Genomic DNA, 41,085 nt, shown 5'->3' with positions numbered 1-41,085 from the left:
TTATTCGCAGCCACGTGCTTTGTTCAATCTGTTTGATGATGGGCAGAAGCAACGCCTGTTCTCGAACATTGCAGCAGCCATGGGCGGTGTGCCGGGCTTTATCGTCGAACGCCAGTTGGCGCACTTCAAGCTTGTACATCCTGATTATGAAGCCGGTGTGCGTGCGGCGCTCAAGACGGCGCACGGGTATCAGGCAAATACAATTGCAGTTAATGAGGAAGTGGATGCCGCGGAATAACCTCCGTAAGCTTCTTCATTTCGTGAAAAGCCGGATGCCCCCGCTCCGGCTTTTTGCTTTCAAAGAGCCGATCTGATTGAAACAGATTGGCGTTTTACGTGGGTTGGCTTATGTTCTAAGCGCTTTCTAAAATCGGTTCGTTTTAATTGTTGATTGCCTTTTCCCCTCAATGAAGGCTATGCCCGACACAACAAATGTGAAGGAGCTGAAATGCGGCTTGGCGGACGCCTTCAGGCGGCAATCGAGGTTTTGAATGATATTGAAGCAAACAAGCGCCCGGCTTCCGATGCGCTGAAGGATTGGGGTGCGTCGCACCGCTTTGCCGGCGCGGGTGATCGTGCGGTCATTGGCAATATTGTTTATGACGCGTTGCGGCGCAAACTATCCATCGCGTGGCGCATGGATGCTGATGATGCGCGCGCGCTTGCTTATGGCGCGCTGGTTTCAGAAGGCGGCATGGATTTTGATGCAATTGACGCAACGCTCAATGGCGATAAATTTGCCCCAGAACCTCTGGAATCTGCTCCCCGCGAAGCATGGGCAACGCGAGCCGTCACTGACGCCCCTGCTTATATCCGGGCCGATGTACCTGAATGGTGCGTGCCTTCGCTGGAAGAGTTGTTTGGTGAGCGCTGGGTAGAAGAAGCGGCTGCGCTTTCCATGCGTCCGCCGGTTGATCTTCGGGTCAATCTGCTGAAAACAACGTCCGAAGCCGTTCTTGAAGCACTGGAAAAAGCGGGGGCTGCCAAAGCGCCATTGCTTCAGCAGGCTTTGCGCATTCCTCCGATTGAGGCTTTGGGCCGTCATCCCAATGTGCAGACGGATCAGACATTTCTGGATGGCTGGTTCGAGGTACAGGATCTGGGTTCGCAGCTTGCGGCGCTTTTTGCTGGTGCAAAGCCGGGCGAACAGGTGCTGGATTATTGCGCAGGTGCAGGTGGCAAGACGCTGGCGCTGGCTTCGGCCATGCGCAACAGTGGCCAGGTCCATGCCTATGATGCCGAACGCGCGCGTCTTTCGCCCATGCATGACCGTTTGCAGCGGGCAGGGGTTCGCAACACACAGGTGCATGGCAATCTCGATGCGCTCGCTCCGCTTATTGAGCGCATGGACCTTGTGCTGACAGATGCGCCATGCACAGGTTCGGGCACATGGCGGCGCAGGCCGGATGCAAAATGGCGTCTCAATGATCAGCAGCTGGAGCGGCGTGTGCAGGATCAGCGCGAGGTGCTTGAGGCGGCGAAACATTACGTGAAGCCCGGCGGCAGGCTGGTTTACGTGACCTGTTCGCTCTTTGCCGAAGAGAATACGCGTCAGGTCGAGCGCTTCCTTGCTGAAAACAGCAACTTTACGGAAAAATCTCCCAAGGCAGTCTGGAAAGCCGTTACAGGAGATGCAGCCGGGGTAGAGCCGGTTTTTCCTGCGCATGGCGCCGTATTTTCTCCGCTTTCCATTGACACGGACGGATTTTATGTAAGTGTCTTGGAAAAGCACAATTAAGCTTGGGGGAGCTTAATGCCAGCGCATCGAATTGCGGAACCGGATTTCAAACAGCGTGTTGAGGAGAGTTTTGACCGTCAGGCAGCGATGAAGCTCATCGGTGCACAGCTGACACGTTGTGAACCGGGCATTGTCGAGGTCGAAATGCCGTTTCGCGAAGAGCTGACGCAGCAACACGGCATTCTTCATGCCGGTATAATTTCTGCAGCACTCGACACTGCCTGCGGATATGCAGCGCTTAGCCTTATGCCAACGGATGCTGCGGTTCTGACCATCGAATTTAAGGTTAATCTGCTTGCCCCCGGCAGAGGGGATCGTTTCCTGTTTCGTGGCGAGGTGACCAAGCCTGGGCGCACGATTATGGTCAGCGATGGACAGGCTTTTGCAGTCACAGATACGGAAGTGCGGCTTATTGCAACCATGACGGGCACGATGATGGTTGTTCAGGACCGCGAGGGGCTAAAGGGATGATCAAAACCCTTGCAGGCAAACGGCTTCTGTATGTGATGGCGACCGAGGCGGAATATGGCCCGCATCTCAGTTCGCTTTTTTTGCCGCTGATGATCGGCGTGGGTCCGGTCGAGGCGTCCGTCAATCTGACACGTATTCTGACTGTGCTTGAACAGCAGGGTGAATTGCCTGATCTGGTCGTCTGTGTCGGCTCCGCCGGATCGGCGAGGCTTCCCCAAACAGAGGTGTTTCAGGTTTCATCGGTCGCTTATCGCGATATGGATGCTTCGCCTATCGGATTTGAAAAAGGCCGCACACCCTTTCTTGATTTACCTGCAATGATTGATCTGCCTTGCCTTGTTCCGGGGCTGCCAGATGCGTCGCTGTCAACGGGCGCAAACATTGTTTCGGGCAAAGCCTATGAGACAATCGCAACCGACATGGTCGATATGGAGACCTATGCCTGTTTGCGCGCCTGTCAGGCCTTTGGCGTTGCCCTGATAGGGTTGCGTGGCATTTCCGATGGTACCCGTGAATTGCAGCATGTCGGCGACTGGACAGAGTATCTGCATGTCATTGATCAGAAGCTTGCGGGCGCTGTGGAGGATCTGGAAAGCGCTATTCTGAATGGTGCCGTGACACTTCCTGACAAGGATATGTCAGGATAGGCAAGTTTTCTTGGTTTGATTGTTGAAACGCGGCACTTCGACCATTGCATTTTTGCGGCTTTTTATCTAGATGCTCGGCATGAGCACCACAGCACATCCTGACACTATCCTTATCATCGACTTTGGCAGCCAGGTCACGCAGCTGATTGCACGCCGCGTGCGCGAGGCCGGAGTTTATTCCGAAATCGTTCCGTTCCAGTCTGCGGAAGATGCCTATAAGCGCATCAACCCGAAGGCTGTGATCCTGTCGGGGAGTCCACACTCGACAACGGACATTGGCAGCCCGCGCGCGCCACAGGCAATTTTCGAGGCTGGAATTCCAGTTCTCGGTATCTGCTATGGCGAGCAGACCATGTGCGCGCAGCTGGGTGGTAAGGTCGAAAGCGGCCACGACCGTGAATTCGGTCGCGCGTTTCTTGAAGTTCAGGAAGACAGCGCATTGTTCGCTGGCATCTGGGCCAAGGGCACCCGTCACCAAGTCTGGATGAGCCATGGCGACCGTGTCACCGCACTGCCTGAAGGTTTCAGGGTTATCGGGACATCGCCCAATGCGCCTTTCGCGGCCATTTCGGACGAAAAACGCAAATATTTTGCTGTGCAGTTCCACCCGGAAGTTGTGCACACACCTGATGGCGCAAAGCTGATCCAGAATTTCGTTCACAACATTGTTGGTATCAAGCCAGACTGGACCATGTCTGCTTACCGTGAACAGGCTGTAGAGGCCATTCGCAAGCAGGTGGGCAAGGGTAAGGTTATCTGCGCGCTCTCCGGCGGCGTTGACTCGTCCGTTGCAGCCCTTCTGATTCATGAAGCCGTTGGCGACCAGCTGACCTGTATCCTCGTTGATCATGGTTTGATGCGTAAGAACGAGGCTGCCGATGTGGTTGCGATGTTCAGGGAGCATTATAATCTGCCGCTGATCTTGGTGGATGCGCAGGACCGATTCATTGACGCTCTTGAAGGTGAGAACGATCCGGAAAAGAAGCGGAAGACCATTGGTCGTCTGTTTATTGAAGTTTTTGAAGAGGAAGCGAAAAAGCTTGGCGGCGCAGATTTCCTCGCACAGGGCACGTTGTATCCTGACGTTATTGAAAGCGTTTCATTTACGGGCGGGCCTTCGGTCACAATCAAGTCGCACCACAATGTTGGCGGCTTGCCAGAACGCATGAACATGCAGCTTGTCGAGCCTCTGCGCGAACTTTTCAAAGATGAAGTGCGTGTGCTGGGCAAGGAACTCGGCCTTCCTGACAGCTTTATCGGGCGGCATCCATTCCCTGGTCCAGGTCTTGCGATCCGCTGCCCCGGTGGTATCACGCGCGAAAAGCTTGAAATTCTGCGCGAAGCCGATGCGATTTATCTTGATGAAATCCGCAAGGCTGGCCTTTATGATGTCATCTGGCAGGCATTTGCCGTTCTGCTTCCGGTTCAGACCGTTGGCGTTATGGGTGATGGCCGGACTTATGAATTCGTCTGCGCGCTGCGTGCTGTGACTTCGGTCGACGGTATGACGGCGGACTTCTACCACTACGACATGAACTTCCTTGGCAATGCGGCCACCCGTATCATCAATGAAGTCCGTGGCATCAACCGCGTGGTCTATGACGTGACCTCGAAGCCTCCGGGCACAATCGAGTGGGAATAATTCAGACCCCTCCGAACGCCGCCGAATTTACGCCGAAGTACGATCCAACCAACTGAAAACAAAAATAAATTCCCCCTATTCCTATCGATATCTATCGGTGGGCATAGATCGCATTCGGCGGCCTCGCTGACGGGCCTCGCCCCCATTGATCAACCGGAAAAACGAAAGTACCGTCAGGAGCAATGAGGCTCATGACGGTACTTCTTTCGATATAAAGCGCTGAAGTATAAGCGTTTTCTACGCCATCGGCCTCCAAAAACTGCGTGACGGTACTTTTCCGCAAGGAGGCCCTAAATGTTGACCGATGCAGCACTCAAGTGCTTGAAACCAAAAGCAAAAATGTACAAGGTGTCTGATCGTGACGGCATGTATGTGCGCGTTGCACCGTCGGGCGCCATCTCGTTCAGGCTCGACTATCGGCTGAACGGCAGGCGGGAGACCGTCTACCTCGGTAGGTATGCCCGTGACGGGATATCGCTTGCCAGGGCTCGCGAGTTATGCATCGACGCGCGGCGCGCGATCGCCGAAGGGCGGTCTCCCGCCATCGAGAAGCAGCGGGAGAAGCGCCGGATCAAGGAAGCAAAGAGCTTCGGCCAGTTCGGCGAGAAATGGCTGACCAATGCGACCATGGCCGACAGCACGCGTGCGATGCGTCGCTCTATCTTCGAGCGCGAGCTCATGCCCGTCTGGCGGAATCGTCTCCTGACAGAGATCACTCCCGATGATCTGCGCGCTCACTGTGGCAAGATCGTCGAACGGGGAGCGCCAGCGACCGCTATCCACGTGAGGGATATCCTGAAGCAAATCTACGGCTTCGCCATTCTCCACGGTGAGAAGGTCGCCAACCCGGCCGATGACGTCGGCCCGGCGTCGATCGCCACTTTTACGCCGAAGGACCGCGCACTCTCGCCCGCCGAGATCCGCATTTTGTTCAAACAGCTCGAGCATGTCGCGACGTTGCCAACGATCCGCCTCGGTATGAAGCTCTATCTCCTCACCATGGTCCGGAAGAGCGAGTTGCAGGATGCAGTGTGGGACGAGATCGATTTCGACAATGCTGTCTGGACAATCCCGAAGGAGCGCATGAAGCGATCAAAGCCGCACAACGTCTACCTGTGCCGGCAGACGTTGGACATCATGATTGCGCTCAAGACCTGCTCCGGCAACTCCCGATATCTGTTGCCATCCCGGTACGACGCGGACGCTCCGATGTCGCGCGCGACCTTCAATCGGGTCACCTATGCCGTCGTCGAACAGGCCAAGAAGGAGGGGCTGCCGCTGGAGCCTTTCACGGTCCACGATCTGCGGCGGACGGGCTCGACGCTGCTAAATGAGCTGGGCTTCAACAGCGACTGGATCGAAAAGTGCCTGGCGCACGAGGACGGGCGCTCATCGCGCGGCGTTTACAACAAGGCCGAGTATGAGGTGCAGCGCCGGCATATGATGCAGCAGTGGGCGGATACCGTGGATGCCTGGATCGACGGTCGGAAGCACGCCCCAACGCTTCTGCCGACAGCTATGCCTGTGATGGAGCTTGATCCCGCCCTTTGACCGGTCGGGTCTTGCGCTTGGTGACGTCAGGGTGCTGTGCTCGACGGATCGGGGCAGCCCGCCGTGCCATCAGCCAAGCCTCGACCTCGGCCAGATCCCAAACGATACAACGTGGCGAGAGCGCGAACCGACGGGGAAACTCGCCACGTTGTTCCATTTCATAAATAGTGCTGTCAGCCATCGGCACCATCTCCCGCAACTGCTGCCGCCGGATTGTTCTCCGAATTTGCGTAGTTTCGATCTTTGCCATGCTCAATCTCCTGCGTTGCTGAGGCGATTGAGACTGATAGATGCTGATACTGGAAGCCCCTTCGAAATTCCGTGCGGTATTTTCGGGCTATAGCGTACACATCGGCGGGTTCTCCTTGACTGCTAGGTGCAGCATAAGGGCAGATAGGCGCTGATGGACAAGCCCGAAACTTGCGGCACCCGCTACGAGGAGGCGCATTCAGTAAATGCGACTCCCGAGCAGCCCCGACTTGTTGTAGAATAGATCTTCAACCTCTGCCGGGCTCATGCGAAACTGGGACTGAAGATACAGTGCAACGCCGGGATCAATGCTGCCTCAGCGTGTGCCCATGCAGATAAAGCTTCGTTGGTTCGATAGAAGTTTGACGGTTGGCTTAGGATAACGCGGGGCGCGCTGTGATGAGCGCGGGCGTTGACGCGCCTCTCCATTTCGCATCAAGCGATAACGAGAGTTCTGGGTTGATTTGAGCCTTGGCGTTGGTGGGCGGCAAGATGCGGGTGCGCGGAGCTATCAGGCCTGCGCAGTGCGCCAGCCGGAAAAGGGCTCGTTGAGCAGTTCGTCACGCAGCCGGCCGTTGAAGCTCATTGATCGGCAGCTTGGTCGTGAGGTGACCGGGATCGTCAAGGAGGGATCGGTGTCGTAGCAATTGGGCCGGCAGAAGAAGCTTGGAATGTGCTGGGTTCAAATGTCGCCTTCACGGCGTTGGTTTTGACGGTTGCACCTCCTCGAGAACCCAATTTGCGAAAGCCTGTATTGGACCGTCGCTCAGCCGGATCGGCTCCGGCAGGACGAGGCAGAAGGTCTTGGAGATCGAATTCCCATCGGGCCAAGGCGCGGCCAAGCGACCTTCCGCCAACTCGGCTTCGATATAGAGGCGCGGCACCAGCGCAACGCCGAGGCCGGCGAGCGCGGCTTCGATTTGCATGGAATGAAGATCGTAACGGGCACCAACCGCAGGATTGGTCAGCACGATCCCGGTTTCCTGCGCATAGCGTTGCCAGGCGTCCGGGTTCTGGCGTCGATGAAGGCGAGGCAGTTCATCCAGGGATAGCGCTCCTTCACCTTTATCGAGAAACGTCGGATGGCACACCGGGACCAGCGTCTCGTGTAGCAGCCTGTGCGTTCTCATTCCCGTCCATGCGGGATGCTCGAAATGGATCGCGGCATCGAAACCGCTTCCGACAAGCACAAAAGGCTCCATACGTTCGGCAAGATGGACGATGATGTTCGGGTGCATTTCACGAAAGCGTCCCAGCCGCGGAATGAGCCAGCGTGTGGCAAAGGTCGGGATGGTGGCGATGTCGAGGCTCGCACCATCGCTGGGCTGCCCCATCAGATATTGGCTGTCACGCTCCAGCCGGTCGAGTGACTCGCGGACTTGCGCGGCATAACGCTCTCCATTCGGCAAAAGCCGGACGCGATTGCCGACTCTCTCGAACAGCGTGACGCCGAGGAAGGCTTCCAGCCGGCCGATCTGGCGGCTGATCGCTCCTTCGGTCAGGGCCAGTTCGTCGGCCGCGCGAGCGAAGCTCCCATGACGAGCCGATGCTTCGAACGCCATGAGTGCGGAATTGCTGGGAATCTTGCGGCGCATGACGGTTCCTGACGAGATGGTTCGGCCTTCAACCCGCCGCCACCTTGATATTAGGTCACTGAAGCATGATCCATTGTCGATATGTGGGCATGAATCGGCAGTCTATCATGAGAAAATATCAACGAAAGGCAAGACCGGAAGGACAACCTTCCGGTCGAAGGTGGAATAATGATCTATACGGTGGAATGCAGCTTTGCCGATCCGGGCAGCGAAGCGGAATGGAACGACTTTTACAGCCTGGACAAGCTGCCAGCCCTCATTTCGGTGAGCGGCTTCCACACTTCGCAACGTTTCAAGACGCTGAGCCGTGGCTGCCCCGTCTATCTCGCTCTACACTCGATCGACGGCCTCGACATCCTGACGGGTGAGGAATACCGCCAGAAGGGCGGCGGCAATTTCGCCCGCTGGCAACAGCACATCACCGACTGGCACCGGAACCTCTATGGCGGCATCAAGCGAGCGCCGGCCATTGGTGAGGGCGAATATCTGGCGTTGAGCGCCACAGGCCCCGAACCTCTGATCCGGCTTGGCCTCACCCCATATGCGATGCAGGCGGTCGCTATGGAGAAGTTCCCGGAACACCGCTGGCTCGCCAAGGTAGATCGCGGCAATGTGCCTGACATCGAGCATCTACCTGAAGGCGTCCATGTCTACGCGCCGATGACGGCGCAGTTGACGAATGACGTCGACGCCGCTTTCGGGAAGGCGCGGTAGGCCCCATGCCGAATGTCACGATCTACATTCCGGCAGACAAGATGCCGCCGGACGAAGCGCTCGCAGACCTCACGGAACAATGCACCGAACTCTGCACGGGCATTCTTCGGGCCGCATTGGCGAATGTGCATATTGTCTATGTCGCTGTTCGGCACGGCCGGGGGCACCCGGCCTTTGCGGAAATCCAATATCGCCTTGAACCATTTCGGACGCCGCCGGTCATGGAACGGTTCATGGAAGGACTGGACGACGCCATAAAGGGCAACATCGGCCTCACCGCGCGCATCCGTTGCTTTGGCTATGCGGCGTCGAGCATTCACGCGCGAAATTGAGCCGACGCTTGGAGAAGAACCATGTCTAGTCTTGCATTTCCCACACAACAGGTCGGTGATTTAACAATCACCGCCGTCAGCGATGGCTATCTTCACGCCGGTTTCGATTTCCTCGCGAATATCGACCCGGCCGATGCCTCCCGTATGCAGGAAAATGCGGGGATAAAGGATCACACCTCGATCCATATCAACTGCTACCTTGTGCGTGGAGGGGGTCGCACGGTCCTGATCGACGCAGGAGCAGGTGGTTTCAAGCAGTGGGGCGGTCGATTGAAAACCAATCTGCTGCTCGCGGGCATCCAGCCTTCGGAGATCGACGCGGTCCTGCTGACGCATGCTCATCCCGATCATGTCGGGGGGCTGATGGACGCTTCCGGAGAAGCCGTCTTCCCGAAAGCCGAACTTATTGCCCACCATCGGGAGGTCGCGTTCTGGCAGGATGATGGCAATCTAGGCCGCGCGCCCGAGCGTGCCCGTGGCAACTTCCTCGTGGCGCGTCAGGCGTTCGACAGCTACCGCGACAGGCTGCGCACTTTTGAGGGCGGCGAGCTGCTGCCCGGCATCACGGCGATGTCTCTGCCGGGACATACAGCCGGGCATACCGGCTATCGGCTCGATTCAGATGGCAAGGGCATGCTGGTCTGGGGCGACATCGTTCATTTCCCGCAAATCCAGATTCCCCGGCCCGATGTGTCGATCGCATTCGATCAGGATGCGCATCTTGCCGCCGAAACACGAGCGAGGCTGCTGGACTGCGTGACCGCAGAGCGACTGCTGATCGCTGGTATGCACCTAGGCGAACCCGGCTTCGCGCGGATCAAGCGAAATAAGTTGGCCTACGGTGTCGCATATGAGGAATGAGCGAGTGCCGCTGTCGGCGCGATCTGCGTTCGAAACTACAGAGCATCCGCAGCGGCGTGCTGGCCCTCGGCCCTCCACTGCTGTCGAGGGCTATGATGGAAGCGGCACACGTTCATCCACGTTTACGCCCTCAAACCGCACGCAGAAGAAAATCTCTGACATGCACGACACGAGGATGGCGGAGTGCAGTCTTGTTCCAGACGAGATAGAGCGTGTTGTCCGGCCCCGGCCGCGTCGTCGGCAGTTCAACGAGTTGCCCGCTCGCCAGCGCTTCAGCGCATAGATAGTCCGGCAACACTGTCCATCCCGTTCCGGCCTGGGCCATGCTGATCAGGATACGCAGGTCCGGCGCCGTCACCACGGCCTGCATGTCGGGGGCCTTGCCGAAGACGTGCTCGAAGAACGGGCGCAGCAACGGAAGGGTCTCATCATAGGCGATGCAGGGCAGCCCACACAGGAATTCTGCCGTCACGGTGCGCGCCTTGGTCCGCTCTGCAATGGCCGGCGCCACGACCAGCACCAGGCGCTCCCGGCCCAGTTCAGCAAAGCCGTGGACGCTTCCGTCCGGCGGCGACGCGGTAACGGCAAGATCGGCATGGCCCTCGTCGAGCGCCGCATAGATACGCTCGCGATTGCCAGTCTGGATGCGTAGCCGCAGACCTTCCCCGATGAGTGGCGCCAGGGCGGGGCCGATGCGTGCGGAAAGATATTCCGCCGGGCCGACCAGATGGACGGTGCCGCTCAAATGGCTGGAGCGCGCTTGGGCCGCACCCATGGTCGCCTCGATCCCGTCGAGTTGGGAGGCGATCGAACGGGCGAGATCGTCGGCAGCGGCCGTCGGGGCAACCCCGCGCGCCTGCCGGATGAAGAGCGGCTTGCCCAGCATCTCCTCCAGCGAGGCGATGTGCGCGGACGCTGCCGGCTGGGTAATGCCGAGACGCCCGGCCGCGCGGGTCAGCGAGCCGGCGCGGTAAGTGTCAAGGAAGGTGCGCAGATAGATGAGGTAGTTCATGATCGCCGAGCCATAGTTATTTCTATGGCTGATAGCATAAGGAATGATTTTTGTCGCGTACTGGCGTGAGGCATGTTCCGGGCAACAACCGGAGTGCCTCAATGCCTACCAAGCTCAAGATTCTGATGATCCTTACGTCCAGCGCCACGATGGGCGAGCCCGACAAACCCACCGGCCTGTGGTTCGAGGAACTGGCGACACCTTACTACGCCTTCGTCGATGCCGGCGCGTCGGTGACGCTGGCCTCCATTCAAGGTGGCCCGGCGCCGATCGATCCCCGGTCTGTAAAGGCGAGGGGCGAGAACGAGGCCAGCGTGGACCGCTTCCTCGGCGACGAAGCTGCATCGAAGGTGCTGACCGAGACCCTACCGCTCTCCGCCATCGACATCTCGCAATATGACGCGGTGTTCCTGCCCGGTGGCCACGGAACCATGTGGGACTTGCCAGAGAGCGCCGAGCTGGCCGCGCTGCTGGGCAAGGCATGGGCACAGGGCAAGATCGTCGCCGCCGTCTGCCACGGCCCGGCCGGACTGGTGAACGTCAAGGACGAAACCGGCACTCCGCTGGTGAGCGGTCGTCGCGTCACCGGCTTCTCCGACAGCGAGGAGCGCGCCGCCGGGCTGGACGAGGCCGTGCCCTTCCTGCTGGAAACTCGCCTGCGCGAGCTGGGCGGCCGTTACGAGAGCGTCGCCGACTTCCAGCCCTTTGCCATTGCCGATGGTCGCCTCGTTACCGGCCAGAACCCGGCGTCCTCGGCCCTGACCGCCAAGCTAACGCTGGAGGCGCTGAATGGCGGGGAAGCGCGATGAGGAACGTCCCGACCATGGAAGAACGGGACGATTCCGCGTCGCAGGCCGGCCGTATCCCGCTGGTCATCTACGTCTTCGCGCTCTCGGCCTTTGCCTTGGGCTTCACCGAGTTCGTCACCATCGGCCTGGTGTCGGACATAGCCGCCGACCTGAAGGTCGATGTCGGGCAAGTGGGTGCCGCCGTCGCCGCCTATGCCATCGGCGCGACCATCGGCGCACCGATCCTGACGGCGCTTGCCGCGAGCTGGAGCCGCAAGCATCTGCTGCTCGCGGCTATGATCGTATTCACAGTCGGCAATTTCCTCGTCGGCCTGTCCGGCGATCTAATGTCCTTGCTGGCGGCGCGGTTCGGGTCGGGGCTGGGCCATGGCGTCTTCCTCGCTGTCGCGTCCAGCGCCGCGACACGCCTCGTCGCGCCGGAGCGTGCGGGCAGCGCCGTCGCTGTGGTCTTCGGCGGCTTGACGCTGGCGCTCGCCTTCGGCGTGCCGATCGGCACCTTCCTCGGCGGCGTCTGGAGCTGGCAGACCATCTTCATGGGCGTGTCGATCTGCGGCGCGATCGGCGTGGCCGGTCTGGCGCTGCTGATGCCGAACGCCAGGGATGGTGGCGAAGCGAAGGATGCCCTGCACAATCTGATCGCGCTGATCGACCGGCGCCTGCTTGGTGCGGCCTTCATCACCGTGCTGGCGTACACCGGCTCCTTCTGCCTGTTTTCCTATATCTCGCCACTGCTGATCGACGTCACCGGAATGGAGTCCTCCTGGGTTAGCACGATGATGCTGATCTATGGCGTCGCTGCCGCCATCGGCAACGTCGTCGGCGGTCGCATGACCGATAGGCTCGGCCCTGACAAGGCGGTGATGATCGTCCTGACCGGTCTGGCGATCGTGCTGGCGGCGATGTGGCCGGCGGTGCATTCCGTCCCGGCCATGGCCGTGCTGATCGCGGCGCTGGGCGCGCTGACCTATGCGGCGGTCCCCGCCATGCAGGCCCGCGTCATCGGCATCGCCGAGCGCCATGCGCCAAAGGCTCTGGCGGCGGCGGCCGGCCTCAACATCGCCGGGTTCAATTCCGGTATCGCGCTTGGTTCGCTGATCGGGGGCGGCGTGATCGGCGCGTTCGGACTGACCGCGATCGCCATCGTCGGCGCGGGGGCCGCCCTTGCTGGCATCGCGGTCCTGGCGCTCCAACGGAGTTCAGCAAATCCATGAGGGATGAAGGACTACACCGATCCGCCCTCTTGTTGGATAGCGCTGGCCAACCATGCCACGAACGCTCGGGTCTTCGCAGGGACGAGCGTTGCAGAGGGGTGAACGATGTAGATCCCTTCCGGGGTCGCGACCGGATAGGCTTGAAGCACCGGCACGAGCCGGCCGCTCTTGAGTTCCGGTCCAGCCAGCCAGTCGGAGACCATCGCGATACCGGCTCCGGCCACGGCAGCATCAATCAAGCTGGTGGCATCGTCCGTGACGAGCGGGCCAGAGATGCGGACGGCAAGCGTCTTGCCTTCGTCGCCAAGATGCCAGACCGGATGCGAGGCGAGCCGCGAGAACCCGATGCAGTGGTGATTGGCAAGGTCGGAAGGATGCGCCGGCATACCGCGCTCGGTCAGATAGTCAGGCGAAGCGCACAGCAGGCGTTTGGCAGGGGCCAGCGTCCGGGCGATCAGGCGGCTGTCGGCGAGATCGCCGATCCGAACGGCAACGTCGAAGCCTTCCGCGACGAGATCGACGTAGCGATCCTCGTAGCGCGCCTCGACCGTGAGGCCGGGATGCTGCCGCAGAAATGCCGGCAGGATCGGTGCGATCCACATCCGCCCGAAGGTGGCGGGAAGCGACAAGCGCAGCGTGCCGCGCACCGTGCCCGACGCCTCGGCCGCTTCCGCGTCGATCTCGGTCATAACCAGCACCGCCGCGCGCATTCGCTGATAGTAAGTCTCGCCGGCTTCGGTCAGCGCGACACGCCGCGTGGTGCGCTCCAGAAGCCGAACGCCCAAGCGCTTTTCGAGCGCCGTGACGCGGCGCGACATGAGCGACCCGTCGCGGTTCAGCACCGCCCCGGCCGCCGTGAAACCGGCATGCTCGACCGTGGCGAGAAAAGCCGCGACCTGATCGAAGTAGGAACCATCCATTGCTGCACCACATGCAGAAGCAATCTGCAAAAACGCCATATTATCCTATTCGGTAGCAGAAATTACGATTGCGGAAAACAGTCCGCGTTTTTGGAACCGCCGTTTCGCCGGGCGCTCCTGCGCGGCGCAACGGAGTTCCCGATGGACGCTACACAAGGGCTGGCCACCACCGACGGCCGAAACAAGATTCTCGCCGCCATCTGCTTATCGGCAGTCATCATCCCGTTGGTCTTCACCGGTCCGGCGATCTCCACACCGGCTGTGGGGCGCGATCTCGGCGGCGATCAGGCAAGCTTGAGCTGGATCGTCAACGCATACGCCATCGCCTTCGGCGGCTGCGTCATGGCGGCCGGCGCGCTCGGCGACCAGATCGGCCGCAAGCGCTGCTTCGTCGTCGGCCTGGCGATCTTCACCGCCACCTCCATTCTGATAGGCCTCACCCCCATCCTTCTGCTGCTCAATCTGCTGCGGGCCGTGGAGGGCATCGGCGGAGCGCTTGTCCTGACGTCGGCGACATCGCTCCTCGCGCAGGAGTTCGAGGAGGCGGAACGGCCCCGAGCCTTCAGCTTTCTCGGCACCGCCTTCGGCGTCGGTCTCGCTTTCGGGCCGATGGCATCAGGCTACATCATCGAGCACTGGGGCTGGCGCGCGCTCTACTTCGGCATTGCCGCCGTCTCGCTGCTCATCCTGCTATTCGGAACGCCGAGCATCAGGGAGTCGCGTGACCCGGAAGCGAAGGACATCGACTGGCCGGGCACGATCCTGTTTACGGCGGCGCTGGTCAGCTTCACCTTTGCGGTTGTTCAGGGGCCGCAGCACGGTTGGGCGAGCTTGCGCGTCATCGGCCTGTTCACGGGCTCGGTAGCTTTGCTCGCCTCATTCGTGGCGGTCGAACTTCGACAGGCCCGGCCCATGCTGGACCTGTCGCTGTTCAAATATCCGCGCTTCATCGGCGTGCAACTCCTGCCGGTTGCGACAGGGTTCAGCTTCGTAGCGCTGATCGTCTATCTGCCGATCTGGTTCATCGCCATTCAAGGCCGAGACGAGTTTACCGCTGGCCTCGCAATCCTTCCGCTGACGGCACCGATGCTGATCGTGCCACTTCTGGCAGGTATGCTTGCGAAGTGGATCGCGCCGGGCATTCTCTCGGGGGTCGGCTTCCTGATTTCCGCCATCGGCGCGTTGCTCCTCATGCGGCTTTCGCCCGAGGGAAGTGTCGGGCCGATGATCCTGCCGATGTTGCTGATCGGCATCGGCAACGGCCTGCCGTGGGGATTGATGGACGCGCTCTCGGTCAGCGTGGTCCCCAAGGAACGTGCCGGCATGGCCTCCGGCATCTTCACGACCAGCCGCGTTGCAGGTGAGGCCATTGCCATCGCCGCCATCGGGGCGGCGCTGATCGGACTGACAGCCCATAACCTCGGAGTGGCCGCATCCGAAAAAGGCATCACGCTGCCACTCGGAGCCGCCGAGATGGCGGCGTGCATCGGCTCAGGCGCACACGGCGCTGCCGTTTCATCGACCGCAACCAACGACGTGCTGCTCTCTGCGCTCGTCCATGCAGCCTACACAGACGCCTTCGTGACGATTCTCGTCGTCCTGGCGCTGCTTGCGACGATAACGGCAGCCTTCTGCCTGTTCACCCTTCGCAGAGATGCAGCAAAGGAGGCGAAGTGAAGAAATCCGCGACTGCTTCACGCTTCCCAGGGAGGATTGCGCCAGAGCTGAGCCAGGAAATCGCCGAAGGCGCTGATGCGTTTCGGCACCGGTTCGCGTTTGGCGCGAACGAAGCTGATCGGGCTAGCTTCCTCTTCCCAGTCCGGAAGGATGTGGACCAGTCGCCCCGCCTTCAATTCGTCCGAGACATCCCAAAGCTCGCGCAGGGAAATGCCAAGCCCCGCCACGCACCATGTCCGCAAGGTGATGCCACTGTCCGTTGCAAGGTCGCTCGACACAGACATTTCCGCCGTCATTCCACCGTTGTGCAGCGTCCAGATGTTTCGCAGCCCAGGATAAGCGATGAGCAGGCAGGTGTGGCCGGCAAGGTCTTGCGGGTGTTCCGGCATGCCCCGTCGAGCGAGATAGTCTGGCGCGGCGACCATAATGCGGCGATTGTCGGCAAGACGGCGGGCGATCAGGCGGGAGTCAGAGAGCTTCCCAACCCGAATCGCGACGTCGATCTCACCTGCATAGAGATCGACGATCCGATCTGTCAGATGCAACTCGAACCCTACCTTGGGATGGAGCTTGCGGAAGTCCGCCGTCGCCGCAGCGACGTAGCGGCTTCCGAAAGGCACGGGCGCGGTGATGCGGATCGTGCCCGAAAGGTCGGCGGAACCGGCGCGCGCGATCTCGGCAGCTTCATCGAGCAAGGCGAGCGCAGCGCGTGCCCGCTCGGCCACGGCCCGGCCTTCCTCGGTGATCTTCAATCGGCGGGTGTTGCGCTCGAACAATGTCGCGCCGAGCTGCCGTTCCAGCCGGGCGATCTGCTTGCTGACCGTGGTGGGCGCGAGGTCCATCGCGCGGGCGGCGGCCGAAAAGCCGCCACATTCGGCCACGCGGACAAACACCGCCAGATCGTCGAGGTTGCGAACCATTTCTTCCAGGAAGTCGTAAGTGTTCTCCCATTATGCACCTTTCTGACTATTCGTGCAAAGCGCAGTTTGCCGGAGAAGCAATTGCGCCTGCCGGTATCCGATGTCCCGCAAGGAGAGGGCGGGCTTGTCTGGAAAGGTCGGCCTATGCCTCCCGTCATCTATATCTTCTCGTTCTGCGCCTTCGCTGTCGGCTTCACCGAGTTCATCACCATCGGCCTCGTCTCGGCGATGGCCGACGACCTGCAGGTCGATGTCACCCGCATCGGGCTGACCGTCACGACCTATGCGGCCGGTGTGGTGATCGGCGCTCCGCTCCTGACCGCGCTCGCCGCCCGCTGGTCGCGCAAGCACCTGATCCTCGCCGCGATGCTGGTGTTCAGCGCCGGCAACGTGATCGCGGGCCTCTCCGACAGCCTGACGCCGCTGCTCTTGGCCCGCCTGCTCTCGGGCCTAGCGCATGGCGTCTTCTTCGCTGTCGCCTCCAGCGTGGCGACGCGGCTGGTCGCGCCCGAACGTGCGGGCGCGGCGCTGGCCCTGGTCTTCGGCGGCGTTACGGTAGCGATGTCGCTCGGCGTGCCGATCGGCACCTGGCTCGGGTCCATCCTGCACTGGCAGGTCATCTTCCTCGTCATCGCCGCGTGCGGCCTGATCGGCAGCCTCGGCATCGCCGCGCTGATGCCGGCCGGATCGGGCGAGGCCGAGACGAAGGGTGCGGGCCTGCGCGACCTTGGCGTGCTGTTCGACCGCCGGCTGCTCGCCGGCGCGAGCATCCCGATGCTCTCCTATACCGGCTCCTTCGCCCTCTACACCTTCGTTTCGCCGATCCTGCTGCAAGTCACCAATGTCTGCGTGGAGACTGCGAGCCTCACGCTGCTGGCCTACGGCCTTGGCGCGGCGGCGGGAAATGTGCTCGGCGGCCGTCTGACCGACAGGCAGGGCATGGACCGCGCTTCGGTCCTCCTGCTCGTCGGCATTGTCCTGTCGCTCGTGCTGATCTCCTTCGCTCTCCGCCAGCCTGTCGCGATGATTGGGCTGGTCGCTCTGCTAGGCCTCACCACCTATGGCGCGATCCCGCCGCTCCAATCGCGCATCCTGATGCTGGCCGCTCGCCACCGGCCACAGGCCATGGACGTGGCGTCGGGGATGAACATCGCCGCCTTCAACTCCGGCGTGGTAGTCGGTTCAGGGATCGGAGGCGCTGCCATCAGCGCCTGGGGTCTGCCGTCACTTGCGCCGATCGGCGCGGTCATCGCAGCGGTCGCAGTTATCGCGCTTCTCTGGCAGATCGCCTTGCCGTCGATGAAGGCGTCCCGGCGCGATGTCTCGCCGGCCGCAGCGTCGGGAGGGCATTGATATGGCCCTCCATCCTCGGACCTCTACGCCCCTAGCCGCCGAAAACGCGAGCGCTGCCGCAATCTACTACAAGACCATGACGGCGGCCGGCGCGAGCATCTCGTCGCGGTGCGGGCCCAGCGACGGGTTGCCTGGCCCGACCTTAAGGCGGAGTATTTCGTCGTCAGCCAGAGTGAACCCCTGCTTCGCCTGGGCGGTGCTGTGAGGCATGCTATTCGGCAACTTCACTATCTCACCGTCGCCGCCCAGGCAGGCAGCTTTAGGCGTGCCGCAGAGCTGTGCGATGTTGACCAGTCGAACGTCAGCCGGGCCCTCAAGCAGCTCGAGGATCATCTTGGCGTGTCGCTGTTCGAGCGGAGCCGCTGCGGTGTGCGGCTAACCCCGGCGGGAGAGCAGTTCCTGGCCGAGATTGCGCCGGCGCTAGAACAATTTGAGTCGGCAAGGCGCTCGGCTCGTGCGATGCGCCGCGCTGAAACGGGCCTGGTGCGCATCGGCATTCTGACCTCGCTGGCTGGAGGATTTCTGCGCCAACTGGTCCAAGCCTATACCGAGCAGCACCCGCGGGTCAGGCTCGATCTGCGCGACGGCGGCCGGCGCGAGCACATCGCGGCGGTCCGCGCTCAACGATTGGATGCCGCCATCATTACCGGTTCAGATCCCGTTCCAGGATGCGAAATGCGCGAGCTCTGGCGCGAACGCGTCCATGTCGCGCTTTGGGAAGACCACCCGCTTGCAGGAAGGCCGAAGCTCGACTGGTCTGATCTCAAGGGGGAGCACTTCATCGTCAGCCGGAACGAGCCTGGGCCAGAAGTGCATGACTATATCGTCCGTCGGTCGGCCGATTACAGCACCTATCCCGACATCGAAGACAAGCTGGCCCTGCAAGACACGCTGATGAACCTCGTCAGCATTGGTCAGGGAATCACGCTGGTTTCGGCGGCGTGGACGGCCGTCAATGTTCCAGGCCTGGTGTTACGACCGCTCACCGACCAAGCCGATATCGTGCCGTTCAGCGTCGTCTGGTCGGCAGCGAATGACAATCCAGCCTTCCTTAGCTTGCTGAAGACAGCCCAACTGCTCGCAACCAGCAGATGCGGATCGTCGCAGAACGAGACGATCCTGGAGATCTAGAGCCACGCCTATGACTCCGAGGGGGCTATCTTTTGCGCCCCTTGACCCCTGCGGGCCTTGGCGAACCCGCGATCAGTCTGGATGAATCGCGCCAGCATCGGCGCGATCAGCTTCGACGGATCGCTGATGTCCTGTCTGTTCTGGCGAGCGAGGACTTCTGCGTAGGCCACGAGATCGCGATGAAGCGCCGCTGGCAGTTCGATCGTCACCTTCACAGGCTTCTCGTCGATAAGCGGTCCGAGCTTGAGTTTCGCCATCAAGATCCTCCGTAGGGTTCGAGCACCAGATCGCGGGTTACGATTACCCTCACGGGAAAGCCCGGTCGGATCGTCAGCGTTGGTGCGATGTTGAGCTGACGCCTGACGATCTGCTGGCCGGCGTCATTGATGGTGTCCTGGCCACCGTTGCGGATCGCCTGGATAAGACGGTCATCATTGTCCACGGCGAGTTCGGCGCCAACGCCGAGCAGCGTCGAAAGCCCGGCAGCTTTAGCAAGATCCCACCAATGGTAATCGACGCCATCCTGCAGGCCGGCATAGCCCTCGGCATCGGCGCCAGGCTGACGCTCGAGAACGATTGAGCGGCCATTCGGGAAGATCAGTCTGTTCCAGACGAGCAGAACGCGGCTCTGCCCGAACTGCACGTTGTTGTCGTACTGGCCGATGACACGCGTGCCCTGCGGCACGAGGAGGATGCGGCCGGTCGGGCTATCATAGATGTTCTCGGTGACCTGCGCGGTGATCTGGCCTGGAAGATCGGACCGGATGCCGGTGATCAGCGCAGCGGAAATCACGGCTCCCGCCTGAAGGATGTTGGGCGAGGCTGGTGCCGCAACCCTGTCGGGCGCAACGGTCCTGCGATCGGCGGCCGCATTGAGGAAGGCGTTCTGACGGTCCTGCGCAGAAGGTGTCGCCGGAGGAGGCGTTAAACTGAGGCTGGTCAGGTCGGGCACCGGCGGAGGTGCGATAGCCGATGCTGGTGTTCCCGCTCCGGCGCGTGTCTCGGTTCCGGAAAAGAGTCTGCTCGTCCGCGCCGTTTCGATTTCCTGAAGGCGGCGCTGTTCCTCCGGACTAATGCCGGAATTCGGGGCGGCGACATTCGGCGTCGGCACCGGCTGTCCACGGTCCTGGGCGCTGACGATGGGGCGACCGAGATCGCCTGGCAGCGGCGGACCCAAGCGCGGCACACCGCTGTAGTCGCGCGGAAGACCGGCGAGGCCATCGGCGGTCGAGCGGTTTTCCGTCGAATAGAGTTCCTCGTTAGGGCGCCCGCCGTCGCGGGTCTGGAGCGCGTAGATGAGCGCGCCGCCAAGTCCGACGCTGGCGACCAAACCGACGCCGGCGAGAACCTTCCGCGACAAGCGGGTCACGCGCGGCGGTTCTGCGCGCAGCCGCATCGGCGCGGCGCTGGCCGGCTCGCCGGTCAGCGGCTGCGCATCGTCGTCCGTCACTTCCTCATTCCGGGGCGGGTTCTCGCTCACGACGACGGCCTCCCATCGGTGCGGGTGATCCGGACGCGCCGCTGGCGATCACCGGAACCGAAGCGCAGCTCGGCGGCGGCGAAGAGCCGATCGACGATCATGTGGTGCCCGCGCACGCGGTAGTTCACCAGTTCGGAGGTGTTGCCCTCGGGGCCAACCACGAAGAGCGGCGGCATCTCGCCCTGGCCTATGGCGCGCGGGAATTCGATGAAGACCTGACGGCCATCGTCGAAGGCGCGCAGCGGCCGCCACGGCGCGCGGTCACCGTCGATCGCGTAGCGGAAGTTGACATTCGCGAGGTCGACGCCGGATGCGACCGGCTGCGCGGCCTGCGCCTCAGCGTTCTGGCGACGCAGCGCGATAAGCTGGTCCTGCGGATACTGCCAGGACACCGAGGCCATATAGGTCCGCTCGGTGGAGCGAAGCTCCATGTGGTAGGTGCGCAGATTAGTGTTGATGACTAGGTTCGTCATCAGGTCGGGCCGCGTTGGCTTCACCAGGATATGGATCTGCCGCGTCGCCCCCGATCCGCTCTCGGTGTCGCCGATGATCCAGCGGACCGTGTCGCCGGCGGCGACCGGTCCGGCGCCGACGAGCTGCTCACCGGGCTGCAACGCGATGTCAGTGATCTGCCCGACGGCGGTGTAGACCTGATAGAGCGCCCCTTGCGTGAAAGGGTAAACCTGCATCGAATTGATGAAACCGTCGCGCACGGGCTGGATGCGCGCAGCGGCATTGGCCTGGTTCACTCGCGCAGTCGGATCTGTCGGCTCGGGCGCGCGCCGCGAAGCCTCGACGCGTTGCAACTGGCCGGGCAGCGGCAGCGGGCGCGGCAGCTCGACCACGGTGACCGGCGCAGGCGGATCGACGGTCTGCACGGCGGGAGCCGCGTTGTCGTAGGAGATCTCGGGCGGCGGGTTGGTGGTGGCGCAGCCGGCGAGCGCTGTTGTCGCCAGCAGGACCATCGGGATTGCGGCTCTGCGGAGAGCCAGGAATACGAGTATGCGTGAAGCCGGGTTTCCGGCTTTACGGAAAGACGGCTTCATTGCCCAAGCTCCCGTGACCAGTTGATGGCGTTGACGTAGATGCCGAGCGGGTTCGCCCTCAACCGATCGGCGTTGCGGGGGACCTGCACGACGATCGTCAGGATCGCGGTCCAGCGCGTGGTCTCGGCGAGTTGGCCGTTCTCGTAGCGGCGCTCGACCCAGGCGACGCGGAAACTGTCCGGAGAGGCGCGGATGACGCTGGAGACGTCGACGGCGACCTGCTGGCGGCCAACCTTCGCGAACGGGTCGTTCGAGCGGGCATAGTCGTTCAGCGCCATCGCGCCGCGGTCGGTCGTGAAGTCGTAGGCGCGAAGCCAGTTCTGACGAACGATGATCGCGTCGGCCGGAATGCTGCGGACCTGCTCGATGAAGCGCGCCAAGTGGAAAGCGATCTGCGGATCGGTCGGACGGTAGTTCGCCTCGGCCGGCGCAACCGCTTGCGCCTGACCGAGCCGATCGACCTGCACCACCCACGGCACGATGGTTCCGCGCGCCGACTGCACCACGAGCGCGGTGGCGAACCCGCCCGAGATGATCAGGGAGCCGAACGCCACGAGACGCCAGTTCCGGGCCTGCACGCGTGAGGCGCCGATGCGCTCGTCCCAGACCTGGGTGGCGCGTTGATACGGCGTTTCCGGCTCGGGGGCTTTGCCGTAGTGGGTGGAGGGTCGTTTGAACATTAGCGATCGCCTTCGGACAGGTTGACGGAAGAGCCGCCGCCGTGGGCGTCGCCGGAGCGGACGGCATGTGCCGTAGCCTGGACGGCATGGGTCATGCGTTGGGAGCGCCGCATCCGCTGCGCCCAGGCGGGCGGGCCGCCGGCGCTTGCAGGCGCCGCGCCGTCGGCAGCGGCGTCGCCAGCGGTCGAGCCCATGGTGGATGAGCCGCCTGTGGCCTCGAATGCGGCCTTGCCGCCAGCATTGAAGCTGGAGCGCATGCTTTCGGCGGCACGCGACGCAGCGCGGCGGAGCGGCGAGACAGCGGCACTGCCGCCTGCGCGGGCGACACCGCCGAGGCCGGAAGCAACCCCGGCCGCGCCGGATTGGCCGGCTGCGCCGAGGCTGTAGGCGGTGGATGCACCTCCCGCGACGGCTGCGCCGCCGCGAGCGGCTGCGGCCGCACCGCCGGCCAGGGCTGCGCCGCCGGATGCGGCGGCGCCGACGAGGCCAGCCCCTGCCGCGACCATGCCGCCAGCGGCGAGCCCCGTTCCGACCGCGGCGCCCGCGCTGAGCTGCGGGCCGCCGGAGACAATGCCACTGGCGATGCCAGGACCAAAAATGCCGAGGCCGAGCAGCGAGAGTGCGGCGAGCACGATCGCCATAGCCTCGTCGATTGTGGGCGTCGCGCCGCCGAAGCCAGAGGTGAACTCGGAGAAGAGCGTCGAGCCGATGCCGATGATGACGGCGAGCACCAGCACCTTGATGCCGGACGAGATGACGTTGCCGAGCACGCGCTCCGCCATGAAGGCGGACTTGCCGAAAAGGCCGAAGGGGATCAGCACGAAGCCGGCGAGCGTCGTCAGCTTGAACTCGATAAGTGTGACGAAGAGCTGGATGGCGAGGATGAAGAAGGCGAGCAGGACCAGCGCCCAGGCGAGGAACATGCAGGCGATCTGGATGAAGTTCTCGAAGAACGACCAATAGCCCATCAGGTTGGAGATGGAATCGAGCAGCGGCCGGCCGGCGTCGAGGCCCGTCTGCGCGACCTTTCCTGGGCGCATGAGATCAGCGGTCGAGAAGCCGGTGCCGCTCGCCTTCAGGCCGAGGCCGGCGAAGCTCTCGAAGACGATCCGGGCGAGGTTGTTCCAGTTGCCGATGATGTAGGCGAAGACGCCGACGAACAGGGTCTTCTTGACCAGCCGCGCCATGATGTCGTCGTCGGCGCCCCAGCTCCAGAACAGCGCCGCGAGCGTCACGTCGATGACGATCAGCGTCGTGGCGATGAAGGCGACCTCGCCGCTGAGCAGGCCGAAGCCGCTGTCGATGTAGCGGGTGAAGACCTCGAGGAAGTGGTCGATGACGCCGGTGCCGCCCATGATGTTATCGCGCCTCGTCGAGCTGCGGAGTGTTCGGCGCGGCGGGTGTCGCGGTCGGCGCGTCGGTCCGCTGCGATGGAGCGGTGAGGCCATCGCGCGGTGCGGGCGGCATGTCCGGCAACCGCTCGGCGGGACGGGCGCCGGGCGCGAGGAAGCGCTGGCGGTTCTCCGCCCAGGCACGGCGGCATTCCGGATCGCGCGGCCCCTCTTCGCCGAGCGCCTGGCAGCGGATCAATGCCTCCCGCAGGGGATCGGCCGGCGCCTCTGCGGCGCGGCCGGACGGCCAGGTCTCGGGCGGCTCCTCTTTCCGGGTCATCTCGATCGCGGTCGCGGTGATCGCGACCGCGACGAACACGACAGCGCCCAGGCGCGCGAGCATCTTCCCGTCCATCGCCGTGCACTCAGTTGCCGTTCGGGAACATGCGGGCGTTGCCGGGTTGGTAGCCGCTGCCCGGTGTGAGGAAGCGGCGGCGCTGTTCGCGCCCTTGCTCGGCCGCGGCAGCCCGCTCGGCCTCGGAGAGGCTCTGGGCGCGGCCATTGGCGGCGACGACGGCGGTCAGATCGGCGAGCTGCTGCGCCTGGAGCGCCAGGAGCTGATTGCCGGCCTGCGTCGCCTGCAACGCGCCCGTCGCACCCTGGCTCTGGCCGACCAGCGCCGACATCTCGCTGCGATTGGTGTCGATATTGCCGACGACGCCGGCCTGGACACGCATGGCGTCCTGCAAGCCGCCGACGGTGTTCTGCCAGCGCTCGCGCGCCTGCGTGACGAGCGCCTGATCGGAGGCGGACATGGAGGCGTTGCCGTAGGTGGTCTGGAACGCACGGTCGATCTGCTGGACGTTGAGGGCGATGCCCTGCGCCTGTTGCAGAAGCTGCTGCGTGCGCTGGACGGACTGCTGGAGCTGCTGAAGCGAGGAGTATGGCAAGCTCGCCAGGTTGCGGGCCTGATTGATCAGCATGGTCGCTTCATTCTGAAGCTGGGTGATCTGCTGATTGACCTGCTGGAGCGTGCGCGCCGCCGTCAGCACGTTTTGCGCATAGTTGGTCGGGTCGTAGACGATCCACTGCGCGGCGGCCGGCGGCGTGAGGACAGGAGACAGAGCAAGAGCGGCCGCAAGAATTGCGGCCGTCATGCGCAGCGTGCGTGCGCGGCTTTGAAGGGAACGGGTCATGGGCGTACCTCCGGTTGGTTTTGGGGGATGACATTGGTGAGGCCGGCGATGAGGTCGGCAGCCCAGTCGAGCCGGTTCGCCGCGAGCCACTCGCGCAGGAACCCGTCCGTGCCGCTGCGGGCATGAACGTCGGCGATCATCGCCTGATGCTGTTTGGATGAGGCCGCACACAGCGCCAGGGCCACGTCCGACAGGCCCAGCTCGAACAGGCGATTGCCCCGCCGCGACTGGCAGTAATAGTCGCGCTTGGGCATGGCCCGCGCGAGGATCTCGATCTGGCGGTCATTGAGACCGAAGCGGCGGTAGATGGCGGTGATCTGCGGCTCGATCGCGCGCTCGTTGGGGAGCAGGATGCGCGTCTGGCAGCTCTCGATGATGGCCGGCGCGATCGCCGAGCCGTCTATGTCGGACAGCGATTGGGTGGCGAAGATGACGCTCGCGTTCTTCTTGCGCAGCGTCTTAAGCCATTCGCGGAGCTGGCCGGCAAACCCTTCGTCGTCGAGGGCGAGCCAGCCTTCATCGACGATCAGGAGCGTCGGCCGGCCGTCGAGGCGGTCCTCGATGCGATGGAAGAGATAAGCGAGCACGGCGGCGGCCGCGCCGGTGCCGATGAGCCCCTCGGTCTCGAAGGCCTGGACGTTCGCCTCGCCGAGATGTTCGGACTCCGCGTCGAGCAGCCGGCCATAGGGACCGCCGACGCAATAGGGTCGCAGCGCCTGCTTCAGGTCGTTGGACTGGAGCAGCACGGACAGGCCGGTCAGCGTGCGCTCCGCGACGGGCGCGGATGCCAGCGAGGTCAGGGCCGACCAGAGATGCTCCTTGACCTCGGGCGTGACCGGCACGCTCTCGCGGGAGAGGATTGCGATCAGCCAGTCGGAGGCCCAGGCGCGCTCGGCGACGTCGTCGATGCGGGCGAGCGGCTGGAGCGACACGCTGTCGTCGGCGCCTTCCGTCAATCCGCCACCGAGATCATGCCAGTCGCCGCGCATGGCCAGCGCCGCGGCGCGGATCGATCCGCCGAAGTCGAAGGCGAAGACCTGGGATTGCGGATAGCGCCGGAACTGAAGCGCCATCAGCGCCAGCAGCACGGATTTGCCGGCGCCGGTCGGCCCCACGATCAGCGTATGGCCGACGTCGCCGACGTGGATGGAAAGCCGGAACGGGGTCGAGCCCTCTGTTCTGCCGTAAAGCAGTGGGGGTGCATCGAAGTGCTCGTCCCGTTCCGGTCCCGCCCACACCGCCGACAGCGGGATCATGTGAGCGAGATTCAATGTGCTGATGGGCGGCTGGCGGACATTGGCGTAGACGTGGCCGGGCAGCGAGCCCAGCCAGGCGTCCACGGCATTGATGGTCTCGGCCATCGCCGTGAAGTCGCGGCCCTGGATGACCTTCTCCACCAGCCGCAGCTTCTCGGCGGCAATGCGGGGGTCATTATCCCAGACCGTGATCGTCGCCGTCACATAGGCCTGGCCGGCATAGTCAGCGCCCAGCTCCTGCAGCGCCATGTCGGCGTCGGCCGCCTTGTTGGCCGCGTCGGTGTCGACGAGCGCCGAAGCCTCGTTGGTCATGATCTCCTTGAGGATGGAGGCGATAGACTTGCGCTTGGCGAACCACTGCCGCCGGATCTTGGTCACCAGCTTGGTGGCGTCGGTCTTGTCGAGCAGGATGGCGCGCGTCGACCAGCGATAGGGAAAGGCGAGCCGGTTCAGTTCGTCGAGGACGCCGGGCGTGGTCGCGGACGGGAAACCGACGATGGTAAGGATGCGCAGGTTCGTGTCGCCCAGACGCGGCTCGAGCCCGCCGGTGAGTGGTTGATCGGCGAGCAGCGCGTCGAGATACATCGGCGTCTCGGGAACGCGGACGCGGTGCCGCTTCGTCGAGATGGTCGAGTGCAGATAGGTGAGCGTCTCGGCGTCATCGAGCCAGGCGCATTCCGGCATGAAGGCGTCGATGAGGTTGAGAATGCGGTCGGTGCGATCGATGAAGCCGCGCAGGATCTCATGCGCATCGACGCCGGTGTGATCGCGGCCCTCGTAGAGCCAGGTCTCGGCACGCGCCGCGTCCTCGGCCGGCGGCAGGTACAGGAAGGTGAGGAAGTAGCTGGATTCGAAATGCGCGCCGGCTTCCTCGAAGTCGGCTTTGCGTTCGGCGTCGACCAGCGCGGAAGCGCTGTCGGCGAACATGCTAGTCGGATAGGTCGCGGCGCCATGGCGCTGCGCCTCGACGAAGATCGCCCAGCCTGAGCCGAGGCGACGGAAGGCATTGTTCAGCCGGCCGGCGACGGCGACCAGCTCGGCCGGCACGGCGCTGTCGAGATCTGGGCCACGGAAGCGCGTGGTGCGCTGCAAGCTGCCATCCTTGTTGAGGACGACGCCTTCGCCGGCGAGCGCGGCCCATGGCAGGAAGTCGGCAAGCCGGGTGTTGCGGTTGCGATACTCGGCAAGGTTCATCATCGCCCCGCTCCTCAGACCGACAGGTGACCGGGGATGCGCAGATGCTTGCGCACGACGTCGACGAACTGCGGATCGCGCTTGGCTGCCCAGACGGCGGCGAAGTGGCCGAGAGCCCAAAGGCCCAGGCCGACCAGCCAGAGGCGAAGGCCGAGGCCGAGCGCTGCGGCCAGTGTCCCGTTGAGAATGGCGATCGAGCGCGGGGCGCCGCCGAGCAGGATGTGCTCGGTCAGCGCCCGGTGGACGGGCACGGAAAAGCCCGGAACCTCGCCGCCATGATCCGCGCCGTCGGTCATCAGACGAGCGCCCCCCCGCCGAACGAGAAGAACGACAGGAAGAAGCTCGACGCGGCGAAGGCGATCGACAGGCCGAACACGATCTGGATCAGGCGGCGTGCGCCGCCTGACGTATCGCCGAAGGCGAGCGTCAGGCCGGTGATGATGATGATCATCACGGCAATGATCTTGGCGACCGGCCCCTCGATGGATTCGAGGATCGACTGAAGCGGCGCTTCCCAGGGCATCGACGAGCCGGACGCATGGGCGGCTGGTGCGAGGGCGAGCGTCAGGAAGGTGACGGACACCGCCGTGGCGATGTGGCGGCGAATGCGCAAAGCATGCTTGATCATGACGGGTCTCCTGTGAGGGGCTGGCTTGCGAGGGTGACGCGGTAGTCGCCGTCGGGGCCGAGGCCCTCGATGCGGGCGAGTTCGGCGAGGCGGCGCGAGGCGCCGCGGCCGGAGAGCACTGCGACCAGATCGATTGTCTCGGCGATCAGCGCGCGCGGGACGGTGACGACAGCTTCCTGGATGAGCTGCTCCATGCGGCGCAATGCGCCGATCGCGGTGCCGGCGTGGATGGTGCCGACGCCGCCAGGGTGGCCGGTGCCCCAGGCCTTGAGCAGGTCGAGCGCCTCGGCGCCGCGCACCTCGCCGATCGGAATGCGGTCGGGGCGCAGGCGCAGCGATGACCGGACGAGATCGGAGAGCGAGGCGACGCCGTCCTTGGTCCGCATGGCGACGAGATTGGGCGCCGCGCATTGCAGCTCGCGGGTGTCCTCGATCAGGACGACGCGATCCGAGGTCTTGGAGACTTCGGCCAGCAGCGCGTTGGTGAGGGTGGTCTTGCCGGTAGAGGTGCCGCCGGCGACGAGAATGTTGCGCCGATCGGCGACGGCCTGACGTAGGATCTCGGCCTGCTCGGCCGACATGACGCCCGTCCAGACGTAGTCGTCGAGCGTAAAGACGGCGACGGCAGGCTTGCGGATGGCGAAGGCCGGGGCGGACACGACGGGGGGCAACAGCCCCTCGAACCGCTCCCCCGTTTCGGGCAGCTCGGCCGAGACGCGTGGGGCGCCGGGATGGACCTCGGCGCCGACATGGTGCGCGACGAGGCGGATGATCCGCTCACCATCGGCTGGCGACATTAGCTCACCGGTATCGGAAAGCCCTTCGGAGAGACGGTCGACCCAGAGCCGCCCATCGGGGTTGAGCATCACCTCGACGATCGCGGCGTCGTCCAGAAACCGGGCGATGGCGGGGCCGAGCGCGGTGCGCAGCATGCGCGCGCCGCGAAGATTCGCCTCGGATTTCTGGTGAGTTGACGCCACGTCGTCCCCGTTCTCTTGCGGGTCCGCGAAGTGCGGCCCTGGATCGGGGATGAGTAGAAGAGACAGAAATTATGGTCTGACAACAACCATCATGTGGTCGTCGTACCGTGGCGTACAAAGACAGGGAAACGGCGGAACGCGGGAATACTTGCGCCTTACGCCGTCGTGATTAATCCGCGTCGCGCGCGGGCGCGATGTCTTCCGAAATCTCCTGCCTGAGCTTTGGTCCCTGCGCGAGTCGGCGGCCGAGCGCGGTCACGAAGGCCTCGTAGCGCTCCCCCGCCTTGGCGCGTGCTGCGATCTGGGCCGGTTCCGGCAGCGGCGGGTTGGAGGTCAGCCAGAAGCGGATGAACACGGCGAGCGTTTCGACCGATATGCCAAGGTCGCGCTCCATGCGTGCCATGCGGCGGTCGAGCTGATCGAGCCGCTTTGTCGTCGCCGCTTCCTGCCGTTCCGCGGCGTCTGGCGAGAGGAAAGACGCGATACCGGCCTCGGCAACTAGCGACAGCGAGAGATCGCGTCGCGCTGCATGGGCGGCGAGCGCCTTCATGACGTCCGGGTCGACGTAGACCGACAGCCTTTGCTTCTTGGGAGGTTTCGTCACCGGCTCCTCCTACAATTCGATGCCGTCGCCCGGATCGAGCGAGGCTTGGCGCGCGACCTGGCGCATCGTCTGCGTCATGCGGCTGAGGCGGGCGGCATCTTCGTCGACGTCATCACGGGAATCGATCTCGAATTCGTTTTCGATGACGGGCTTTCGCTCGACGGTCTTGGTGCGGCTCAGCTCGGGCTGATGGCGGCGCTCGGAATCCGTCGGATCGTCATCGGCCGCATCATCCACGGCGACAGGCGTGTTCAGCACCGGCCGTTCGGGCAAAGCCAGCGTGCTCCAATCGTCTGCCCTGGCGCTCGCCGGTTTGGTCAGGCCGGGCGGCGTCAGGATGCGCTCCTGAAATCTCCGATCCTCATAGTAGCGGGCCTTCTTCGCGCGTATCGGCGGAATGCCGGCAACCATGACGATCTCGTCGGAGGGCGGGAGCTGCATGATCTCGCCGGGCGTCAGCAATTGCCGGGCGGTCTCCGAGCGCGACACCATCAAGTGGCCGAGCCAGGGAGAGAGGCGGTGACCGGCATAGTTCTTCATCGCCTTCATCTCGGTGGCGGTGCCGAGCGCATCCGAAACGCGTTTGGCGGTCCGCTCGTCATTGGTCGCGAAGCTGACCCGGACGTGGCAGTTGTCGAGGATCGAGTTGTTCGGCCCGTAAGCCTTTTCGATCTGGTTCAGCGATTGCGCGATGAGGAATGCTTTCAGGCCGTAACCCGCCATGAACGCCAGGGCGCTCTCGAAGAAGTCGAGGCGGCCGAGCGCGGGAAACTCGTCGAGCATGAGCAGCAGCCGATAGCGGTTTCCCTTCGCCTGCAGGTCCTCGGTCAACCGCCGGCCGACCTGATTGAGGATCAGGCGGATCAGCGGCTTGGTCCGGTTGATGTCGGAGGGCGGCACAACGAGGTAGAGGGTGGTCGGATGCTTGCCACCGACCATGTCGGCGATGCGCAAGTCGCAGCGGCGCGTCACCTCGGCGACGACGGGATCGCGATACAGACCGAGAAACGACATCGCGGTGGACAGCACGCCGGACCGCTCGTTGTCCGATTTGTTGAGCAACTCGCGGGCCGCGCTGGCGATTACCGGGTGCGGACCGGCCTCGCCGAGATGTGCGGTCTTCATCATCGCCGCGAGGGTCGACTCGATCGGGCGCTTCGGATCCGACAGGAAGGCGGCGACGCCGGCCAAGGTCTTGTCGACCTCGGCATAGAGGACGTGCAGGATCGCGCCGACCAGAAGCGCGTGCGACGTCTTCTCCCAGTGGTTCCGCTTTTCGAGCGAACCTTCCGGGTCGACCAGGATGTCGGCGATGTTCTGCACGTCACGGACTTCCCATTCGCCGCGGCGCACCTCGAGCAGCGGATTATAGGCTGCCGACTTGGCATTGGTCGGATCGAACAACAGCACGCGGCCGTGCCGGGCGCGATAGCCGGCGGTCAGCGTCCAGTTCTCGCCCTTGATGTCGTGAACGATCGCCGAGCCCGGCCAGGTCAGGAGCGAGGGCACGACCAGGCCCACGCCCTTGCCGGAACGTGTTGGCGCGAAACACAGGACATGCTCCGGACCGTCATGGCGAAGATACTCGCGCTCATGCTTGCCGAGGACGACGCCGTCAGGACCGAGGAGGCCGGCGGCCTTCACCTCTTCAGGCCGCGCCCAGCGGGCCGAGCCGTAGGTCTCCACGTTCTTCGCTTCGCGTGCCCGCCACACGGACATGCCAATGGCAACTGCGATGGAGATGAAGCCGCCCGACGCGGCGATATAGGCGCCCTCGATGAAGATCGGCGGGGCGTAGGCGTCGTAGAAATACCACCACCAGAAGAAGGCCGGCGGATAGTAGATCGGCCAGCCCGCCAGCTCGAACCAGGGCTGCCCGAGCTGTGGCTGGAAGCCGAGCCGGTAGGCCGTCCATTGTGTCGCGCCCCAGGTCGTCATCAGCACGATCAGGAAGACGGTGAGGATCTGGCCCCAGAGGATTTTCGTCGCCGGCATGGCGGGCACTCCTTTCTTGATTGGGCTACATGCCGAGGCCGCGATTGCGGCCGAAGCTCCAGTCGACGCCGCCGGGGCCGCGCGATACGCCTGAGACGTGCTGACCGAGCTGGCGTTCGAGGGACGGAGACCAGGGCACGAGCTGGAAGCCGAGGCCGTCGTCGATCATGGCGAAGCGGCCCGAGGCGAGCGCGAAGCGCTGCCGGTAAGTGCCCGCCACATACTCGCCCGTTCCGGCCTTTGTGAACGGACGCCCGGTTTCGGCGGCAAGCTTCTCGCCCAGAGCTTCCACCTCACGCTGGCGCAACTGGTCGATCAGCCCCGGCGCAAAACTGACACCGCGCGACTGCCGCTCGGCGAGGCCCCGGCTGACGAGATGGTCGGCACGCCGGTCCATCGCCTGACGCACCTCCGCGCCGAAGCCGCCACCTCCAAGCGCGACGGGGTCGCGGGCGATCGCCTGCCGGTCGAGCCACGTAGCGCCGGCCGCACTGACCTGCCGTTCGATGTCGAGATCGGAGCGGACGGCGAGCGCCACGCGGCGCCGACCCTGCGCGTCATCGAACTTGCGCAGCTCGACGATCGAGCCTTGCGCGCTGTCGCCAGCGGCATCGAGGTCGGGAAGTTTGATGTGGTGAGTGCGCCCGTCCGTGCCGTCGACCACGGCATAGGCCGTGCCCTTCAGCTCATCGTCGAGACCACGATCAACGAGCCGACCAACGATAGGATCGTTGAGGCTCTCGCCGGCGAGCACATAGCTCGCGGCGCCACGCTCGATGCCGCGTTCCGTCAGGCCGCGGTGAATGCGCTTGATGATGTCGCCACGCTCGCCGAGCGCGCGCAGCGTCGCCTCGGCATTCTCGGACACGACCCATTGGCCCGGTCCGATCTGATCGGCGAGGCCGAGCGTCTCCAGCTTGCGCAGCCGGCCGACCTTCATCGCGTGGAATTCGTCGGGCTGGCGGTCCGGGCGCGGAGCGAGATCGACGACGCCGGTGCGATAGCTGTCGCGGGCGAGCTGGCGATCGAGATTGGTCCAGCGCTCCGCCTCGATCTGCCGTTCGAGATTGCGGCGGATCTCGTGATCCGTGCGCGGTCCCAGCTCCTGGGTGACGAGATCCTGCGCGCGGGCGCGCATGCCTTCCTTGATGTAGTCGCGGGAGATGACGAGGTCCTGGCCGTCGTCGGTCCGCCCCCGCAGGATGATATGGACATGCGGATTGTCGGTGTTCCAGTGATCAACGCCGACCCAGTCGAGCTTGGTGCCGAGGTCTTTCTCCATCTGCCCCATCAGCTCGCGGGCATAGGTCTTGAGGTCGGACATCTCGGTCGCGTCCTCAGGCGACACGATGAAGCGGAAGTGATGCCGGTCGTCCTGGGTGCGCTCGGCGAAGGCCTTCGGATCGGCGTCCTCGGTCTCGGGGCCGAACAGGTGGGCCTTCTCGCCATCCCGGGTGACGCCCTCGCGACGAAGATAGCTGAGGTGGGCGGAAAGCGGCGCGGCCCGCGCCGTATGGCGGACAACGCGGGTCTTAATGACCGTGTTGCGTGATCGGCTGGTCAGCAGCCGGTTGGCCTGCACGGTCGCGCGCTGACCACGCCCGAACCGCGAGCGGTTGCCCGAGCTGATCTTGCCGGAGCGCGAGACGCTGCCGCCGGCGCGTTGCGCGGCCGCCAGCGCTTGCGCGATGAAAGGCCGCGCCGCTTGAGCCCGGGTGGAGCGGATGCGGCCAGGCCGGATGCGGAAATCGTCCTCTCCGCTCATGGCCGAAGCCCCGCACATCGCGCAAAGCCGAGGAAAATCCCGAATAAATTGCGAGAGCGCAGGCTGCGCCGATCAGGCGCACCTCGCGCAAATGCTCTGTAAGCCCCTGAAAAGACACGACCGCACCAAGCCGCACCTCGCGCGCTTTTATCTCGCCATCGTGCGGTTGTGCTGACTGCTCCCCCTCTCCGGACCGCCATTTGCCCGCCAGAGCACGCCACAATGCGAACGGGTGCGAACGCGGTCATCGCGGGCCACCAGGGACATTGCGCGCAACGAAAAGGCCATCGGTGCGCGAAGCCGCCGGGCCTTGATCGCTCGCCGGTGTAGCCGCGGTGACGTCACCGGGCGCACCTTCGGACTGCGCTGGCGCGGCAGGTCCACTGCCAGACGACTGCACCACGAAGAGCGGCGCGCGCGTCCAGGCGAGCGGATCGGCGGCCGCTACCACGACAGGGCCGGCGAGTTCACCGCCACCGACAATGGGGGCGAGCGTCGCGACATAGGCGCGCGTTTCGGCCGGCAATGGTCGACCGGCGAGATACTCTTCGTAGCGGCCGGGACCGGCATTGTAGGCCGCCAGGAAGCCGGGCGATCCGTAGCGGTCGTGCATTTCGCGCAGATAGGCGGCGCCCGCCAGAATATTGTCGCGCGGATCGTAGGGGTTGCCGCCGAGCCGATGGCGGACGCGCAGGTCGGCCCATGTGGCGGGCATGATCTGCATCAGGCCCATCGCGCCCGCCGACGAGATGGCGCGCACGTCGCCAGCGCTTTCGACACGCATGACGGCGCGAATCCATGCTTCTGGGACGCCGAACCTCTGCGCGGCCTCGGTGATGAAAGCGCCATAGGGATCACTGGGCGACGGCCGCTCGGCGGGCGCCTGCTGTGCGCCGGCCGGGTTGGCCCCCGGTGCGGCGAGGATCAGGCCGGAAAGGAGAAGGAGGGCTGCACGTCGGAGGGTGATCCTTCTTCGGACGACAGGCTGATGGGGCGCGGCGGGCATCGTTCAGTCCCGCTCGCCGCGCTTCGGCGGGCGATTCCAGTGCAGGCCCCAGGCGGATTTGTCGTCGGCCGACTGGAACAGGTTGGCGCGGATCGGATGTTCGAAGGTCGGATCGTCGAGCTGCAGCGAGACGTATTCGCCGGCCTTCTCGCCGGTACGTTTCCAGCCCGCGCCGATCTCCGCGCCGGTCTCGTTGCTCATGGTGTCGAGCACATGTACGCGGTAGTCCGGCGCGTTCTCGGCTTCGGACGGCTCGGCCGCTACGATGATGATGTCCTGATGCAGCGACAGCGTCATCAGGTGGCCGATGAAGCCATCATTCTCGCGCATGAATTGACCGATCACGGGCATGGGTCGTCTCCTTCAGATGCGGTGGACTGGTCATGGGCGCGCCGTCACCGCGTCGGCGCGCGCCAGACGAAGCGGCCATCGCCGTCCTCGTCGGTGTAGAGAGGGGTGGCCCGGCCGATCACGGCGGTGGCCGGAAGCGGGCCGAAATAGCGACCGTCGAGGCTGTCGCGGACCTGCCAGTTCATCAGGAACAGCTCGCCATTCGCGACCAATCGGCAGCCCTGCCAGATCGGGAGCGGACGGCCGCGACGATCGTGGTCGAGAGCGTCGCCCATCGGCACGCCGTCGACGGTGATGGCGAGCCCGGTGCGGCAAACCCGCTGTTCCGGGAGCGCGGCGACGCGCTTCAAAAGCGGCACGCCACGCGGCAGGTAGCCGCCATCGGACAGGAAGGTGGCGAGCGGTTCGGGGGCATCCACCGCGACCAGATCGGTCACGGCGACCGGCCCAGGTTCGTCGATCGTGTAGAGGCCGACCGGCGTGCTGGCGGAGGCGTTCCAGATCAGCTTCGGCGCGAACGATGCCACGGAGGCAATGCCGAGAAGCGACACGGCCGCCGTCGTGACGATGGCATAGGAGAGCCGGGTCATGCGCCGATCTCCCGACGCAGGAGAAAGGCGCGATGCTGCCGAAGGCCATAAGCGCGCGGCGTTTCGCCGACGGTCATCCGGTTATGGACGTGGCGCCAATGGTCGGGCGAAACCTCGATCGGATCGATGCCGCGCGCCTCAATGGCGTCGATGAGCTGGAGCACGCGCTCCACCTTCGGCCATCCATCGACATGCAGCAGAACCTCTGCGCCGGGCGTGACCGTCGGGACGGTCTGGCACGCTGCGTCGCGCTCGACCGTGCGCAGGATGTCGACCCGCGAGAGAACGGTGCCGTGCTCGTTCGCTGCCCAGCGCACCAGCGCGAGGACGCTGCCGGGAGGGAAGAAGAGGATGCGCCGGCGGCGGTCGAGGATCTGCTCGCGCCGCTCGCGGCCGAAGCGGACCCAGTGCTCCGTCTGCTTCTCGATCCAGACGAGTTCGACCTCAGTGAACGCATCTGGCGGCAGCTCGGCGGCAGCACGGCCGACACGCATTGGCGCGGCGATAAAGCCGGTCATTGTCCTTCTCCTGACGGGGATGGGAATTCGCGCTCGAACAGCGCGCGCAGCATGTCGGCGACGGTCTGGCCGCGCTGGAAGGCCGCGATCTTGATGCGGCCGCGCATGTCGGCGGTGACGTCGATCGTCAGCCGGGCCGAGAAGTCCTCGGCGGGCTGGGTACGGGAGGCCTGGCGTTCGGGCGCTTTGATCCAGTCTTCGGGATTGGCTGGACGCGCCGCAAAGCTGCGCTTCGGGGACCGCTCGCTCATGCGCCGATCCTCGCGACTTCCGCTGCGAGCGCGGCGATCTCGCGCGCGCCGGGGCAATCCTCGTCCTGCTCGGCGGCGAGCCGGCCGGTCTGCACGACATCGGCGAAGACGATGCGCTGGCCGATGGTGGTCGAGAGCAAGGGCGGGTCGTGATCCGCCAGCGTCTCGGCGGTCTCGCGCGCCAGAACCGTGCGGGCCGCGCAGCGGTTCAGCACGAAGCGGGCGGCGAGCTGCGGGCGATAGATGCGCGCCTCGCCGAGCAGCGCCAGCATTTCGGCGGAGGCCCAGCCGTCGAGCGGCGATGGCTGCACCGGGATCAGCACGAGATCGGCCGCGAGCAGCGCCGAGCGCATCAACCCGGCGACGCGCGGCGGACCGTCGATGACGACGTGGTCGGCGTCGCGGGCCAGCTCCGGCGCTTCACGATGGAGTGTGTCGCGGGCCAGCCCGACGACACCAAACAGCCGCTCCAGCCCCTCCCGGCTGCGCTGCTGCGACCAGTCGAGCGCCGAGCCTTGCGGATCGGCGTCGATCAGCGTGACATGCTGTCCACGGCGAGCCCATTCGCCGGCGAGGTGCAAGGCGAGTGTCGTCTTGCCGACGCCGCCCTTCTGGTTGAGCAGCGCGACGATCATGACGGTCTCCCGCGAAACGGGGACTCGTCCACAGCGGCCGAAAAACGCGGTCGCGTTAGAAAGATTCCGTAGGAATCTAGGTTAGATAAGTTACGGGGCTCGCAAGCTGCTGATTCAGCGCGAGGAATCGACGATTTCGGTCCCCGATAGCACGAGAGTCCGGTCCCCGATGGCACGATAGTGCCGGTCCCTGATAGCACGAGGCAATTCACAGCTTATCCCCAGGCTGAGGTTTGGACCGGCGACGTCGGCGCGGTATGCCGAGGGCATCCGGGTCGGTCGGTACGAAAGTGAGAATTTCGGGACCGCCGAGGCACTGCTCGATGGTCAGCCGGTAGCCAGGCAGCGGTTGGCGCCGGACGATGTCGCGCAGGTCGTAGGCGAAGTGTTTGAGCGGCGAGAGGCTGCCGGACTTGGCGTGGAGGTGCGGAAAATCGAAACTCCAGCCGAACTCCTGCCGGCCGCCGTGCTTGCGCACCAAGCGGTAGAGCCAGCGTTCCAGCCCGCCAGTCAGGCCGAAGTAATTCCGGTCGATGGTTAGAACGAGCGCGTCGTCGAGGACGGCGCGGTAGAACCAGTCCGGCAGGATTAGCTCGAGACCGAGAGGCCGGCCACGGTGGTCGGCGCGTTCCTTCCATTCATTGATCCAGGAAAACCGGTGCATCCGCCGTTCCGTCGGCTGGCGAATTGAGGTCGCCACCGTGGTCGACTGGAGCCGATCGAGCGCAGCCTTCAGCCGGTCGTAGTCGCGCAGCGACACGCCGCGTCCGATGAAGTTGAGGATCTCATAGGGGGTGGTCGCCATCAGGCGAGACGGTCGCAGGCCGAGGTCGCGCGCCTCGACGATCTGCGAGGCGGCCCAGATCAGGACGTCGGCGTCCCAGATCGTCGCCATCCCATGTTCGGCCACCGCTTCGACGCGGATGACAATCGAGCCGGCGCGGAAGTCGATCGGCGCCAGGCGCTTCGACTTGGCGAGCGAGAAGAACGGATAGGCCATCAGGTCCTGCGCATCGCGCGGCGCGAGATCGCCGGGCAGCGTCCGAAAGAGATCGAGCTGCTCGCGTTCGCTGCTGTGATGACGCGCCGACATGCCGGGACTCAGCGCGGGAAACGGGCGCCGACGCTGGCGGACGCGGACGGCTGGCGCTTCGCGGGCAGCACGGTGCCGCCGCGCGGATCGGAGGTCGAGGTGACGAGACCGCGATCCGCCCAGGCCTGGAGGTCATCGACGGAATAGACGACGCGGCCGCCGAGTTTGCGGTAGGTCGGGCCAGTCCCGTAGGTGCGGTGCTTTTCGAGGGTGCGCTCGGAAAGGCCGAGGAAGCGCGCCGCCTCCTGCGTTCTCAGGTAGCGTGGCGGTAAATTGGCGGCTCTTTCGGCCATGATCGCACCTCCGTGGTCTCGCGGGCGGCCGCTTCGAATAAGCGGCGGGTTGCGAGCACGGTGGCGCGAAGACGGCGCCCCGGACGATGTCGAAGTAAGATGCTAAAATCGACACACGAGTGGATATCAGCGATCCCGGCGTGGGCGGCGCAGCAGCGTCCGGTAGCCGCCGCGAACGAGCTTCATGCCGTCGCGGGCGAGACGGATGGTGGTCTCCCGGATCGGGTCGCCGACCCACGATGCTGCGTCAATCTTGTGCTGGGGGAAGAGATGCTCGGCGACGGTGCGGTAGATGGCGCCGCTCGCGCGCGCGTCGATCGCGCGCAGCATCTGGCGGGCGCGCTGACGTCTTTGTGGCGTCAGGCGTGGATCGGGCGGCACGCGCTTGCCGAACATCGCGTGCCAGAGGCGTTCAACCGCGGTCAGTCGGTCGGGCGTCAGTTCATCGAACATGATGAACGCGCCAAGAGGGCGGGCATCATCGACGCCGATCAGGGCGACGTCGTGGGGTTCGCCGCGCAGTACGAGCCGGATCAGACCAGGCTCATGCTCGATGATGGCGTGGGCGTGAAGATCCTCAACGCGGAGGCGGAGATGTCCCGCCGGGTTCGGTCCGACGGTGAACGGAAGTGTCGCGGGATCGGTTTGCGGGGTCCAGAAGATCGGCTGGATGAGCGCCGAGTTGCGAGGGTCGGCGACGAAATCGCAACCCCCATCGTTCAGCGAATTCCTGAGCGATCGCTTCGGTAAGCCGCCCGGTGGCTACCAAGTCACGGTATGCGTTCCGATAATCGGGGTTACGACGCAAGAACTCCCAGGCAAGATCGCCGGGGGTCAACTTATCGATATAGTCATAGGCGGCTTCAGACCGCCAACTTTCATCCTCGGACATTCTCCACTGCCTCCGCGTAAGGTTGTGCAACGCGAGTTTTGCAGTGGATACGATTCCGGGTTGAACGGAGCGCGGGAAGAACGAAGTGGCCGCAACGTGATGCGGTTTACGCATCACCTCAGTGCAGGCGGCCCTGGAGCAGCTCGCAAAAGCCGCTCTTCGTCATCCATTTCGCGCGATCGAGATGGCTGGTGTAGATGCGCTGAGCGCGCTCCGGTTCGGCCTTGGCATCGAGGCCGAAGAGGACTTCGACGACTTCACGCCAGTCGGCTTTTTCAGCGTCGGCATCCAGCAGCCGGACGTACAGCTTCAGATGCGCCTCGTCATAGGCGGTCAATGCCGCCCCGGCCGGCGGCTGATCAAGAAAATCGACTTTGGTCACAACATCCCCCGATCGCGAGATGTATCCAAACTGGAGGAGATTGTTAACCGTGTTCTGATCGGAACGATAACGCATGGCCTTGACGCGGGACGAGGTGGCAACGCCGCGACCTGTCGAACGTCAGGTATCCTTCTTCGCATCAACGAGCAGCACTCCCTTGCCCTGATCGGAGTTCAGGAAGACAATGCCGGCGCGTTCGAAAGCCCGTCTCACCTCATCGCGCGTGCTCTCAAAGACCTCGAGGCCACTGGTGGATTCGAGGCGTTTGAGCGCGGTCAATGAGACCCGGGCCTTGTCAGCGAGCGTCTCCTGTGTCCAACCCAGCAACGCACGTGCGGCCCGAAACTGTCGGGAGGTGATCATGCATGATCACCTCCCACACGGACCTACGCGTACGCCAAAACTACGACTATAATAGTCGTTCTTGGCAGCGTATTCCAGTCGGAAGTGCTTATTTGCTCTCTGTCAGGCGGCTGAGATCGCAGCTGATTCGGTCGCAGCAAAGCCGAGGCCCCGGCCTTCCGGTCGGGGCCTCGCGGGGGGCCTCAGTCGCCCCGGCGCCCGTTGGGACGGGACCAGATGAGCGAGAGGGTCTCGCCTTCCTCGTCGTCGAAGAGGTTAGCGTAGATCGGGGCGTTGAAGCTGGGATCGTCGAGCTTTAGGCCCAGATAGGCACGCCCTTCGTTGGAGGTCTTGGACCAGGCCGCGCCGATCTCGGCGCGGCCTACGAAGACGCGGTGGCTCGGGGCGTTCTCACCCGTAGCGCGGGCCTCGGGGACGATCCGGACATTCTTGGTCTGGACGCTGAGGGTAACGATTTCGCCGGTGAACTCGTTGTTGCCGGTCTTCTTGAAGGTGCCGATGGTCGCCATGGTAGTTCTCCTTGAACTCTGTTCCGAGCCCGCACCATTGCGGCCTCGATGGCGATCGAGAGGTCGGAGGCGATTGACGGCGCACCCCGCAGGGGCCTGACAGCAAAGGAGGGGCTTTCTTGCCTCGCGAGGAATGACGGCGCAGCCGGCAGGGGAAGAAAGTTTCGACGCCGCTGTTGCGGCATAGGCGATCGAGGCGCAGCCGACCTTCGGCCAGATCAGCCCATTTAAGAGGCCGTTTTGGAGCGGTCGACATGACAGAGACGCATCACAGGAGAACGTGGCAACCATACCGAACCGATGGACCGTAGCGACGCCTGACACCACGGGTCAAACCAGCTCCGCCAGACGCTACGTACCGCCGATTCCTGCCTGTCGCCCACGAGATCACCCCCGCCGGCCTTCGCACCGTCTGCGCGCTGTCACGGCATTGCCCCCGGCACCGTCACCGATGGCATGGCACGTCAGTTGGGTTAGCCGTCGATCCGGTCAGCGCGATTGCAACCGCGCCCGGCGACGTGGAAGGCGCGACCGCTAAGACATCAATTTACCATCCCGCCGCCGCCTGCACCGATGTCAGGTTTGCACGATGGCCTGCCCGGTTGGCCCGGGCGCGGCCATCGCTGTCACGCGGATCAGCGCCGTGGCGCCAACGGCGATTGCCCCGATGACAGAGAAGATGGGCTGCCAGATGTCGGAGGGCATGGTGTGTTTCACGATGCCATGCGTCGCGTGGTAGCCGGCGAGCGCCGCGGGCGCGACGAAGGCGAGTGCGATCGTGAGCCGTATCCAGAGCGGACGGATGAAGGCGAGCAGGAACTGGCCGAGGCCGAGCGTCACTGCGCCAGCGACAAGGCCGACAAGGATCGCCCCGAGCCAACCGGAGCCGGTCTGAAAGGCCCAAGTCCCGGCGCTGATGCCCGCGAAGAACGGCAGCGCGAAGACAGCCAGCGGTAAGCGCTCATTTCCACGCACCTTCACTGGCCGAAGGGAGTGGTGCAAAGGGTGTCCACCGATTGAAAGGGTGGACACCGATGGAAATTATGGGAGCGGACGGAGCGAAGCCACATGTGCTGTTTGTGGACCGGCAAGGGAACCATCATTATGATCGCGAATGGAAGAAGCAAGTTGTTGCCTTGGCCCTTGAACCCGGCGCTTCTTTATCGCGTGTTGCCATTGATCACGGGATTAATACCAACCTTGTGCGCAAATGG

Annotated in this window: 49 protein-coding genes; 15 read left to right on the top strand and 34 right to left on the bottom strand. The window is 64.1% G+C overall.

Features of this window, described 5'->3' with window-relative positions; genetic code table 11:
• The 6 genes from ABE527_RS19865 to ABE527_RS19840 all read left to right on the top strand — a co-directional run.
• Positions 1 to 238, top strand: a 238-nt coding sequence (locus ABE527_RS19865; RefSeq protein ID WP_499698069.1) for a catalase-related domain-containing protein, incomplete at its 5' end; no start/stop codon positions are given.
• A 210-nt stretch (positions 239 to 448) separates the two neighbouring features.
• Positions 449 to 1,738 (top strand): RsmB/NOP family class I SAM-dependent RNA methyltransferase, encoded by a 1,290-nt coding sequence (locus ABE527_RS19860; protein WP_499698068.1) that lies wholly within the window; start codon positions 449 to 451, stop codon positions 1,736 to 1,738.
• A gap of 15 nt (positions 1,739 to 1,753) precedes the next feature.
• Entirely contained in the window at positions 1,754 to 2,209 is a 456-nt protein-coding gene (locus ABE527_RS19855; RefSeq protein ID WP_265986307.1) for a PaaI family thioesterase, read from the top strand.
• The gene (locus ABE527_RS19850; protein WP_499698067.1) at positions 2,206 to 2,856 is read left to right on the top strand and encodes a 5'-methylthioadenosine/S-adenosylhomocysteine nucleosidase; all 651 of its coding nucleotides are present in this window, start codon (positions 2,206 to 2,208) and stop codon (positions 2,854 to 2,856) included. The genes ABE527_RS19855 and ABE527_RS19850 overlap by 4 nt, the downstream gene beginning before the upstream one ends.
• A 79-nt stretch (positions 2,857 to 2,935) precedes the next feature.
• Positions 2,936 to 4,498, top strand: coding sequence for a glutamine-hydrolyzing GMP synthase (gene guaA / locus ABE527_RS19845; protein ID WP_265986304.1), 1,563 nt, complete (start codon positions 2,936 to 2,938; stop codon positions 4,496 to 4,498).
• 294 nt (positions 4,499 to 4,792) lie between these two features.
• Complete coding sequence (locus ABE527_RS19840; protein WP_499698066.1) at positions 4,793 to 6,049, top strand: tyrosine-type recombinase/integrase; 1,257 nt, start codon at positions 4,793 to 4,795, stop codon at positions 6,047 to 6,049.
• Here ABE527_RS19840 and ABE527_RS19835 read toward each other — a convergent pair.
• The 3 genes from ABE527_RS19835 to ABE527_RS19825 form a co-directional block, all read right to left on the bottom strand.
• Positions 6,015 to 6,299 carry a helix-turn-helix transcriptional regulator gene (locus tag ABE527_RS19835; RefSeq protein WP_499698065.1) on the bottom strand — a complete coding sequence of 95 codons (285 nt, stop codon included), beginning with the start codon at positions 6,297 to 6,299 and terminating at the stop codon, positions 6,015 to 6,017. The two genes, ABE527_RS19840 and ABE527_RS19835, sit on opposite strands and share 35 nt — an antisense overlap.
• A gap of 198 nt (positions 6,300 to 6,497) precedes the next feature.
• The gene (locus ABE527_RS19830; RefSeq protein ID WP_499698070.1) at positions 6,498 to 6,608 is read right to left on the bottom strand and encodes a hypothetical protein; all 111 of its coding nucleotides are present in this window, start codon (positions 6,606 to 6,608) and stop codon (positions 6,498 to 6,500) included.
• 385 nt (positions 6,609 to 6,993) lie between these two features.
• Positions 6,994 to 7,893, bottom strand: coding sequence for a LysR substrate-binding domain-containing protein (locus ABE527_RS19825; RefSeq protein WP_499698064.1), 900 nt, complete (start codon positions 7,891 to 7,893; stop codon positions 6,994 to 6,996).
• Positions 7,894 to 8,061: 168 nt separating this feature from the next.
• On the opposite strand from ABE527_RS19825, the gene ABE527_RS19820 reads away from it, so the two are divergent.
• The 3 genes from ABE527_RS19820 to ABE527_RS19810 are packed head-to-tail and all read left to right on the top strand — an operon-like array spanning position 8,062 to position 9,800.
• Positions 8,062 to 8,607, top strand: a complete 546-nt coding sequence (locus ABE527_RS19820) for a sugar ABC transporter (RefSeq protein WP_499698063.1) — start codon at positions 8,062 to 8,064, stop codon at positions 8,605 to 8,607.
• 5 nt (positions 8,608 to 8,612) lie between these two features.
• On the top strand, positions 8,613 to 8,939 hold the full coding sequence (locus ABE527_RS19815; RefSeq protein WP_499698062.1) for a hypothetical protein: 327 nt from the start codon (positions 8,613 to 8,615) through the stop codon (positions 8,937 to 8,939).
• A 21-nt stretch (positions 8,940 to 8,960) separates the two neighbouring features.
• Positions 8,961 to 9,800, top strand: a complete 840-nt coding sequence (locus ABE527_RS19810; protein WP_499698061.1) for an MBL fold metallo-hydrolase — start codon at positions 8,961 to 8,963, stop codon at positions 9,798 to 9,800.
• Between the two features lie 130 nt (positions 9,801 to 9,930).
• On the opposite strand, the gene ABE527_RS19805 is transcribed toward ABE527_RS19810, so the two are convergent.
• The gene (locus tag ABE527_RS19805; protein WP_499698060.1) at positions 9,931 to 10,812 is read right to left on the bottom strand and encodes a LysR family transcriptional regulator; all 882 of its coding nucleotides are present in this window, start codon (positions 10,810 to 10,812) and stop codon (positions 9,931 to 9,933) included.
• Positions 10,813 to 10,913: 101 nt separating this feature from the next.
• Here ABE527_RS19805 and ABE527_RS19800 point away from each other — a divergent pair, with 101 nt between their 5' ends.
• Together ABE527_RS19800 and ABE527_RS19795 are read left to right on the top strand one after the other, a co-directional pair.
• Positions 10,914 to 11,621, top strand: a complete 708-nt coding sequence (locus ABE527_RS19800) for a type 1 glutamine amidotransferase domain-containing protein (protein WP_499698059.1) — start codon at positions 10,914 to 10,916, stop codon at positions 11,619 to 11,621.
• A 14-nt stretch (positions 11,622 to 11,635) separates the two neighbouring features.
• Positions 11,636 to 12,832 (top strand): MFS transporter, encoded by a 1,197-nt coding sequence (locus tag ABE527_RS19795; protein ID WP_499698058.1) that lies wholly within the window; start codon positions 11,636 to 11,638, stop codon positions 12,830 to 12,832.
• Between the two features lie 11 nt (positions 12,833 to 12,843).
• Here the strand turns inward: ABE527_RS19795 and ABE527_RS19790 are convergent, their stop codons facing one another.
• A complete protein-coding gene (locus ABE527_RS19790; RefSeq protein ID WP_499698057.1) occupies positions 12,844 to 13,752 on the bottom strand; it encodes a LysR family transcriptional regulator in 909 nt (302 codons plus the stop codon).
• Here ABE527_RS19790 and ABE527_RS19785 point away from each other — a divergent pair.
• Positions 13,699 to 15,429 (top strand): MFS transporter, encoded by a 1,731-nt coding sequence (locus ABE527_RS19785; RefSeq protein ID WP_499698056.1) that lies wholly within the window; start codon positions 13,699 to 13,701, stop codon positions 15,427 to 15,429. The genes ABE527_RS19790 and ABE527_RS19785 overlap by 54 nt on opposite strands.
• Before the next feature lie 17 nt (positions 15,430 to 15,446).
• Here the strand turns inward: ABE527_RS19785 and ABE527_RS19780 are convergent, their stop codons facing one another.
• The gene (locus ABE527_RS19780; protein ID WP_499698055.1) at positions 15,447 to 16,349 is read right to left on the bottom strand and encodes a LysR family transcriptional regulator; all 903 of its coding nucleotides are present in this window, start codon (positions 16,347 to 16,349) and stop codon (positions 15,447 to 15,449) included.
• A gap of 144 nt (positions 16,350 to 16,493) precedes the next feature.
• On the opposite strand from ABE527_RS19780, the gene ABE527_RS19775 reads away from it, so the two are divergent.
• Both ABE527_RS19775 and ABE527_RS19770 read left to right on the top strand, forming a co-directional pair.
• Positions 16,494 to 17,702 carry an MFS transporter gene (locus ABE527_RS19775; protein WP_499698054.1) on the top strand — a complete coding sequence of 403 codons (1,209 nt, stop codon included), beginning with the start codon at positions 16,494 to 16,496 and terminating at the stop codon, positions 17,700 to 17,702.
• 201 nt (positions 17,703 to 17,903) lie between these two features.
• Positions 17,904 to 18,833, top strand: coding sequence for a LysR family transcriptional regulator (locus ABE527_RS19770; RefSeq protein ID WP_499698053.1), 930 nt, complete (start codon positions 17,904 to 17,906; stop codon positions 18,831 to 18,833).
• An 8-nt stretch (positions 18,834 to 18,841) separates the two neighbouring features.
• Here the strand turns inward: ABE527_RS19770 and ABE527_RS19765 are convergent, their stop codons facing one another.
• From ABE527_RS19765 to ABE527_RS19630, 28 genes are all read right to left on the bottom strand, one after another.
• On the bottom strand, positions 18,842 to 19,090 hold the full coding sequence (locus ABE527_RS19765; protein ID WP_499698052.1) for a DUF2274 domain-containing protein: 249 nt from the start codon (positions 19,088 to 19,090) through the stop codon (positions 18,842 to 18,844).
• On the bottom strand, positions 19,090 to 20,313 hold the full coding sequence (locus ABE527_RS19760; RefSeq protein WP_499698051.1) for a TraB/TrbI/VirB10 family type IV secretion system protein: 1,224 nt from the start codon (positions 20,311 to 20,313) through the stop codon (positions 19,090 to 19,092). The genes ABE527_RS19765 and ABE527_RS19760 overlap by 1 nt, the downstream gene beginning before the upstream one ends.
• Complete coding sequence (trbG, locus tag ABE527_RS19755) at positions 20,310 to 21,359, bottom strand: P-type conjugative transfer protein TrbG (RefSeq protein WP_499698050.1); 1,050 nt, start codon at positions 21,357 to 21,359, stop codon at positions 20,310 to 20,312. Before trbG ends, ABE527_RS19760 begins: the two co-directional genes overlap by 4 nt.
• The gene (gene trbF / locus ABE527_RS19750; protein ID WP_499698049.1) at positions 21,356 to 22,039 is read right to left on the bottom strand and encodes a conjugal transfer protein TrbF; all 684 of its coding nucleotides are present in this window, start codon (positions 22,037 to 22,039) and stop codon (positions 21,356 to 21,358) included. Before trbF ends, trbG begins: the two co-directional genes overlap by 4 nt.
• Entirely contained in the window at positions 22,039 to 23,394 is a 1,356-nt protein-coding gene (gene trbL, locus ABE527_RS19745) for a P-type conjugative transfer protein TrbL (protein ID WP_499698048.1), read from the bottom strand. Before trbL ends, trbF begins: the two co-directional genes overlap by 1 nt.
• Before the next feature lie 4 nt (positions 23,395 to 23,398).
• Positions 23,399 to 23,773: a putative entry exclusion protein TrbK-alt gene (gene trbK-alt, locus ABE527_RS19740; protein WP_499698047.1), complete on the bottom strand. Its 375-nt coding sequence runs from the start codon at positions 23,771 to 23,773 to the stop codon at positions 23,399 to 23,401.
• A gap of 22 nt (positions 23,774 to 23,795) precedes the next feature.
• Positions 23,796 to 24,566 carry a P-type conjugative transfer protein TrbJ gene (gene trbJ, locus ABE527_RS19735; protein WP_499698046.1) on the bottom strand — a complete coding sequence of 257 codons (771 nt, stop codon included), beginning with the start codon at positions 24,564 to 24,566 and terminating at the stop codon, positions 23,796 to 23,798.
• Positions 24,563 to 27,019, bottom strand: coding sequence for a conjugal transfer protein TrbE (gene trbE / locus ABE527_RS19730; protein WP_499698045.1), 2,457 nt, complete (start codon positions 27,017 to 27,019; stop codon positions 24,563 to 24,565). Before trbE ends, trbJ begins: the two co-directional genes overlap by 4 nt.
• 11 nt (positions 27,020 to 27,030) lie before the next feature.
• Complete coding sequence (locus ABE527_RS19725; protein WP_499698044.1) at positions 27,031 to 27,312, bottom strand: VirB3 family type IV secretion system protein; 282 nt, start codon at positions 27,310 to 27,312, stop codon at positions 27,031 to 27,033.
• Entirely contained in the window at positions 27,312 to 27,644 is a 333-nt protein-coding gene (locus tag ABE527_RS19720) for a TrbC/VirB2 family type IV secretion system protein (protein WP_209159349.1), read from the bottom strand. The genes ABE527_RS19725 and ABE527_RS19720 overlap by 1 nt, the downstream gene beginning before the upstream one ends.
• Positions 27,641 to 28,576, bottom strand: a complete 936-nt coding sequence (trbB, locus tag ABE527_RS19715; protein ID WP_499698043.1) for a P-type conjugative transfer ATPase TrbB — start codon at positions 28,574 to 28,576, stop codon at positions 27,641 to 27,643. The genes ABE527_RS19720 and trbB overlap by 4 nt, the downstream gene beginning before the upstream one ends.
• A gap of 217 nt (positions 28,577 to 28,793) precedes the next feature.
• On the bottom strand, positions 28,794 to 29,228 hold the full coding sequence (locus tag ABE527_RS19710; protein WP_499698042.1) for a CopG family transcriptional regulator: 435 nt from the start codon (positions 29,226 to 29,228) through the stop codon (positions 28,794 to 28,796).
• A gap of 9 nt (positions 29,229 to 29,237) precedes the next feature.
• On the bottom strand, positions 29,238 to 31,223 hold the full coding sequence (locus tag ABE527_RS19705) for a conjugal transfer protein TraG (RefSeq protein WP_499698041.1): 1,986 nt from the start codon (positions 31,221 to 31,223) through the stop codon (positions 29,238 to 29,240).
• A gap of 25 nt (positions 31,224 to 31,248) precedes the next feature.
• On the bottom strand, positions 31,249 to 32,988 hold the full coding sequence (locus ABE527_RS19700; protein ID WP_499698040.1) for a relaxase/mobilization nuclease domain-containing protein: 1,740 nt from the start codon (positions 32,986 to 32,988) through the stop codon (positions 31,249 to 31,251).
• A gap of 244 nt (positions 32,989 to 33,232) precedes the next feature.
• Positions 33,233 to 33,994, bottom strand: a complete 762-nt coding sequence (locus ABE527_RS19695) for a lytic transglycosylase domain-containing protein (RefSeq protein ID WP_499698039.1) — start codon at positions 33,992 to 33,994, stop codon at positions 33,233 to 33,235.
• A gap of 3 nt (positions 33,995 to 33,997) precedes the next feature.
• A complete protein-coding gene (locus ABE527_RS19690; RefSeq protein ID WP_499698038.1) occupies positions 33,998 to 34,345 on the bottom strand; it encodes a DUF736 domain-containing protein in 348 nt (115 codons plus the stop codon).
• A gap of 44 nt (positions 34,346 to 34,389) precedes the next feature.
• Positions 34,390 to 34,935, bottom strand: coding sequence for a S26 family signal peptidase (locus tag ABE527_RS19685; RefSeq protein WP_499698037.1), 546 nt, complete (start codon positions 34,933 to 34,935; stop codon positions 34,390 to 34,392).
• On the bottom strand, positions 34,932 to 35,453 hold the full coding sequence (locus ABE527_RS19680; protein ID WP_499698036.1) for a DUF2840 domain-containing protein: 522 nt from the start codon (positions 35,451 to 35,453) through the stop codon (positions 34,932 to 34,934). The genes ABE527_RS19685 and ABE527_RS19680 overlap by 4 nt, the downstream gene beginning before the upstream one ends.
• Positions 35,450 to 35,704 (bottom strand): hypothetical protein, encoded by a 255-nt coding sequence (locus ABE527_RS19675; protein WP_499698035.1) that lies wholly within the window; start codon positions 35,702 to 35,704, stop codon positions 35,450 to 35,452. The genes ABE527_RS19680 and ABE527_RS19675 overlap by 4 nt, the downstream gene beginning before the upstream one ends.
• Positions 35,701 to 36,339: a ParA family partition ATPase gene (gene parA, locus ABE527_RS19670; protein ID WP_499698034.1), complete on the bottom strand. Its 639-nt coding sequence runs from the start codon at positions 36,337 to 36,339 to the stop codon at positions 35,701 to 35,703. Before parA ends, ABE527_RS19675 begins: the two co-directional genes overlap by 4 nt.
• Positions 36,340 to 36,547: 208 nt before the next feature.
• Complete coding sequence (locus ABE527_RS19665; protein WP_499698033.1) at positions 36,548 to 37,432, bottom strand: replication initiator protein A; 885 nt, start codon at positions 37,430 to 37,432, stop codon at positions 36,548 to 36,550.
• 8 nt (positions 37,433 to 37,440) lie between these two features.
• Positions 37,441 to 37,725, bottom strand: a complete 285-nt coding sequence (locus tag ABE527_RS19660) for a helix-turn-helix transcriptional regulator (RefSeq protein WP_499698032.1) — start codon at positions 37,723 to 37,725, stop codon at positions 37,441 to 37,443.
• Between the two features lie 126 nt (positions 37,726 to 37,851).
• Positions 37,852 to 38,178 (bottom strand): DUF2285 domain-containing protein, encoded by a 327-nt coding sequence (locus ABE527_RS19655; RefSeq protein ID WP_499698031.1) that lies wholly within the window; start codon positions 38,176 to 38,178, stop codon positions 37,852 to 37,854.
• 124 nt (positions 38,179 to 38,302) lie between these two features.
• On the bottom strand, positions 38,303 to 38,617 hold the full coding sequence (locus tag ABE527_RS19650; RefSeq protein ID WP_499698030.1) for a transcriptional regulator domain-containing protein: 315 nt from the start codon (positions 38,615 to 38,617) through the stop codon (positions 38,303 to 38,305).
• Positions 38,618 to 38,735: 118 nt separating this feature from the next.
• Positions 38,736 to 38,999 (bottom strand): DUF2285 domain-containing protein, encoded by a 264-nt coding sequence (locus tag ABE527_RS19645; RefSeq protein WP_499698029.1) that lies wholly within the window; start codon positions 38,997 to 38,999, stop codon positions 38,736 to 38,738.
• A 120-nt stretch (positions 39,000 to 39,119) separates the two neighbouring features.
• Positions 39,120 to 39,362 carry a helix-turn-helix domain-containing protein gene (locus ABE527_RS19640; RefSeq protein ID WP_499698028.1) on the bottom strand — a complete coding sequence of 81 codons (243 nt, stop codon included), beginning with the start codon at positions 39,360 to 39,362 and terminating at the stop codon, positions 39,120 to 39,122.
• Positions 39,363 to 39,544: 182 nt separating this feature from the next.
• Positions 39,545 to 39,871 (bottom strand): DUF736 domain-containing protein, encoded by a 327-nt coding sequence (locus ABE527_RS19635; RefSeq protein ID WP_031310163.1) that lies wholly within the window; start codon positions 39,869 to 39,871, stop codon positions 39,545 to 39,547.
• A 576-nt stretch (positions 39,872 to 40,447) separates the two neighbouring features.
• Positions 40,448 to 40,846 carry a hypothetical protein gene (locus tag ABE527_RS19630; protein WP_499698027.1) on the bottom strand — a complete coding sequence of 133 codons (399 nt, stop codon included), beginning with the start codon at positions 40,844 to 40,846 and terminating at the stop codon, positions 40,448 to 40,450.
• Between the two features lie 59 nt (positions 40,847 to 40,905).
• On the opposite strand from ABE527_RS19630, the gene ABE527_RS19625 reads away from it, so the two are divergent.
• Positions 40,906 to 41,085, top strand: a 180-nt coding sequence (locus ABE527_RS19625) for a transposase (RefSeq protein WP_499698026.1), incomplete at its 3' end; no start/stop codon positions are given.

Source organism: Brucella sp. TWI432 (assembly GCF_039674445.1).
Classification (GTDB): domain Bacteria; phylum Pseudomonadota; class Alphaproteobacteria; order Rhizobiales; family Rhizobiaceae; genus Brucella; species Brucella chromiisoli.
The sequence above is the reverse complement of the archived record's forward strand: the minus strand, read 5'-3'. Positions and strand labels throughout refer to the sequence as shown.

Coding starts and splice junctions, on each gene's coding strand:
- ABE527_RS19860 (WP_499698068.1), top strand. CDS start 449: ATGCGGCTTGGCGGACGCCTTCAGGCGGCAATCGAGGTTTTGAATGAT.
- ABE527_RS19835 (WP_499698065.1), bottom strand. CDS start 6,299: ATGGCAAAGATCGAAACTACGCAAATTCGGAGAACAATCCGGCGGCAG.
- trbE (WP_499698045.1), bottom strand. CDS start 27,019: ATGATGAACCTTGCCGAGTATCGCAACCGCAACACCCGGCTTGCCGAC.
- ABE527_RS19635 (WP_031310163.1), bottom strand. CDS start 39,871: ATGGCGACCATCGGCACCTTCAAGAAGACCGGCAACAACGAGTTCACC.
- parA (WP_499698034.1), bottom strand. CDS start 36,339: ATGATCGTCGCGCTGCTCAACCAGAAGGGCGGCGTCGGCAAGACGACA.
- ABE527_RS19795 (WP_499698058.1), top strand. CDS start 11,636: ATGGAAGAACGGGACGATTCCGCGTCGCAGGCCGGCCGTATCCCGCTG.
- ABE527_RS19725 (WP_499698044.1), bottom strand. CDS start 27,312: ATGACCGACGGCGCGGATCATGGCGGCGAGGTTCCGGGCTTTTCCGTG.
- ABE527_RS19780 (WP_499698055.1), bottom strand. CDS start 16,349: ATGGTTCGCAACCTCGACGATCTGGCGGTGTTTGTCCGCGTGGCCGAA.
- ABE527_RS19775 (WP_499698054.1), top strand. CDS start 16,494: ATGCCTCCCGTCATCTATATCTTCTCGTTCTGCGCCTTCGCTGTCGGC.
- ABE527_RS19840 (WP_499698066.1), top strand. CDS start 4,793: ATGTTGACCGATGCAGCACTCAAGTGCTTGAAACCAAAAGCAAAAATG.
- ABE527_RS19690 (WP_499698038.1), bottom strand. CDS start 34,345: ATGCCCGTGATCGGTCAATTCATGCGCGAGAATGATGGCTTCATCGGC.
- ABE527_RS19790 (WP_499698057.1), bottom strand. CDS start 13,752: ATGGATGGTTCCTACTTCGATCAGGTCGCGGCTTTTCTCGCCACGGTC.
- ABE527_RS19850 (WP_499698067.1), top strand. CDS start 2,206: ATGATCAAAACCCTTGCAGGCAAACGGCTTCTGTATGTGATGGCGACC.
- ABE527_RS19720 (WP_209159349.1), bottom strand. CDS start 27,644: ATGATCAAGCATGCTTTGCGCATTCGCCGCCACATCGCCACGGCGGTG.
- ABE527_RS19820 (WP_499698063.1), top strand. CDS start 8,062: ATGATCTATACGGTGGAATGCAGCTTTGCCGATCCGGGCAGCGAAGCG.
- ABE527_RS19800 (WP_499698059.1), top strand. CDS start 10,914: ATGCCTACCAAGCTCAAGATTCTGATGATCCTTACGTCCAGCGCCACG.
- ABE527_RS19765 (WP_499698052.1), bottom strand. CDS start 19,090: ATGGCGAAACTCAAGCTCGGACCGCTTATCGACGAGAAGCCTGTGAAG.
- trbJ (WP_499698046.1), bottom strand. CDS start 24,566: ATGACCCGTTCCCTTCAAAGCCGCGCACGCACGCTGCGCATGACGGCC.
- ABE527_RS19815 (WP_499698062.1), top strand. CDS start 8,613: ATGCCGAATGTCACGATCTACATTCCGGCAGACAAGATGCCGCCGGAC.
- ABE527_RS19680 (WP_499698036.1), bottom strand. CDS start 35,453: ATGACCGGCTTTATCGCCGCGCCAATGCGTGTCGGCCGTGCTGCCGCC.
- ABE527_RS19660 (WP_499698032.1), bottom strand. CDS start 37,725: ATGGCCGAAAGAGCCGCCAATTTACCGCCACGCTACCTGAGAACGCAG.
- ABE527_RS19700 (WP_499698040.1), bottom strand. CDS start 32,988: ATGAGCGGAGAGGACGATTTCCGCATCCGGCCTGGCCGCATCCGCTCC.
- ABE527_RS19825 (WP_499698064.1), bottom strand. CDS start 7,893: ATGCGCCGCAAGATTCCCAGCAATTCCGCACTCATGGCGTTCGAAGCA.
- ABE527_RS19665 (WP_499698033.1), bottom strand. CDS start 37,432: ATGTCGGCGCGTCATCACAGCAGCGAACGCGAGCAGCTCGATCTCTTT.
- ABE527_RS19805 (WP_499698060.1), bottom strand. CDS start 10,812: ATGAACTACCTCATCTATCTGCGCACCTTCCTTGACACTTACCGCGCC.
- trbG (WP_499698050.1), bottom strand. CDS start 21,359: ATGAAGCCGTCTTTCCGTAAAGCCGGAAACCCGGCTTCACGCATACTC.
- ABE527_RS19675 (WP_499698035.1), bottom strand. CDS start 35,704: ATGAGCGAGCGGTCCCCGAAGCGCAGCTTTGCGGCGCGTCCAGCCAAT.
- guaA (WP_265986304.1), top strand. CDS start 2,936: ATGAGCACCACAGCACATCCTGACACTATCCTTATCATCGACTTTGGC.
- ABE527_RS19650 (WP_499698030.1), bottom strand. CDS start 38,617: ATGTCCGAGGATGAAAGTTGGCGGTCTGAAGCCGCCTATGACTATATC.
- trbK-alt (WP_499698047.1), bottom strand. CDS start 23,773: ATGCTCGCGCGCCTGGGCGCTGTCGTGTTCGTCGCGGTCGCGATCACC.
- trbL (WP_499698048.1), bottom strand. CDS start 23,394: ATGGGCGGCACCGGCGTCATCGACCACTTCCTCGAGGTCTTCACCCGC.
- ABE527_RS19705 (WP_499698041.1), bottom strand. CDS start 31,223: ATGCCGGCGACGAAAATCCTCTGGGGCCAGATCCTCACCGTCTTCCTG.
- ABE527_RS19685 (WP_499698037.1), bottom strand. CDS start 34,935: ATGACCCGGCTCTCCTATGCCATCGTCACGACGGCGGCCGTGTCGCTT.
- ABE527_RS19855 (WP_265986307.1), top strand. CDS start 1,754: ATGCCAGCGCATCGAATTGCGGAACCGGATTTCAAACAGCGTGTTGAG.
- trbF (WP_499698049.1), bottom strand. CDS start 22,039: ATGTTCAAACGACCCTCCACCCACTACGGCAAAGCCCCCGAGCCGGAA.
- ABE527_RS19810 (WP_499698061.1), top strand. CDS start 8,961: ATGTCTAGTCTTGCATTTCCCACACAACAGGTCGGTGATTTAACAATC.
- ABE527_RS19655 (WP_499698031.1), bottom strand. CDS start 38,178: ATGTTCGATGAACTGACGCCCGACCGACTGACCGCGGTTGAACGCCTC.
- trbB (WP_499698043.1), bottom strand. CDS start 28,576: ATGCTGCGCACCGCGCTCGGCCCCGCCATCGCCCGGTTTCTGGACGAC.
- ABE527_RS19695 (WP_499698039.1), bottom strand. CDS start 33,994: ATGCCCGCCGCGCCCCATCAGCCTGTCGTCCGAAGAAGGATCACCCTC.
- ABE527_RS19785 (WP_499698056.1), top strand. CDS start 13,699: ATGCTCGACCGTGGCGAGAAAAGCCGCGACCTGATCGAAGTAGGAACC.
- ABE527_RS19640 (WP_499698028.1), bottom strand. CDS start 39,362: ATGATCACCTCCCGACAGTTTCGGGCCGCACGTGCGTTGCTGGGTTGG.